Source organism: Candidatus Aegiribacteria sp., from assembly GCA_021108435.1.
Lineage (GTDB): Bacteria > Fermentibacterota > Fermentibacteria > Fermentibacterales > JCC-6 > Aegiribacteria.
The window spans coordinates 1-42,376 of record JAIOQY010000005.1; the positions used below are offsets into that span (position 1 = coordinate 1).

35 protein-coding genes are annotated in these 42,376 nt (G+C 45.7%); 5 read left to right on the forward strand and 30 right to left on the reverse strand.

Going from position 1 to position 42,376, the window contains the following annotated elements; translation table 11 throughout:
- Nucleotides 1-301 precede the first annotated feature (301 nt).
- The 3 genes from K8R76_00145 to K8R76_00155 form a co-directional block, all read right to left on the reverse strand.
- A complete protein-coding gene (locus K8R76_00145) occupies nt 302-1,549 on the reverse strand; it encodes a hypothetical protein (protein ID MCD4846581.1) in 1,248 nt (415 codons plus the stop codon).
- Nucleotides 1,550-2,110: 561 nt separating this feature from the next.
- On the reverse strand, nt 2,111-4,279 hold the full coding sequence (locus tag K8R76_00150; GenBank protein MCD4846582.1) for a right-handed parallel beta-helix repeat-containing protein: 2,169 nt from the start codon (nt 4,277-4,279) through the stop codon (nt 2,111-2,113).
- Between the two features lie 200 nt (nt 4,280-4,479).
- Complete coding sequence (locus K8R76_00155) at nt 4,480-4,812, reverse strand: hypothetical protein (GenBank protein ID MCD4846583.1); 333 nt, start codon at nt 4,810-4,812, stop codon at nt 4,480-4,482.
- Nucleotides 4,813-5,097: 285 nt separating this feature from the next.
- On the opposite strand from K8R76_00155, the gene K8R76_00160 reads away from it, so the two are divergent.
- Genes K8R76_00160 through K8R76_00170 form a run of 3 tightly spaced genes read left to right on the forward strand, consistent with a single transcriptional unit; the run spans nt 5,098 to nt 8,009 of the window.
- A complete protein-coding gene (locus tag K8R76_00160) occupies nt 5,098-5,703 on the forward strand; it encodes a hypothetical protein (GenBank protein MCD4846584.1) in 606 nt (201 codons plus the stop codon).
- A 39-nt stretch (nt 5,704-5,742) separates the two neighbouring features.
- A complete protein-coding gene (locus tag K8R76_00165) occupies nt 5,743-6,903 on the forward strand; it encodes a 6-bladed beta-propeller (GenBank protein MCD4846585.1) in 1,161 nt (386 codons plus the stop codon).
- Nucleotides 6,904-6,908: 5 nt separating this feature from the next.
- The gene (locus K8R76_00170; protein ID MCD4846586.1) at nt 6,909-8,009 is read left to right on the forward strand and encodes a hypothetical protein; all 1,101 of its coding nucleotides are present in this window, start codon (nt 6,909-6,911) and stop codon (nt 8,007-8,009) included.
- A gap of 77 nt (nt 8,010-8,086) precedes the next feature.
- On the opposite strand, the gene K8R76_00175 is transcribed toward K8R76_00170, so the two are convergent.
- From K8R76_00175 to K8R76_00195, 5 genes are all read right to left on the reverse strand, one after another.
- Nucleotides 8,087-8,422 (reverse strand): cupin domain-containing protein, encoded by a 336-nt coding sequence (locus K8R76_00175; protein MCD4846587.1) that lies wholly within the window; start codon nt 8,420-8,422, stop codon nt 8,087-8,089.
- Nucleotides 8,423-8,470: 48 nt separating this feature from the next.
- Nucleotides 8,471-9,679: an aminotransferase class V-fold PLP-dependent enzyme gene (locus K8R76_00180; GenBank protein MCD4846588.1), complete on the reverse strand. Its 1,209-nt coding sequence runs from the start codon at nt 9,677-9,679 to the stop codon at nt 8,471-8,473.
- A gap of 54 nt (nt 9,680-9,733) precedes the next feature.
- Nucleotides 9,734-10,189: a YbhB/YbcL family Raf kinase inhibitor-like protein gene (locus K8R76_00185; GenBank protein ID MCD4846589.1), complete on the reverse strand. Its 456-nt coding sequence runs from the start codon at nt 10,187-10,189 to the stop codon at nt 9,734-9,736.
- Between the two features lie 68 nt (nt 10,190-10,257).
- A complete protein-coding gene (locus K8R76_00190; GenBank protein MCD4846590.1) occupies nt 10,258-11,181 on the reverse strand; it encodes a cation diffusion facilitator family transporter in 924 nt (307 codons plus the stop codon).
- Nucleotides 11,182-12,516: a M20/M25/M40 family metallo-hydrolase gene (locus K8R76_00195; protein MCD4846591.1), complete on the reverse strand. Its 1,335-nt coding sequence runs from the start codon at nt 12,514-12,516 to the stop codon at nt 11,182-11,184.
- Nucleotides 12,517-12,679: 163 nt separating this feature from the next.
- On the opposite strand from K8R76_00195, the gene K8R76_00200 reads away from it, so the two are divergent.
- Complete coding sequence (locus K8R76_00200) at nt 12,680-14,515, forward strand: hypothetical protein (GenBank protein MCD4846592.1); 1,836 nt, start codon at nt 12,680-12,682, stop codon at nt 14,513-14,515.
- 9 nt (nt 14,516-14,524) lie between these two features.
- On the opposite strand, the gene K8R76_00205 is transcribed toward K8R76_00200, so the two are convergent.
- Both K8R76_00205 and K8R76_00210 read right to left on the reverse strand, forming a co-directional pair.
- Nucleotides 14,525-15,475, reverse strand: coding sequence for a hypothetical protein (locus K8R76_00205; protein ID MCD4846593.1), 951 nt, complete (start codon nt 15,473-15,475; stop codon nt 14,525-14,527).
- Nucleotides 15,476-15,525: 50 nt separating this feature from the next.
- On the reverse strand, nt 15,526-17,211 hold the full coding sequence (locus tag K8R76_00210; protein ID MCD4846594.1) for a hypothetical protein: 1,686 nt from the start codon (nt 17,209-17,211) through the stop codon (nt 15,526-15,528).
- A 90-nt stretch (nt 17,212-17,301) separates the two neighbouring features.
- Between K8R76_00210 and dacB the strand changes: the two genes are divergently transcribed.
- Nucleotides 17,302-18,639, forward strand: a complete 1,338-nt coding sequence (gene dacB / locus K8R76_00215; protein MCD4846595.1) for a D-alanyl-D-alanine carboxypeptidase/D-alanyl-D-alanine-endopeptidase — start codon at nt 17,302-17,304, stop codon at nt 18,637-18,639.
- A 401-nt stretch (nt 18,640-19,040) separates the two neighbouring features.
- On the opposite strand, the gene K8R76_00220 is transcribed toward dacB, so the two are convergent.
- The 20 genes from K8R76_00220 to K8R76_00315 all read right to left on the reverse strand — a co-directional run.
- Entirely contained in the window at nt 19,041-19,772 is a 732-nt protein-coding gene (locus K8R76_00220; protein MCD4846596.1) for a polyprenol monophosphomannose synthase, read from the reverse strand.
- Entirely contained in the window at nt 19,769-20,326 is a 558-nt protein-coding gene (gene efp, locus K8R76_00225) for an elongation factor P (GenBank protein ID MCD4846597.1), read from the reverse strand. The genes K8R76_00220 and efp overlap by 4 nt, the downstream gene beginning before the upstream one ends.
- 55 nt (nt 20,327-20,381) lie before the next feature.
- Nucleotides 20,382-20,837, reverse strand: a complete 456-nt coding sequence (locus K8R76_00230) for a 3-dehydroquinate dehydratase (protein MCD4846598.1) — start codon at nt 20,835-20,837, stop codon at nt 20,382-20,384.
- Entirely contained in the window at nt 20,834-21,523 is a 690-nt protein-coding gene (locus tag K8R76_00235) for a tetratricopeptide repeat protein (protein ID MCD4846599.1), read from the reverse strand. The genes K8R76_00230 and K8R76_00235 overlap by 4 nt, the downstream gene beginning before the upstream one ends.
- Nucleotide 21,524: 1 nt before the next feature.
- The gene (locus K8R76_00240; GenBank protein ID MCD4846600.1) at nt 21,525-22,469 is read right to left on the reverse strand and encodes a DUF4837 family protein; all 945 of its coding nucleotides are present in this window, start codon (nt 22,467-22,469) and stop codon (nt 21,525-21,527) included.
- Entirely contained in the window at nt 22,466-22,825 is a 360-nt protein-coding gene (locus K8R76_00245; GenBank protein MCD4846601.1) for a hypothetical protein, read from the reverse strand. Before K8R76_00245 ends, K8R76_00240 begins: the two co-directional genes overlap by 4 nt.
- Before the next feature lie 39 nt (nt 22,826-22,864).
- A complete protein-coding gene (locus tag K8R76_00250; protein MCD4846602.1) occupies nt 22,865-24,844 on the reverse strand; it encodes a PGF-pre-PGF domain-containing protein in 1,980 nt (659 codons plus the stop codon).
- Nucleotides 24,829-28,296 (reverse strand): S8 family serine peptidase, encoded by a 3,468-nt coding sequence (locus K8R76_00255; GenBank protein ID MCD4846603.1) that lies wholly within the window; start codon nt 28,294-28,296, stop codon nt 24,829-24,831. The genes K8R76_00250 and K8R76_00255 overlap by 16 nt, the downstream gene beginning before the upstream one ends.
- 123 nt (nt 28,297-28,419) lie before the next feature.
- Nucleotides 28,420-29,250, reverse strand: a complete 831-nt coding sequence (gene folD / locus K8R76_00260) for a bifunctional methylenetetrahydrofolate dehydrogenase/methenyltetrahydrofolate cyclohydrolase FolD (protein MCD4846604.1) — start codon at nt 29,248-29,250, stop codon at nt 28,420-28,422.
- Nucleotides 29,251-29,260: 10 nt separating this feature from the next.
- On the reverse strand, nt 29,261-29,575 hold the full coding sequence (gene rplU, locus K8R76_00265) for a 50S ribosomal protein L21 (protein MCD4846605.1): 315 nt from the start codon (nt 29,573-29,575) through the stop codon (nt 29,261-29,263).
- 43 nt (nt 29,576-29,618) lie between these two features.
- Nucleotides 29,619-31,163: an Rne/Rng family ribonuclease gene (locus K8R76_00270; protein MCD4846606.1), complete on the reverse strand. Its 1,545-nt coding sequence runs from the start codon at nt 31,161-31,163 to the stop codon at nt 29,619-29,621.
- A complete protein-coding gene (locus K8R76_00275) occupies nt 31,153-33,573 on the reverse strand; it encodes a TIGR03936 family radical SAM-associated protein (GenBank protein ID MCD4846607.1) in 2,421 nt (806 codons plus the stop codon). The genes K8R76_00270 and K8R76_00275 overlap by 11 nt, the downstream gene beginning before the upstream one ends.
- The gene (locus K8R76_00280; GenBank protein ID MCD4846608.1) at nt 33,570-34,085 is read right to left on the reverse strand and encodes a hypothetical protein; all 516 of its coding nucleotides are present in this window, start codon (nt 34,083-34,085) and stop codon (nt 33,570-33,572) included. Before K8R76_00280 ends, K8R76_00275 begins: the two co-directional genes overlap by 4 nt.
- Entirely contained in the window at nt 34,085-34,921 is an 837-nt protein-coding gene (purQ, locus tag K8R76_00285; protein ID MCD4846609.1) for a phosphoribosylformylglycinamidine synthase I, read from the reverse strand. Before purQ ends, K8R76_00280 begins: the two co-directional genes overlap by 1 nt.
- Entirely contained in the window at nt 34,918-37,209 is a 2,292-nt protein-coding gene (gene purL, locus K8R76_00290) for a phosphoribosylformylglycinamidine synthase subunit PurL (protein ID MCD4846610.1), read from the reverse strand. The genes purQ and purL overlap by 4 nt, the downstream gene beginning before the upstream one ends.
- Nucleotides 37,210-37,289: 80 nt before the next feature.
- Complete coding sequence (locus K8R76_00295) at nt 37,290-38,444, reverse strand: diguanylate cyclase (GenBank protein ID MCD4846611.1); 1,155 nt, start codon at nt 38,442-38,444, stop codon at nt 37,290-37,292.
- A 22-nt stretch (nt 38,445-38,466) separates the two neighbouring features.
- Nucleotides 38,467-39,774: an adenylosuccinate lyase gene (gene purB, locus K8R76_00300; GenBank protein MCD4846612.1), complete on the reverse strand. Its 1,308-nt coding sequence runs from the start codon at nt 39,772-39,774 to the stop codon at nt 38,467-38,469.
- 51 nt (nt 39,775-39,825) lie between these two features.
- The gene (locus tag K8R76_00305) at nt 39,826-40,167 is read right to left on the reverse strand and encodes an SH3 domain-containing protein (GenBank protein ID MCD4846613.1); all 342 of its coding nucleotides are present in this window, start codon (nt 40,165-40,167) and stop codon (nt 39,826-39,828) included.
- Nucleotides 40,164-41,891 carry a 4-hydroxy-3-methylbut-2-enyl diphosphate reductase gene (gene ispH, locus K8R76_00310; protein MCD4846614.1) on the reverse strand — a complete coding sequence of 576 codons (1,728 nt, stop codon included), beginning with the start codon at nt 41,889-41,891 and terminating at the stop codon, nt 40,164-40,166. Before ispH ends, K8R76_00305 begins: the two co-directional genes overlap by 4 nt.
- Nucleotides 41,892-42,122: 231 nt before the next feature.
- The coding region (locus K8R76_00315) for a hypothetical protein (protein ID MCD4846615.1) at nt 42,123-42,376 on the reverse strand (254 nt) is incomplete at its 5' end.

Sequence of the window (42,376 nt, forward strand, 5' to 3'; positions counted from 1 at the left end):
GCAGCGGACTTCTAATCCGCAGGCCACAGGTTCGAATCCTGTCGGGCGTACCAAACAGTGCCACCCACCATTAAAACGACAAAATGGGGACACCGATCAGGGTGTCCCCGCTTTCGTTATTGCACTATGGATTCGGACCTCCGATTAAAGATCGGATTGGTGAGTTTACTCTGAGCGAGCGAAAAGAGCCGAAGGGAATCCTGTCGAACATACCATTGATGTAATCTTGCACAATTGCAGTGAAAATATGCAAATACCGCAAGATCTGCAGTGTTTGTATTTGTTCCTGATATCATGAAAACTAGACAAGCTCTTTGGCATATTCATAGATGGCCCTTCTTAAATGACAGATCTTCTCATTCCCTCGAACCTTAACAAGGAGATACCCACGGTCCGTGAGGGCTCGAACCTTCCTGCTGACAGTAGACAGGTCATAATTAGTATCTGAATTCTTCTGAATCTCTGTAATGCTGAGAGATCCATGCATGGCAAGAGTGAGAATAATCTCTCTTTCTCTGTCATTAAGCCTGTCAAACCTGTCCCGACCCATCTCCCTTACAATCAGACTACTAGCTATTTCGATCTCCCTGATTGTTACGGAGTTCTGATCCCGACTCTGTTGCAGTGCTGCGCTCGCGATTCGAATAACGTATCTCGGATTTCCACCGGAAAGATGCAATAGTCTATCTATACATTCAGTTTCAAATGGCTCGATACCACGACCTCGCTTACGTACAAGCTCCAACCTCTTTTCGAGTAACTCCCGAACGTGTTGATACTCCAGAGGAGTTAATCGGAGGCGGTTCTGTTCAGGGAAGAGGTTGTTGAAGGATGGTTCAACCTGAGCGAAACGACTGAACAGATCAGGCGACCCGCCGACTACGAGCATATAGGGTTTCTTCTGAAATAAGAGGCGCATCTGCTGAAGAAGGTCTATGGAGTGCGATCCAGCTACATACTGTCCTTCATCGAGTAGAATTATTATAGCTTTGGGCTTGTGTCCCATAAGTTCCAATACTTCCCTCAGCATCTCCAGGATCTCGTAGAAATCCTCAGGGGAAGCTTTTGTCTCGGTTACAGCCCTTGAATAGCTGAATATATTTAACAGGCTCTCCTTAAGTTGTTTATGCTTGGTAAGTTCTATTCCTTTAAGCCTCTTGCGTATTTCGTCACTGGAAATCTTCTTCCCCAGTTTCAGATAGTGCAGAACTGTGCTGCCCAAACCCAGATCCAATTGATTGAGAAGATCTCCGACCAGTGACTTTACCATTATACCGGGTTCGGTTCCTTCGGCTATATCGATTCGCGAAAAGAATAGACCATCATACAATCTCATCTTTGCCTCGACAAAGTTGATTATCGAGGTTTTGCCGATTCCATCCTCTCCCAGAATGGCGATGTTCTGTGGAAAACCGTGACTTGCTGAGTGAATCAGATCACTAATTCCCTTCCTAACTTCCTCCCTATTTACCAGGAGGTTCATTTCATCCGCTGTCAAAGGGTTATCATTGAAGGGATCGGCCTCAATGTAATCAGAAATAAGGGCCATGCCTGTCACCTCCTTGCAGAATTATAAGTATATTCTACAAGTATTGCAAGTATTGCAGAACTTGCGCAGTATTATCCTGATATCGCAAGAAGTCCAGAGGAAGTTTGAGTGGCATTATCGGGAGCAATCCTAATTCCGGCAATCCCACGAAGGAATGATTATCCTGAGTCTACTCCTGCTAATTCGGAACTATTATCAAAGATCGGAATGGTGAGTTTACCCTGAGCGAGTGCAACGAGTCGAGGAGAAAGCGGAGGTATACCGAGTACCGGTCCGAACCTGACAAGCCAGAGATCAAGAAATCCCGGTGGAGGATTTTGGGTTGCGGCAATAATGTATCCATCATTGGATGTTTGTTGAAAAGATCTTCCTCCCGCAGATGCGGATGCACCAACGGTTGTTTCCCATTCAACGTTTCCAATGCTGTCAATCTTTATAATACAATAAGAGCAAGGTCATTACACAGGATCTCATCATCATTCGTGCTTTTTCAAGCTCGAATGATTGGATTTAGTTTTTAACTTCATATCGGTATAACTGGAGAATGTGAGTCTGATCAGATTATAGTAATATCATTTTCTTTATAATATCTCGCTCTTCTGTTTTCAGTAAGTAGAAATACATTCCCGAAGGAACAGGTTCACTGCTCCCATCTGTACCATTCCAAATCACTCTATGAAGACCGACTCTTAAACTCTGATTAACAAGCGTAATAGTTTTTTGACCTGCTATATTGTAAATTGAAAGCTCTACTGCACCATCTACAGATATGGAAAAAGAGATTGCTGTTGTTGTATTAAAAGGATTTGGATAATTCGATAACAGATTGACTATGCCTGTACTATTACTGATTTCTGGATTTACAGTTGTACCAGCATCATACTCGAAAGCTCCTATATCAGGTGCTGAACCACTATATGGAAAACTGATACCCTGACCTGCATCCCAAACCATTGAGTTAGCTAAAGTGATTCTATTATTATCATAATCTACATCAGTTATCCTTACAGTTTCAACTTCCCCTTCTAATTGAATCAAATCTCCGACTGTTATACCGTAACCATCACAGAAATAACCGGCATCTCCGACTGTTATGACAGAACCAGAACCCGATGAAACAGTATGCGAAAGAAATGTTCCTGCATCTATAAGCTGTGAAGTGCTTTCTAAGTTGAAATCCTCAGTAGTCGGATCTATGAAAAGAGGATCTATTATGATGTTATCGTTAATATTTAGAGGGAAATTTGTCTCCCACCATGAAAGAGGATAGTTTCCTATGAGAATATCATAGATGTATACTTCTCGATCATTAAAGAAATCATTATAACGAAAAGCATTATTTCTAAGTTCAGCTAATTCGGAATAGATCATATATAGTTTTGTACTATCATCTTCCGTGTTATAGATTATGTTATTTGTAAACGTATTATCGTCAACTACGGATCCATAAGATTCGGTAATAGACCATTCTTCAGGATATAGAACCTGCTGGGACTGACCAAGGTAAATGCTGTTGTTATTGTAAAATGTATTACTGAAAAACTTATTGTTCCCGCCAGTTCTACCGTCTGTTAAATACACACCGCCTGACTGACCGTTATGGTAGCATACATTGTTATAAAAACTATTATCATTACCATCTACCTGTAAGCCACACCCCGTACATCGATATGCAAAATTGTTTCTCCATACCTCACGATAGGTATCCCAGTTTGAACACATCGCACTACTGCCGGAATCGTGAAATCTATTATTCTGGATAATGTTATGATGAGGCTGTGTTCCATTTGTATATCCTCTGGTGTTGATAGGGTTATGCCCTGTAAGGGATATATCATTCCCTTCGATCAGATTATGATGACCGGTCAGGAATATTCCATCTCCCTCATCCCAGTACCATGAGCCTGAATGGAATATAGTATTGTCCTGAATCTGGTTGTGGTGTGTTTCTTCTCCAAGGCTTATACCGCCATAAGTATATTGAATGTTTAAATTCTTAAAAATGCAATTACTACTACTGTCACTCAATATTCCGATAACTATCCATTTCATATGAATTCCGTCTATTACTATGTAATCCTTGTCGAAGTGAGCGCCCTTTCCTGTGGATGCTCTCATTGTGTGATTGTTTGGATCGTCTCCTGTGGAAGTCCAGACATAGAATCGCTGGTTTACCTCATCATGATAGAACTTGCCGGGTTCATCAAGGTCAGATAACGAGAAAACAGGCCATAGTCCACAATAGAATTCAGCTTCCTCGAAAGTATCTTCCCATAGCGGAATGGTATAACCAGCATAATGAGCCCAATAGATAGAACCAGTATGATTGACCCAGTCGGTAATCAATAGAGAACGATCAATAACCGGTGTCTCGTTCGGATATGCCTTGTATGTAATGTAATCCCACTGAGTCCCTGAACTTATCGGGTCTATGCTTTCGTTATATGATCCCTCTCTTATAATCGCAGTATCACCAGGTTCCAATTCAGTATTTGCTTTAGAAATGGTCTGCCATGGTTCAGAGAATGTTCCTGGATTGTTATCATCTCCATATGGAGCAACATAATATGTCTCCGCATAAATTGTATTGAAACTGTTCAGTATTCCTAGAATAAATGATGTTATAATGAACTTCCTGATAGAATTGAAGTAATCATACTCATCTTTACCACTCCTGAAGAATCCCAAAATGTCTCCTGCCCAGCCAGTGTTCTTATCTTGAAATGACAATACAGTAACCTGTACAGTTCCGTCAAACCCTAACCAGTAAATCTCAGGAATATCATCTTTCCGCGTAGAACATGCATCTGATAAATGGCGCCACCATGAAAAGTGGCGCCATTCCTCTTACAATGGGTGGGAAGTAAAGCTATCCGATACCTGAATCAACCGTCAACGATCCAGAACAGATCTGATTCGCTTTCTTCCGTTTAGTTGTATTCCTCTACCGGCTCTCCTTCCTCAATGTCGATATCATCGTCATCCTTGAGCTCGATCTCGACTACTATACCTTCCTCGGTAACCAATAATTCATACTCCTCACCGTCGAGAATACCCTCTATCTCGTAGACGATACCCTTGTCTGTAATCTTGGTCATGGCCTTCACCAGTTCAACTCCGGGGAGAACCTCCCTGGCAGCGTCCAGCACCGATAAAGGCACCTCATCGATAGGTACTTCCTCCGCCACAGATTGTGTCAGGGCCGGTGCAGCGGAGAGCAAAAGAACCAGGAACAGTATAGTGGACCTGATATGCTTTTTCATGATGCTTTTTCCTTTCAAATTAAGTTTGACGGTTCACTACAACGTATAGTCATAATATTAACTGGAGTTCCAGGCGCATTTTATTAGATAATGACATCGCCTGTTAAAATGTTACGCTGAAAACCGATACCCGGCTCACAGAGCTTCTCCAATTCCTCTGACTTCAATGGAAGGACGCCGAGTAATACGCGCATTTAATAATGGTTCATAATTTGATTATTATTTGACATAATTTTTCAGAAGCATATTTTGTATCAAAAGGGAAACCTGAAAGGAACGGTTACAATGAGAATTCATTCATCCGGATCTTATGGCCCAGGCCGCAATAAGCGTTATACATCCTTTGGAATATCAGCAATATCTCTACTTCTGCTGCTGGCAGTATCATCACCTGTCACTGGTGATTCTTCAGATGTAGAACAGGCAACTTACTTCTCCTGCATCCATCCTGAAGGTGAAATATTTGATTCCAGTTATCCGCAGGAAGTAGAGTTTTCTGTTATAACCGGTCTGGAAGCAACCGTGTTTGCAGATAGTTTTCTTTCTCTCATGGGTGCAGATGATGTTGTTTTCTGCCGAACAACATGGATCGTGGCTCCTCTCGGTGGTTATCTGGTAGATGGACTATGTGAGATCGATATTGAAGGAATACACTACACATCATTCAGAATCGGAATCGGAGACGGATCAGAAGGTAATCCGGAAGAAGATGCATTCACCTTCATTGCCCGTTCCACAACAGACGGAAACGGAAATATACTCTGGTATCCAGCACCCGGACCAGATTTTCAGCCAGGGGAAGATGAAAGGTTTCCGGAAAACCTTCTCGAATACGAATTCCTTCTGAACAGGGAGGATTTCGAAAATCTTGAAAGTGATTTTCCGAGATAGGGAATAGTTTTTCTCATGTTATTACAGAAAGGATCAGAAATGAACAGAACATGTATTAATATCGCTCTGTTAATCATCCTTGCGGTATTGACCATAGCTACTTCTGCAGGATGCGGAGGTGAAGCAGAATCGATCTCTCCTGTTGAAGAAACATCCGGACCGGTTGATACTCTTGTCCTTGCGGTTACTGATACAATCGGACTTGAAATGGGAGACAGCTCATATGTTTTCGGCATGATCCTGCAGGCCGCTCATGGAGCTGATGGTAACATAATCGCTCTCGATATGCAGAAGGCCTGTCTCAGTGTCTACTCACATGACGGTGAGTTTATCGGAAACATCGGGGCTCCCGGTCCCGGTCCGGGAGAATTTCAGATTCCTGTTGATTTCGCTGTATTCTCTGACGGTAGCATTGCTGTTACAGACGCCATTTCGCGAGTAATCTCCTACTTCGATGCTGATGGCAGTTATACCGGTATGATGGGTGGATTCTTTCCAACACCTCCAATGAGTATCGAAGGATGCCCTGATGGAGCTCTCGTTGGCCAGCATATGCCTATGATCATGACCGGAGAGAATATGGAAATGTCGCTCGAACTCTCGAAGTGGACTGATGATGCTGAACCTTGTCTTACATACCTCTCGAAACCCATGGAGCTGGAGTTCTCCGGAGAGGGTCAGGCTTCTTCGACTGGTGGACCGGATTTCGATTTTGCTGTAGGACCGGATGGCAGCGTACTGGTAGCCGAGATATCAGATACTCTATTCTCCGTGATCGGTTTCTCCCCTGAAGGCGAGGAATTCCTGAATATTCATGAAGTGCGTGACAGAACACCGATGACACAGGAAGAGATAGACGCCGGAGGTCTGGGAATGTCGATAATGGTCATGAATGGTGAGGCATCCGCTGACATGAACAGGATGGAAACCACATACCCATGGCGAAACGTGATAGGCTCTATAGGCGTAGACTCCCAGAGCAGGATATGGGTCGAACTCGCACGGGAAGACCTGCCGGTATTCCAGGTTTACGATTATTCGGGTGAGTTGCTGTTTATAGCAGTTACAGATGTTGAATTCACGCCGGTCACGAGACCAAGTTTCAAAGTCGACGCCGGTGGAATACTCGCATACGATCAAGATCCTATGGATTATCCCAAGATATACCTGTTTGAACTAGTTGAACAGGAATCTGAATAGCAGCAATGATAAACCTGATTATTCTTGTTATCACTGCATCGGCACCGATTCACAATTACGCTCTTCCTGGAGAGATAGATCCAATGGATCCGCATTCCGGGGACTTCCTCGATCTGAACCTGAGCAGTTACGAACAGTCCGGGCTTGAAGCTTACACTAACGAGAATTATAGACTGGCCGCAAGGTATTTCCTTGCTTTCCTCACGAGAAATATCTCAGATACGAATGTCATATATAATCTTGCCTGCTGCTATGCCCTGATGGAAGAACCGGAGCTTGCAGCACTCTACCTCAGAAGAGCAGTGAATACCGGTTACAATGATTTCGGTTACATCCTTGAAGATCATGATTTCGACTCTGTGCGAAATACTCCTGCTTTCGCGGAATTGATGGACCAGATTTCTCAAATACAGCTCGGACCTCCGGAATTCACGGGTGACTACATTCTCTTCGATGCAAAAACATCTTTTCGATGCCTGATCCAATTTCCCGAAGAATTCGATGACTCGGAACAGGCTTATCCCCTGCTTATCGGACTTCACGGGTTCGGTGATTCACCAGAGAGTTTCATCCGACTGTGGGGATATTTCGAATCCCCGGATTTTATATATGCCTGCCCCTGCGCGCCATATCCAGTAACTGTCCATGGCATATTCGGATATTCATGGTTCAGAATGGGAGCGGATTCAATCGAGACATTTGAACTTGACATGATTTCTGCTGAATACGTTGCAACTGCCGTGCAAAACCTGAAAGATAACTACAATATCTCGGATGTTTTCCTCTTCGGTTTTTCTCAGGGTTGCGGTCTTACATGGCTGACAGGGCTGAAATATCCTGACGAATTCTCGGGGCTGATAGGGTTCGGAGGCAGATTCGATAAGGATTTCATACCTGAATCAGTTATTGGGAATGTTTCAGGGATGAACGCTTTCGTGGCGAATGGAACAATGGATGAATCGGTTGATTTTGCAGAGGGAGCACGCACAGTAGATATTCTGCAAAGCTATGGAGTGGAAGTCGAATTCAAATCCTGGAATGGTCCTCACAGAGTTATCAGAAGCATTCTACTCGAGGCTCAGGAGTGGATGGAATCACTGAGATAGCTGCATCAGGCATAATATTATCGCTATTAATATTTAATACTAAGCAAATGTTTAAATGTTAGGCCCGGCCCCTTTTGCTATCTGGGGATGATGCAGAGGAAATCCAACGGTTCGTCTCCGGTGTTTACAAAGTTATGCTCTTCATTCGGAATTACGAGAACTACAGATCCTTCAGACAGTTCCTTCGCTGAATTCCCCTGCCGAACTTCTCCCCTGCCATTAAGAGTATATACCTCATGTTCCCATGAATGTGTGTGATAGGGTGTCTTCCCGCCGGGGGCAATTGTAAAACGACGCATTATGAAATTTGGTGCGCCTTCATCTTCACCTATCAGAACCCTTTTCTTGACACCTGCAGCGCCCTCAATCTCAACGTCAATTGCTTCTATATCCGTATCTTTACGTACGATCATTATCATCTCCTTCTGTGTTTCCGAATAATGCTTATTAATCGCTCTCTGTCACAACAGGCTTATCGGTGCTTCCATAAGTGATTCACAGAGGTACTCAAACTCGGCATCAGAGTTGTAGAGCTGGGCAGATAGTCTGAGGAATCTTCCGCAGGGAATACTTGTGTAGGTAACTGGAATTTCGATCTGCTTTTCACGAAGAAGCCAGTTCTGAAGCAGGTCAATCCCATCCGGAGGAAGTCGTTCCGACGGAGGTTTCCAGGGCAGTGAAACAGCTGCCATAGAACCGATCATGCTCTTAGGACAGTATGGTTCAATCCCCAGTCGCTCGCAGATGAATCTTTCCGCCCTGACGGCTTTCTCATGATTCTCACTAATTATCCCTGTCCATCCACCCGGATGAAGACTCTCCATAAAATCGATGGTGAATGGAATGGACATTCTTGGTGTCGGATCAATTGTGCCGTTCCAGAAAAACTCGATCTGGAAATCGGACATCTCAATGTCGAATTCGGAAGCAACATGGCTCATTACAGCCGGTCGGAAATTCTTCTGCTTATCCGGTCTGACATACAGTAATGCCGATGTTTTCGGAGCGCACATCCATTTATGACAGTTACCTGTGTAGTAAGCAGCGCCAAGTTCTTCAAGATTCAGAGGAACCATACCGGGACCATGGGCACCATCCACAAGAACATCAATTCCGAGCTGATCAAGCCTGAGGACAAGTTCCTTCACGGGGAAAACCATTCCTGTGGGACTGGATATGTGATCTATCAGAACAAGAACGGTTCTTGATGTTATTTCTGACATAATGGAATCGATAACCTGATCAGGGCCCGAAACGGGGCTGTCTATTGGCACCTCAACATATTTCGCATCGTACTTCGCAGCATTCGTTCTAAGAATATTGGCTGACGAGAAGTATTCCTGTCCTGTGGTTACCAGTTCATCTCCGGGATTAATTGAAAGATTGGAGAGAACTGTATTTATTCCAGTAGTCACATTGGTAACAAGCACAATGGAACCGGGAGCAGCACCTGTGAAATTCTCGAGCTTCTCAAGAATTCCAGGGATTCGCGGCATGTATTCCCTCTGGATGAAATCAACCGGCTGGTTCTCCAGCTGATCCAGAAGTCCCGCTCGATAGCTGTTCACTTCTGTTGGGCAGGCTCCAAAAGATCCATGATTCAGAAATACAGTTTCCGGATCGAAATTCCAGAAGGACGCAAATTCACTTCTCTGTTCCTTTAGTTTCAACCGTTCCTCCCGACAGGAAATCGTTAAAGATGGGAAATGCTATTTCAGATAGTGTTAATACAATCCAATAAGCTTGATCTGTTCCAGAATATGCCCGTTCATTTCAACCTCAACATCATCCCTGGAAGCCGCTGGAGGCAGATTCAGCCTGATATCAAGAGCAAAAAGCGTGAAATTCATGACCTGATCCGAATTATTTTTATCCGGACCATCCCATCCAAGGTTTCCAAAGCTGTTTACCCCCTGCAGCGATCCGTCTAACACAATATCGTTATGAGGCTGCTTTCCCTGAACAGCTCCTTCCCGAGGAGGGATATTGTACATTACCCAGTGACAATATTCTTTTCTGTTAATCGGATCCCTACATGATACAATCAGCGAAAGGCTGAGTGTTCCTTCAGGAGGTTCTGTCCAGCCGATTGGCGGAGATGAATTGCCTCCCGGTTTTGAGTACCAGAATGGGATGAAGTCTTTATTCTTGAAAGCACTGCTGCTGATGCGGAAACTCATTCCTGCCCCTCATTCAGAATGACCACTACTTATAAGTATATACTTCTCCGAAGCAGGAGCAAGTACTGCTAATCTAATTCAGATTCGGGTTCTGAAACAGGATGGTTCGTTTCCTGAGGTTCCAGTCTTACCAGAACATCGGTGACACCAGGTCCGAGGTTATAGAGTGCCTTTTCAACTGACTTCAGTATTGAAAACGCCTTTTTCATTGGAAGATCAGCGTTAACTACAATATGCATATCAGCCTGAATCCCGTCTCCATGGAACCGGGTTCTGAGATTATGCACATCAAGAACACCATTCACCGAGAAAGCTATTTTTCTTAATTCATCCCTGATCTCAGGCGGCGCGGCTGAATCGCTGAGCTGCCAAAGAACCGGACGAAGGATATCCAGGCCAAGTTTAAGGATGAACAGGGAAACTATGGCTCCTCCAATTCCATCAAGGAAAATCAGCGCTGGTTCGATTCTTGCCGCAAGAACAACAACTGCAACCGGTATGGAACTGAGGACATCAGAGCGTTGATGCCATGCATTCGCGGCAAGAGCCGGGGACTTGAGTATCTTGCTCATTCTAAGGGTCCACCTGGCGAGCAATTCCTTTGAAGCAATGGAAATTATCGCGATTACAAAAGCAATCCAGCCAGGAGGATTGGCAGCCGGCTTCATGATTGACCCGAAAGATTTCCAGGCAATCAGCAGACCTGTTAATAACATTACGAAACCGACAAACCCCGAAACCATCGTCTCAATCCTGGCGTGCCCGTGGGGATGATTTTCGTCGGAAGGTTTTGTCCAGAAATGTGCTCCAATAAGAATTGCTATATCCGTAAAACAATCAGCCAGACTATGCACTCCATCGGCAACCAATGCGTGACTGTAACCAATTATTCCTCCCGCGATTTTCCCGCCGGACAGAAAAACATTCAGCAGAAGACCTGCAGAAGTTGTACGTACTGTTTTCTGTAATCGGCTCTGATTATCAGAAAGCATTTATCTTCCTCCACACATCTTTCTGATGTACAAGGTATAAAACTCAACCGCGTTCAGGTAGTCTTCTACGGAAACTGATTCCCCTTCTGAGTGGAGAACACTGAGCCCATTCTCTCCAAGGTGAGTTGGGACAAACCTGTAAACATTATCTGCAATCCGCCCATAGTGCCTGGAATCTGTAGCAGCTGGAAAGATGCCTGGTGCGACTGTTAACCCGTGCCAGATTTCCTCAATAGCTTCACAGATTGCCCAATAGTCATCGGTCTCAGTTGAAGCTTCAGAGGAAGGCTCGAATACTTTCCTGATATCCTCGAATTCAACCTCAACACCGAGAGGGAACGCTATTTCCTTCACATGATTCACTATATCATTTGAATTATCCCCGGGAACCGATCTGAAATTAACAAGAGCAGTAACCTCTGCAGGCAGTATGTTCTCTCTGCTGCTTCCATTAAGCATTGTTGGTGCCGTTGTAGTCCTGATAAAAGCATTACCTAAAGGCCACTTCTCTATAATCTCTGTCATTTCCGGAAGGGGAAGCGATTCAAATTCTTCTCGAAGCAAATCGATGAATAGATTTATGGTTGCCCTGAACATTCTATCCACCGGTTCACTTAATCTTGCGGGCATCTGATGTTTCTCAAGGAGAGCAAGGCATTCACCAAGAGCCCCTGCAGCAGTCCGAATGCCCGGTACGGATGCATGTCCCTGTTCACCTCTGGCAATCAATCTCAGGGTAAGATAGCCCTTCTCTGCAAGGCCGATAACTGCCACATCCTCCCGGAGCCAGGGCAGAGTGTATATGTATCCCCCTTCATCAAGAACAGAGCTGAGCTGAATATCCCTTTCAATCAGTAATCTGACTATTTCAGCCGCTCCGTTCAACCCTCCTGTTTCCTCATCATGACCGAATGCCAGAAGAATAGACCGGTCAGGCATGAATCCCTCATTCAGAATATCTTCGCAGGCTTGAAGCATCCCTGCAACACCTATTTTGTAATCCACAGAGCCTCTGCCCCAAATCCGTCCATTCTCGATTGTCCCCTTGAAGGGATGATGAAGCCATTTTTCTCCCTCCTCCGCCGGAACAACGTCAAGATGTGCTGTGAGCATGATCGGTTTCAGAGAGGGATTGGATCCTGGCAGAGTGTAGAGCAGGCTTCCTCTGTTGATTACCTCTCTCCGGAAACTCTTATGAACTGCGGGAAAGACCTTCTGCAGGTAATTCTGGAGCTGCAGGAAAGGTGCCATCTCGAAGAAAGAACCAGGTTGAGCGGATACAGTTCTGAATTCAATCATCTGTGCGAACTTCTCTACTTTTTCTCTGTCTGTCACTTCAAACCTTTCAGATAGCAGGGATTAAAGACTGCAAATTTTTTCAGAGGCGGTCAAGAGCCTGTATATGAGAAATTCTGATATGACAATCCGCAGGTTCATGGTTGACTGCGGATACGTCAGAGGATATTTGTTTAATGGGGAATAATTTTCGGAGGAAATTATGTGGCATATTGCAGCATTATCACTTCTGATATCGGGACCGGGTTCAGATAGGCTTTCCGGAATCGAACTTCCGCATCAACATCAGATGGATCACAACGAACACCGAGGATCAGTTTCACTGAATGTTTCAGGTGAAGACGGAGGAAGAACACTTAATAAAACCGTATATGGTTTCCTTCCATACTGGGGGGATGATACATGGCTCAGATACGACTTGATAAGTGTTCTTGCCTGTTTCTGTGTGGATATGGGAAGCTCCGGAACAATTACAGCCTGGAACGGATTTCCATCAATATTCACCGAAGCAATTGAAGGCACGAACGCCGCCGGGGGAACAGCAATTGTTACTGTGGTGAATTTCTCCTCCTACGGAATCCATTCAATTCTTACAACAAACAGAGATACTGCCATCAATACAATTGTTGACCTTGTCAATGACTGTCCAGTTGAGGGTGTATCAATCGATTTTGAGAATGTCAGCTCCAGTGACCGAGATAACCTTACTGCGTTCATGTTCGATCTCAGAGCTGAACTTGATGCTTACGCCCCCGGGAGCCATCTTTCGATCTGTACACCTCCGGTAGACTGGGGAAGTGCTTTCGATTATTCTGAACTTGCAGAGATCTGCAACGCCCTTTTTATGATGTGTTACCCATTTCATGGCTCATGGTCATCCATTGCCGGTCCCTGCTGCCCTTTAACCGGATGGGGAGCTACATCCGAATCATCCAGCAATATGGTCTGGTGCATGGGGGATTATGCGAAGTATGCTCCTTTCCAACATGATAAAATCGTCGTGGGTCTTCCTTACTACGGGCACCAGTGGGAAACAGAGGGGAGTTCACCTCATTCAACGATAATCGGCAACTGCTCAACTCTCTTCTATACTACACTTGTAAACAGGGCTGAAACTTACGGAAGGCTGTGGGACAATGAGTCACTCACTCCCTGGTACGCTTTCTACAGCGGAATCTGGAACCAGGGATGGTATGATGATGAGGAAAGCCTTTCTCTAAAATACGATATGATCAGGGAAGCCGATTTTCAGGGAACTGGAATATGGGCTCTTGGATACGATGGTTCCCGCACTGAGCTATGGGACTGCCTTGAAGAATCCTTCTGCGGCGAAATATGGACAGACAACATCACGGACAATCTGGAGAGCCGATTCACAGTACACGGCCCGGAACAGTACTGGTGCAATGTTACGGAAGGCGGGCAGTTCTACGGATACTTTTATACGTATTCCATCTCAACAGGTCCGGATATCAACTGGGCTGAGTGGACTTTTGAACTTCCGGACAGCAGTCTTTCATATATGCTTGATATCTGGCTGCCGGAAGGCGGAACAGCTGAAGTAAGTTATAGAATCCTTCATGATGGAGTAGAGGATACATTTACAATCCAGCAGTCTTCATACGCAAACGAATGGGTTCCTCTGGGAGGACCCTGGAACGCGTCAGAGGGTCTATCAGTAATAACAGGTGATTACACCGGCACCGAAGGACATCTAATCGTAATAGACGCAATACGTTTCTCAACAGATATCGGTATTGAAGATAATGCCGGAGATTCTGGATCAAGCCCGATATCCCTTCTGTCCGGGAATCCCTCATCTATGTTCGCTTTGAATTTATCATCATCTGATACAGAAGGTTCGGTTCTAATCTATGATACATCAGGAAGGCTGATCTTCAGCCAGATTTTTGAAGCGGGAATCTCAGACAGGATATGTTACTGGCCAACTGATGAAAGTACTTCATCAGGTGTATACACTGCTGTATATCTGACAGGTCAATCGGTTTCTACCGTCAGACTTGTACTTATCAGGTGAAATAGCAGGCTAATCGGTAAGTGAAAACACGCTCAACGAAAAACCACTGTATCCAAGGCTGTCAATCACAAATGGTTCTAACCGTTTCATTAGTTCTACCGCTTCACCAAGATCGTAGGCGTCGTAATCAAACATGGTGGCAACCTGAATCGTTCTTTCACCGTAGTCTTTCCTCTGCAACCTCCTGGCAACAGTGAAAACCACATCGCTCAACTGACTGTCAACAAATTCATCCGTGGTGATAGCCTTGTCATACTTGATACTGAATTCATCCACACTCCCTCGAATCATCTCCGGTGTAAAGTAGATTTTTATAATTACAGCTCCTGGAATGGAGTCAATAATGGTTTGATCCAGTCTGATGAGGGGTGCTGAAAAGAAATCAGTCTTGGTGCTGTCAGTCCATACGCAGAGCCTGTCTATCGTAAGGGGTTTAATTTCCCTCAGACTGATTTTCTGCAAAACGTAACTTGCTGCCGGACGTAAGGGTACGATTCTGCTTCCAAGAAATGACACAGTTGATCCTTCCGGTATCAATGTCATATCAACATTTGCTCTTGGTAATGCTCTGGATGCACTATCATTCAGAACGTAGACTATATCAGAGCCTATGAGTGAAGCAACGGAATCAATAGGGTTCTCTTCAATTATTTCATCGAATTGAATTCTTTGAGCAAGTACTGGTGTAAATTCAGATCGGTCGAAAACATGAGTAACCACATATGCCGCAGCCAACCCGATAATCGCAATTAAAGCACCAAGAGTTGGAATATGCCCTCTGGGCGGAGGGACTGTGAATTTAGTACGTTCTTTGAAGCTGACAGGCCTATCAAGTTTTTTCTGAAGTGCACTTCTCTTATTCTTTATGGGATCGTTCTGTGATGAAAGTTCAAAACCACAGTTTTCGCACCTGCCGGTATCCCGTCCGTTATTGTCGAATCCACAGCATCGGCAGTTCATTTATACACCTCCCGAAAACAATTTATTCAAATTATATGTATGCATACTATTTAAATGATCTCCTGACTGTCAGAAGATACTGTTCCAGATGGAATTATCTCAGTTAAAGAATCGGCATAGATAAATCCATCAATAAAATCTCTGTCCAATTGAATATGATATACAGATCGCAGACTGTCTACAAGTCCAGACACAACTTTTTCTTCGTTCAGAATCCTGGCAGGTTCATGAAGACTCTCCCTGGATTCATCAAATGACGCCTGATGCTCCGGAACGATATCTTCAATTTTAAAGACAAGAACTCGCTCAGCTGAAAGGGAACAGAAAACGGTTTCGCCTAACTCAGCGTCGAAAAGCATTTCATTCCATGGGGTTGGAATGTCATTAAATGTCATGGGGTTGGTGAGAACGATCTCATTCGGGGCAAGAAGATCAGCAAGCGGTGTCAGATCATCTAAACGGCTAAATGGTTCTTCACCTTCTGACACAATCTGATGTAGTATTTCCAGCTGATCCTCTCCTGTTGCTCCGATTGTCATAAATGTCCTCTGTTCATAGACAATCAGATTTGGAAGGCTATCCTCATACATTTCGAGTAACTGCGTTGAAGTTGGTTCGATTCCAGGTTCAATTACCAGACTATAATACACATCAAGCAACTCATCTGAGACCTGCCGTTCGACTATGTACAGTATTTCCGGTAAAGTATCCATTTGCAGTTTTCTCGCTTCAATAGCCATAATTTCATTTAAGCCCTGTGTTCTGCAGTAATCCTCGACCCATTCAGGATCTGCAGGATCGCGTGATGCGAAAACGGGCAAATTCCGTATATCCTCAACTAAATCCAGAAGTGACCGCTCTCCCCCGGTAAATGTATATGCAGTAATTCTTTCCTGCTCAGTGGAGTAGGGCTCATAGTTCCCTCTGTTGTCGATTGCATGTTCCGCAATGAGTTCCGGTACTCCGGATGTTATCCGGAGATCATGTACAGTTACCAGGCTGTCTTCCAGTTTCCGTCTGTATTCATTTTTCAAATTGCCAAGTATCTGTCTGGATATGGATTCACTGATGTCTTCAAAAGGTGGAACAGAATCGAGTTCGATACTTACCATCTGCAGAAATTTCCAGTTTGAATCAAATGCAAGCATGGGCGATACATCACCTGCTTCAAGCTCCTGTAATAGCCTGAAATCTTCCGAGGAAGACCTCATCAGATCAACAGGTCCGAAATAACCCCTGAAAGCTGCCTCATATGAATCTATCGAAAATAATTCAACCAGATCTCCCATATCATGTCCATTCAGTACAAGCTGTTTGAGACTGTCACAAAGAAGACTGTCGTCAACGGTTATCGATGTGTAACTCACCATTGAACCAAGTTGGGAATAGTATTCCTCCACCGTATCCGAAGAAAGCTCCACTTTCTCATCCAGTATCCATTCAAGCCAGCGTTGACGCAATTGCCTGTTCTCTATTTCGAGTCTTCTACGTTGAAATTCAGGTCGTGAATCAAATTCTCTTGCCTGAGCATCCTGAAGTATGAGCAGTCTGTTTATCAGACTTTCAACCCTGAGGTTAACTAGTTGGGAATCACCATGAAACGGCTCCAGTGCAATTGCAAGCCTGTCTTTTTTGATAGTCTCAGATCCAACCATAATCGCTGTATCTTCAGGGAGTTGCCGACCGCAACCCGTGAAGAGCCAGATTATTCCCAATAACGCGAACAGACGTTTCATTCTTTCCTCCGTATACGCTTCATTACGTGGTCGATTATATTCAGCAATCTAATGTAGCTTCATATTATTCCATGTCAACAGGAGGTTTCATTGAATCCAGTTTTTCATTTTCTTCTGCTTCTCTCAGTATCATTACAAATGCCGGAGATTCCCACGGCCTGGCGCGCGGGGATTTACGCCCAGGATACTGAAACAGGGGAGATTCTGCTGAGCATAAATGAGGACCAGTGTTTCAGACCGGCATCAACAGTGAAACTGGTGACTTCTTACATTGCTCTAATGAAACTTGGACCTTCATACGTTTACGAAACAGAAGTACTCGCTGATACATCGGGCGGTAACCTGTATATCATCGGTTCCGGCGCTCCTCTTTTGAGTGCGGAGCATGTTGAGATAATGGCTCTGGAGACAGCTGCGTCTCTTCCACCCGGCTCATCCTGGAAACTGTTCTGGGATACTTCAAAATTCAATGAGGAATCCCACTGTCCGGGATGGGATGCAAATGACTGGAGTAAAGTGTATTGTCCTCCAATCGAAGGACTCTCCATTGGAGACAATATCCTTCAGATCATTATCTCAACAATCGGCGATTCTATGAGAACTTTCGTCTACCCTCCCCTGCCTGATCTTGAAATTACTAATAATCTTATCATCGGAAGCAGAATTCAGATAAGAACCACGGTTAACGGATGGGAAGATAATGCGCCCAGGCTTACTCTTCAGGGAACTATGCCTCCGGATACTCACACAGTGTTGTACAAACCCTTTGCCGGTCCATCAATGGAATTCTCGGAAATGTTCTCCCTCGCTCTTGAGAATACCGGGCTGGATATCGATACTGTCCTGCAAGGTGAAGCACCGGATGATACTACACTAATCAGAACATCGGTAATCTATTCAGATCCTCTGTTTGTTCTTCTGACATCAATGAACAAATGGAGCAGAAACATGATTGCTGAAATGGTTTTAAGAACCGTAAGCCTGGAAACCGGGTCAATTCCTGCTTCAACAGGCGCTGGTTGTGATGTTGCAGGACAGATTCTCAGAGATCTCGTCCCTGCTGTTCCCGGAGTACAGCTTGCTGATGGATCAGGACTTTCCAGATTGAATCTTCTGGCTCCAAGACACCTCGCTGCAATTCTGTCAAACGGAATCAGTTCACCTGAATGGGGAGTTGAATTCCTGGCGACACTGCCTGTAAACGGTGTGGACGGAACGCTGAAGTCAAGAATGAGCAATCTTCCTCGAGGGGCTTTCAGAGGTAAGACCGGATCATTGAACGATACTTCAACAATTGCCGGAGTACTTACAGCCTTATCCGGCAGGAGAATTATCCTTGTGATCATGCTTGAAACTCCAGGTGGATATACCTTCACCGCGAGAGCATGGCAGGACACCTTCATAACCTGGTGCTGGGAAAACTACTGATAAGGGGAGGTAGGGTCAAATCTTTCCTCTTGATAAATAGTATCAATTTGACGCTGTTTAACAGTGAATGAAAAAATTATTAAGTAAAGTTCTGAAATGGAGCAACCTGCCCTGAGAAAATTAAGAAAAGGACTCAAATCTCAAGAGTTGATCAATCATATAAATCTAATCAGTAAGAACGGCGCGATACGTGTCAGCGTGGTAAAATATCTCTTGAAAGATCAGTGCGATGAAATTGTTGTACCGTTTCTGTCAGATAACTCAACCTGAAATAGCAGACTTCTGGAAGGAATAGATCGTAGTACAGATAGTCAGACAAGAAAGGAATGCAAGTTATGTTGGTAAATGATCCACAATTGAAGGAAATATTTGCTAAACAAATTGATAAGTTGATTCAAATATCAAGAGGAAAGATTTGACCCCAATCCTCGGAAGAGCAGTCGTATCGGGGTGAAAAGAGATTCAATGAAAATACCTGATGAGACTTTTGAATCACCCTTTTTCCTTTCAACAAATACAATCTGTACTTCACCGATCTCAATACCCTCTTTCCAGACACCGTAAAGGGTCTCCACAAGAAAGGCATAACCGGACGCTTTGATCCCTGATGATAAAAGAGCTGGTATCACATCTGAGTGGAAACCACGAAATCCGCTGGTGCAATCCGTATACGGCATCCTTGTAATGAACCTGATATACTTGTTAGCGGCATAACTCATATTCAACCGCATTATTGACCAGTTGAGAACACTGACTCCTTTCAGATATCTTGAACCTATCACAAAATGATATTTATCCAGAGCTTCATCTATTCTTCTGATATGTGAAGGCTGGTGAGAAAGGTCGGCATCCATCATGAATACACGTTTCCACTTCCCAATTTCCTTCACATGCCGGAAGGCGGCTCTATATGCCTGACCAAGCCCCTTCTTCTCACCCCTGCGAAGAAGAGTGACACCTCCGTCAGATTCTACCAGCTGCTGTATCAAATCAGCTGTACCGTCCGGAGAACTGTCGTCAATGAACAATAGATCAAAGTTGCATTCTGTTCGAATCTGTTCATATAACGGAAAAATATTCTGAGCCTCGTTGTATGTCGGAATCAGGATTATACGGTCAGAGTTCAGGATTATATCCTCTCCAGATAACTGTCATTTCGAGTATCGATTTTTATTACATCACCCTCCTGGATAAACAATGGAACCTGAACCTGCAAACCGGTCTGAAGAGTAGCCGGTTTAGATCCTCCACTTGCCGTATCTCCCCTGAGACCGGGGTCTGTCTTCTTTACCCTGAGTTCAACAGTATCAGGAGGTTCAACAATGATCGGGATATTATCCACAAAAGCAATTTTTACTTTACTGTTCTCAATCAGATACTTCGCAGCATCACCCACAAGGTTGTAGTCAAGGTGTTCCTGTTCATAAGTATCAGGATTCATTACAACATAATCCAGGTCAGTGATATAGAGTAATTCCCAGATCCGATGTTCCACGCGGACCTCTGTTACTTTTTCACCGGCTCTCCAAGTTCTGTCAATAACTTTACCTGAAAGTACTCCCTTGAGTTTCGATCTGACAAATGCCGGACCCTTCCCAGGTTTTACATGTTGAAAGTATACAATCTGATACAGAATACCATCGATATCTATTACCATACCCCGCCTGAAATCATTACTTGTTGCCATCGTATGAAAACTCCATTTTCATTTTTCAAGTCATGTTAATTGTTAGTAATCGAGTTCAGGAGCTGTTTTCGCCTGCCATATCACAGACGATATCAATGGCATTAAGATAACCAGTGATACCAGCCCCGGCGATAAATGCATCAGCAGCCCTGGCTGTGATCAGATTGCTTCTGAAAGATTCACGTGACAGAACCTGACTGATGTGAACCTCGACCACAGGACCGTCAAACGCACTCAAAGCATCAAGAATTGCGATCGAATAATGTGAATATGCTGCCGGGTTGATAACGATTCCAATTGAACTCCCGGAAGCCCTGCCTATTGCCTGAACCAATTCACCCTCAATGTCAGATTGAAAGAAATCGATGGAAATACCTGAGGCGGAAGCTTTCCGTTCTATCAGTTCAATTAGTTCGCTCTGAGTCGTATTCCCGTAGTGAGCGGGTTCTCGCTCACCAAGCCGTGAGAGATTGGGTCCATTTATGACAGCTATCATTCGGGGAGAATTCATTCAACCTCTTTGTCATACGATTTCAACTGGAATTCGTCCTTTTCCTCTTCAGAGAAAAAACCAAGAAGACTGCCGGTTGATGATATCTGAATATCAGGTTCATCACCGGAAGGAGCTTCAGGAACCTCCTCTTCGGAAACAACGTCGGAATCAGACACAATTCCCTGTGACTTCAAAACCTTCGTCATTCTTTCAGTCTCTGGAAACACACTTGTATCCGGATCGGATTCATCTGAACTTTCATCATCGTCATAAAAGTTTTTTGATGAATTCTTCTTAATCTTCGCATCCTCCAGCAATTCCCGCGCTTCTTCATCACCTGGATGCTCGAACAGGTACTCCTCGAGATATTCTACAGCTTTATTCCATTGTTTCTTCTGAAAATGAATCTGCGCCAGATTGAGAAGAGCGACAAGATTTTGGGGCTGAGCATCATGTGCATTGCTGAAGATATCAAGCGCCTTCTCAAGAAGACCTGAATCACGAAAACACTTTCCCTGAACGATACTGATGGATATGTTGCCATTCCATCTTCTCAATCCGATCTCGGCCATTTCCAGAGATTCGTCAAGCCTTCCTCTCTGCCTTAGAAGATCAGCCAATCGTGCGCAGACTGTAGGTGTAGGATGCTTAACCCATTCATTATCAAGTTTCTCTATCTCCTTGGAGTAATCATTCCCGGCCATTTCATCCTCCTGCAAAGAAAGTATTCATTATTATCCAGCCTTCACGGACATATGGTTCCTTTTCTCTGTGTTCATGGAAGATTTCCATATCCAGCAGATACCTGCATCCATCGGCATGTAGAATATAGCTGGTAAATGCTCCTGCGTTCAGATGATCAGGATTCCGCCACATTCCTAGAAGCTTCCACCCTCTGAGACCATGCAGCTCATACTGGTCTACCACAACCCTTGATCTGTCAACAGAATCTGCAGCCGCATTGTAGAAGTAGTGTCTGGCAACAGTTTCACGCCATAAGACAGCATCATCCGGATTCAGTACAATGTCATCGTCAATCCATCTTATGCTAAGAAGAAGCAGGCATTCATCGGATACGGTACGTTGATACTGAAGAAATCCGGCATCCGGATCCCAGTCGGAGAGTTGGTAAGATTTGGGGATATCCATACTGAAACCAAGTGTTAGAAGACTGTCTATTCTCTCCGGGCTGCTCATCTGTGTAGAAACAAAGCTTCCGTAAATATAAGCCGATAGATGCTCATTATACGATCGCTCGAGCAGTCTGGATAATTCCGCTAACTGTGTGAATTCAGATTGAATGATACCAAATACATTCTGTCCGGTTGCCCATACATCGTCTGCCTGGTAAATACCATCTATCCGCTGAAGCACATCGGGGAGCCTATCCTCCTGCTCTGCAACAAATAGAATTGTCCTCCTGTTTCTGAGATCTCCTTTGAACATCTCTTCGGTACAGGAGGAGAAATTGAAAACATTTTCAGTGTCTACTGTAATAACATGAATCTGAATGTCTTCCAGCAATTCATCAACCAGGCTGTAATCAACACCTGATCCGTAAACAACAAGGACTCCCTTGACAGGACCGGTTGCAGGACTCCTGCATGAAATCAGAAACATCAGAATAGAAAGTGCTGACAGGTATTTCATTTATTTTTCTTTCTCGAAAGTAGCGGAGTGGCGAATCGAATCAGAGATACAACTGCAGGAAGGAATCGCGCCGCGGAATCAAGCATCGGAGAAGTTCCCGTAGTACCGTTTATCCTGTTCAGGAGTTCCGTAGACGCATTCGCTGTTCTGCCGATATCTTCCCCTGTCTTTTCGATTTCCAGCATCACTGATGAAACACGGGGCATCAACTCCTTTATCTCCTGACCAAGTGATTTCAGAGTACCATCCATTTCGCTTAGAGTCCTGTGCATTTTCAGAACAATTGAAATGAAGAAACCAAGACCAATGAACAGACCGGCTACACCAACCAGCTGTATTATGAAAAGCCCATTCATTCTATACTCCTAACTCTTTCTTTATACTGAAGCCCTCTCTCAGTCGGTGCTTCGGAGAATCACTATTTCAACTCGTCTATTCAGCTCCCGTCCCGCCTCGGTATCATTCGCGGCAGCGGGTCGTCTTTCACCAAACCATGTAGGTTCGATTTCTATATCAACGCCTTCGAGCTTCGAAGAAAGATAATCGGCAACATTGATTGCCCGCTCTTTCGATAAGCCGTCGTTATGCGAGAATGTACCATCGCTGTCGGCATGTCCTTCTACTGACACAAAAACACCCGGATTAGCTCTAAGTGTTTGAATGATCTGATCAAGCGAGGGAATCTGATCGTTTCTAATCTGTTCGATATTATAATCGAAATAGATAGTTGATACAGGTAATCCCTGTCGTTCAGTCGCGACAATTACGAACTGGAACAGGTCAATCGGATCAGTTTCATAATAACAGTACTCGAGGTCTTCATTGATTTGCCTGACCTCAACATCAAGCGGGACTCCTCCCTGAACTCTCGAAAGACCAATGCTCAGAGGATCAATGCGATTCTCATCCAGCCAGAGTTTATTCACGCGAAAACTCAGAGAAGCTTCGAGAATGTCTACACTGTCAACTTCTCCGTATACTATTCTCGGTTCAAGCATTACCAGTTCTGCCGGGCGGCAGGTAATAATACAATCCCTGAAACGATCCAGATTCGTCTCGTAGTAATAGTAGGCTTCATCCTCATCGAATAATGCTGCTGGAACTCTTTCAAGCGATCCGTCCTCAAGAAGCTGATATAAGCGAAGAAGTCTCAGCTCCAGTCCATGCTGTTCGATCCAGAATCTTGGTACCCTGAAAAGGGCTGTCAGATCACGGATATGCGATTGTTCAAGTGAGCTGCTGATGGGGAAATAGCTGTAGAGATACTGTTCCGAATCAAGCTGAACAGGACTGTTAAGAGGAATCTCATCATATTGTGCCACCAATAATGAATCCTTTTGAATATCTCTGATAGCCCACAGATCAAACTCGTACATGTCAGTGTTGGGGAACCATGTTCTCTTATCAACCATAGGCGGCAGAGGTACTCTTGAGCGATTCTCGTCCCAGGTATCACCACCGAGCCTGAACGTCAAACCGATTCTGTGTCTGCCCCATGTGTTGTAAAGCTGGTTCAGCGGTACACTTAAGGCGTAATCCAGTTCTATTGGAATCGATCCTTCCGTTCTCACTGAAAATCCTGCTGAGATTTCGTGCGCAAGACCTGAAGCTTTGAAAGAATATCCGGTTCTGACTCCCCATGAGGAAGCCGAACCTATCCATTTCTCGAAACCGGCTGAGACATTGAGATCGAGTTTTCCTCCGATTCTTTCAAGGCCGTAATCAATCTGCAGAACTGGAGTAACAAAACGGGGATAGAACGCAGCACCAAGAGAAAACTGCATACCTTGTTTGTCAGTGGTTTCAAGACCAAGATCAGGCTGAATGATATTCCTGACAACACCAGCTACAGTAGCTGTTCTCCCCAATTCAGCCTGAAAACCGGCATTAAGACCTATTCCCTGCCCTTTTTGTCCGTATATGGCAAACAGGGGGTCATAAGATGTGAATTCATTATCCGCAAACTGCCTGAAAAGATATCTTCCGGTTAATCCGATTGATACAGGAAATATCCCTGGTCTGAACGCAAAAGACAGATTTGCCTCCCCTTCAGAGTAGAGATCGGCAGATGTGAGATAGTCAGCTCCCGCTGAAAAAGCAACAAATTTCGACAGAGGATGCAGGTAACTCAGAGCTGCGTAATGAAGCGAACCGTTATCCATATTCGGATACAGGTTCGAATACTCGGTACCGATAAGAATTCTTCCCGCTCGAAGGATTGAAGCGGGATTCCACCAGGCTCCCCAGGCATCATCGCCAAGTGAGATGAAAGCTCCCGAAAGTCCCATTGCTCTGGTTCCCGGTGTCTGATCCGAGGAAGCTGTAGACACGAACAGAAGGGGCAGAAGAAGCAGAAGTATTATCTTGCAACGCATACTACACCACTCATCCTTGTGTTTCCAGTCCACGCCATATAAACGTAGATCCCACCGGAAACAATTCCACCTCCATCATCACGTCCGTCCCATGATGGTTCTTCACCTTCAATTGTTACAATTGGGATACCTTCCAGACTGTAGATCGTCACAGATAACTGATCTCCATCGGCCCCTGGCCAGATGAAATTCGCAACGTCGTTGATTCCATCTCCGTTGGGAGTGAAGGGATTTGGAATTACGTTCATTCCCTGTCCGTAGTCCCGCAACATGGGGAAGTCGTGTATGGTCATTTCATCTTCATAGATGGAAACAGTATCCGTTACTGTTATATATCCGGATTTTTCTGCGCGAATGGGAACAGGTCCAACTGGAACATTCTCAAAGCTATACAAGCCTTCCGAATCAGAAAACTGCTCGAGTCCCATCTCAACCACGCTTACAGATACATCCCGAAGTCTCTGACCAGTATGAACATCCCAGACTTCACCGGAAAGAGAGCCGCTTGGACCCTGTGGCGTCGCGCTGGCCATATTACTGTAATCACTTTCTCCGTATGGATTCTCATAGAGCGTTGTCGCCCAGTAGTAATAGGTAACACCATTACTGACGAGGGAATCAACGTATGAAGTATCATTGGCGGACAGGCTTACGATTGGATCAGGATCCGGTCCGAGTGGGCTCAGACTTCGGTATATCTGATAACCAAATAAGCCTTTAGAACCGGTTCCGGAACTTTCCGCGGACGGAGCACTCCAGTTCAGAGGGATGAATCCATTATTGCCGCTTTCAGCAGTAAGATACTCAGGTGGAGCAAGGATACCTTCAATGGAAAAAGGACCGTAAACCGATCTGTTATTTGACTCAGAAGATTCCTCAATCTGGTCTTCCGCGTCAATAACAGCAATCATGTATCGTATACCCATATCAAAATACGAGAATGTAACAGGCGCACTGTAAGATTGAGTCTCACCTCCCTGAAGAGGTGGAACCATAAATGAAATCAATGGATTTGAAGTACTGTCAGGATCCTCTTCAAGATAGAGAACCAGTTCGCATCCTCCTGCAGGTCCCTGTCCCTGATTAGTGACAACAACCGAGAACATAACCGTTTGACCAACGAAGAACGGAGGTGAGAGGTCCGGGCTGGGAGATGATACAGTGAGATCAGGATACGCGAGAACAACCTGGAATATCGATGAGTCGGGCTGCAATCCGAGATTTGCCGCTGCAACCCGTGCAAGCAGATCATATGTTCCGGGTTGATCCGGAGTCTCTATCGTGAATGTATCCACACTCACAGCGTTTCTGTAAACAAGGTTACCCATATATCGCGGAACTGATACTTCTCCGCTGAAGCCAGATGGAGCTTCAATACTGCCCCATGTTCCGACCGCGATGTATCCTCCGTCATTTTTCACACTGAGAGGAAGTCTCAGTTCAGCTCCGGGGGCTGCGTATATGGTTGTATCCACAGGTGACAGAACTCTTACATCCGGGGTTCTGGAATAAGTGTACACCACAAGTGAATAATCTTCCTCTTCAAATGGATTTCCAGGATCCGACCAGCTTTCAGCAACTATTCTTGCTCTCCAGGCACCGGATTGTGGATTTTCAATACATATTTTCTCCAGTGGACTCTCGCCTGTTACACCTGCCGGAAGTGTGTAGTTATAAGTGACTTCGTCAGGTGATATCAGTGAGAAATCAAGGTCATTACCTATGGAAGCTCCTGGAACATCGCTGTATGCCATTGCACTGGATAGCGAAAGGGTAGTTGATGGAATGTAGAATGTCCATTCCCTGTACAATTGACCTTCAATATATGTTTCGTAAACCCAGAGAACCCGATCGACTTCCTCCGAGAAATAAACACCGGGAAGATGGAAAGCATCAAGAAGTCCATATCCGTATCCTGTGGTCGCGTATCCGCTGAGAGGAGAACCGGTGTTACCGGCAAGAGGAATGGAGCTTGCTGCGAGAAGAGCAGCAATATCCTCGGGATGTACAAGATCCCCATATTTCTCAAAACAAAGCGCAATCGCTCCTGATACGTGCGCAGCGGCCATACTTGTACCAGCTCTTCGCGTATAGGATGATACACCGGGCCATCTGTTCTCCGGATCATCCAGCCACTGACCATTATACATCGCGTTTGTAGATACGACTCCGTCCAACATTGTGGAACCGGAAAACTCGCCACCCGGGGCAAGTATATCAGGCTTGAGCCGCTGATCTCCCTGTGTTGGTCCCTGGCTGCTGTAAGCGGCGAGGTAACAGTTGCCGTCCTCGTCAGGTATGTAGGTGACCGCTCCTACTGTAATGCAATTCTTCGCATTGCCGGGTGATGTAATTGTTCCCGATCCGCCCTGATTTCCGGCTGAGAACACAAGCACCATATCCCTGTCATTGACCCATGTATCTACTATTTCACAGAATTCATCATATCCTGAAGAAGTGAATCCCCAGGAATTATTGATTATTTCACATCCTGCCGTCTGGAATTGACTGAAGAAACCGTCAAGCTGTGAGGGAGTCATTCCGGATGGGCGCTCGAGTACAAAAAGAGAACCGTTGTAAGCGGCACCTCTTCCATTGAACTCGCATCCCAGAGATACCTGTCCGCGAGATGAAATAACGCCGCAGACAGCTGTTCCGTGTCCATCCTGATCAGGAGGACCGGAAATAACCGCTGGAGAAAGGTCAGGGTGTTCGCTCCAGACTCCGGTATCAAGTACACCTACTATGGTTCCCTCACCCTGATAGTATTCCCATACGTTAGGACAACCGATAAGACGCCTGCTGTCATCAGCTCTGAATTGCGCGCTTTCCGGATTAGATCGAATTTCCCATGAGACTTCAACTACTCCGGGAAACTCGCAGAGGTTCTTAAAATCGGTTGAAGCACCCGGAACACGAGCCAGATCCTGACGGATCCATTCTCCTCCTGCGGGTAGTCTTTCTCCAAGGATTCTCAGGAGGAAGTACCCCGACCAGTTGGACGGTTCTTGATCATTGCTGTAATGAGCAGTATTCCAGGGTTTTATTGATCGAATAAATTCAGACGACCGCAACAGATCAATATCCGGTTCACCGGTCACAATAGCAGCAAATATATCGTTTTCGGGAGACCAGCCTGCAGGCCAGAAACCGCTTCGATCAAGAATCGACAGATTCGCCGGTGTGAGCGGCTGCCATACCCTGATCTCGACAATTGAAAAAAGATTAAGCTGTGATAAAACTGGTGCACCCTCAAGAACTCCTGAACCTGATAACAGCTGTTCATAACCGGAATCATACAGAAGCAATTCCCGCTGTCTTTTATCAGTATCCAGCTCTGAAAGATATTGGAGTATTCCAGCCGGTGAAGCACCCTGTTGAGGCGCACTGCCAAAAAACGCCAATAACGTCATTAAAACAACAATCGGATGAATGACTTCGTCTCCCTTCACACCCCTCACCGTAGGCATACGACATTACCGTGGTCAATGTCAAGCTTATCATTTTATTTTGGAATTGTAAAAGTCTTCTACCAAATATGATATGGTATCCGGAAGTACTCTCGAATGGACATGCTATCTGTTGCGTTTCCAGGCCTTAACTGTGTTTGAAAGCAAAAATGCGATTGTCAGTGGACCAACACCGCCTGGAACAGGCGTTATGGCTCCGCAGATATCCTTCACCTGTTCAAAATCAACATCTCCCCGGAGTCCTTCAGATGTACGGGTGATCCCCACATCGATAAGTGTGGATCCAGGTTTGACAAATTCAGAGTTTATGAAGTGTGGTTTTCCAACAGCTGCGATCAGAATATCGGCCTGTCTGCACAGACCTGGCAGGTCCGGAGTATGCGAATGCGCGATAGTAACGGTTGCGTGCTCGCGAAGCAGAAGAGCTGCCATAGGCTTTCCTACAATATTGCTTCTGCCCACGATAACGGCATTGACTCCGTCAATCTGAATTTCACTGTGTTTCAGAAGAGCAATTATTCCAACAGGAGTGCAGGGGAAGAGTCCATCTTCTCCGCGCCAGAGTCTTCCAACATTTACCGGATGAAATCCATCCACATCTTTAGATGAGAGAATTGACGAAGCAACCTTTTCATCCGAGATGTGTTCCGGAAGAGGAAGCTGACAGAGAATTCCATCGATGGATGAATCCTGATTAAGGTTTTCAATTTCACGTAAAAGCTCGTTCTGGGTAACTGCTTCATCCAGATGGACAATCCTGCTGATGAGTCCGGCTTTCTCGCATGCTTTTTTCTTCATGGAGACGTATACCTGGCTTGCAGGATTATCTCCAACGATAATGACGGCCAGCCCTGGAGGCCGACCGTCAATCTGTGATATCTCTTCAGCCAGATTTTTCCGTACCGTTTTCGCAAATGCCTTTCCGGAAAGAATCATGGATATCCCTTTATCCTTTACTAATCGTCTTGATCTCTATTCTTGTGTAATCCTGGCGATGTCCCTGGGTTCTCTCGTAACCTTTTCGCCTTTTTCTCTTGTAGACGATTATCTTCCCGCCTCTTCCATGTTCAAGGACATTCGCTTCAACAGACGCATCTTTCACTACCGGAGTTCCAATTTCAATATCGGAATCCTCCGCAAGCAGAAGAACTTTATCCAGTTTGACAGTACTTCCTTCTTCAGAATTAATCTTTGGGACATTCAGCTTCATTCCAGGTTCTACCCTGAACTGCAGCCCTCCTGTCTCTATAATCGCGTACAACTATCCACCTCCATTATTATTTACCATTGTTACCCGCGGGAAATTAGGATTTCTCTGAATGCCCGTAGAGTTCAGTGATTTCTTCATGCATGTCAATTGAGTAGACCCTGAATTCATCCACCCGTATTTGATTATCCTCTCGAAACTCAATACCCAGCTGAGAAATGGACGCTATATGATCCATCCTCTTCCCATCATTCTCGTGAAGATAGGCTGCAATGTCAGGGTGTACTGAGATTACCAGGTTCTTGTGCTTCTTCTTCATCGATGCCCGTTCAATAAAACGTTCAAGCTGGGTTGCAGTTGACACAATCGACAACACTCTTCCGGTACCACCGCAATTCGAACAGGGTTCGGACAGTGACTGGAAGACACTGGGTCTGACTCTTTTTCTCGTCATTTCAACGAGTCCGAGAGAACTGACCTGGCATGTTTTCGTAGGGGAACGATCCCTCCCTAATTCACTTCGGAGGGTGTTCAGTACTTTATCTCTGTGTTCTGCTATATCCATATCAATGAAATCAATTACGATTATTCCACCTAAATCTCGCAGACGAAGCTGCCTCGCGACTTCCCGCGCGGCTTCCATGTTTGTCTTGAGAATGGTGTTTTCCTGTTTTTTTCTACCTACATATCTTTTTGTATTCACATCAATTGCTACGAGTGCTTCAGTGTGTTCAATAACAAGTGATCCCCCGCTTTTCAACGGAACTTCACGAGCCATGATTCCAGTTATTTCCTGCTCAATATTGAAATGATCATAGATGGGATTCTTCCCCCGGTAGTATTTCACTTTCCCCATCATACTGTTAGCGAATGTCTTCAAATATTTTCTGGCATCTCTGGCAACCTGTTTTGAATCAGTTACAATAGAATTCGTATCCGAAGTGACAAGATCCCGCATGGTCATCGTAATAACATCGTGTTCCTGGTGGAGAAGCGCCGGAGCCTTGCTCTTGAGAGCTAACTGACCAACTTCACGCCATCGGTCAATTATCCTGCTCATATCCGACCGGAATGCTTTCTCGTCATGCGAAATCCCGGCCGTTCTTGCGATGATTCCATATCCGGGTATTATAACACTGGACACAATCTTTCTCAGGCGCCCTCTTTCACGTCTGTCAGTGATTTTTCTGGATACTCCTGTGACAGATTCACCAGGCATGCTTACTATGTATCTTCCGGCTATGGAAATCCTGGTGCTGACTCTGGCTCCCTTTGTTCCTATAGGTTCTTTGGTTACCTGAACAAGGATATCCTGCCCTTTCCTGAGAACCTTCTCAATGGAATCATTCACTTCTTTCGTAACCAGAGGAGTACCGCTTGCAAGGGATTTCGCAAATTTCCCGGTGTCGGTTGCGCTTGTTCTAATATCACTGACATGAAGGAAAGCGCTTCGTTCCATTCCTATATCGACGAAAGCCGCCTGCATGCCGGGAAGGACAGCGTTAACCTTCCCAAGGTAGACATTTCCTACCTGCCTTCGTTCGTTACCACCTTCAACTATGAGCTCCATGAGTTTCTCATCCTCAAGAATTGCAATTCTCGTAACTTCGGGATGAGAGTTAATTATGAAATCAATTTTCAAAAAATATCTTCTCCAGATCTTTACTATGACTTCTCAATAATTTTCTGTCATCGAGAGTCACGTATACATTCGTTCGTCGAATTCGAGCAGGAGAATCAAGAATCCGGTTCAATAATAAGTCCGGACGTGATTCCTTACTGCCTGTTACTGTTACCAGTTCAACGAAACAATTATTCTTTACTTCTGCGCTCAGAACAGGATCCATTTCCTGCAGAGAGGCAGCGATTTTACTCGCAATGTCAGGAGTCCATTCCATATCTCCCGACTGTGCGACATATCCAGCCGCAACCGTATTCGCATCCGGATCAGAATCACTGATCCGGATAAACCATATTTCTTCTATCCTGAATCCATCAGGGAGTACTCGTTCAAGAAGCTTGCGAGGTTCCTCAAGGGGTTTCTCTTCAAGCTGTATATCAACATACTCGGCAACGCTCTCCATACCAAGAGGAAGAGCTGATCCAAAATGCATTCTCGGCCTGCTAACATAACCATCTGAATAGGAAACAGGCAAATCAGCCCGTCTTACAACTCTGCCCCACATCCTGACCAGATCAAGATGGGACGAGAACCGGGCAAGACCGGTTTTGGAGTAACGTATCCTTAATACAGCATAAGGTTCCTTCGATTGTTCAGCAATTCCAGGCTCAGCAGCACCAGGCTCATCCAGCTCTGGTAAATTTCCATCGCATGCTCCGCATCCTGTGCAGCCCTGCTCCCTGCAATCAGGTGTGGTTGTCTCCTGAAAGTATTTCTCAAATTCAGAGACAAGATATTCACGCGAAACCCCGGTTGAAATAAAATCCCAGGGTAGTCGATCTCCAGGCTTTGACCCCTTGTGTACTCTTTCGAGAAGTTCGCTGTACTCATCAAGCAGTTCTTTCCAGATATCCCATCTGAAATTGTCTGTCCAGGCATCAAATCTGGCTCCTCTGAGTACGGCTTTCTCGAGCATGTCCGCTGATTCTCCGTCATCTCCGAGTGAAAGCAGCGCTTCCACAGAGGCGACTTTCGGGCTGTTCCAGCTTATAGATACCTTCCTCCCGCAAATTCTTCGAACAAGCCCGATTCTTCTCGATAGTTCCTCATCTGACATTTGAGAGGCCCACTGCAGCGGAGTATGCGCCTTGGGCACAAATGGAGACAGCGCTACTGTTACACTTTTCCGTGGATTGCGTCCGTATTTCCTGGCTATCCTGCCGATTTCTATTGCGATACTGCCAATAGCACTGACATCTTCCAGTGTTTCCTCTGGAAGACCAACCATAAAGTAAAGTTTTATTCCTTTGGCTCCTATTCTGAAGACCGTATCGGCAGCCTTCAGAATAACTTCATCTGCAAGCGGTTTGTTCATTTTCCTTCTGAGCGATTCACTTCCGGCCTCAGGAGCCATTGTTATTCTTCCGGTAATATTAGTACAATCCTCAAGTCTGCTGAGGGTATCCGGTCTTAGAGACGGTCTGCCAGGTGAAGCATGGTGTTTTGCGCAAATTGCATCCATTCCCGCAAGCAGCTCAGGAAGTCTTGAATAGTCAGAGAATGATAATGTAAGCAGTCCTGCCTTTTCCCATCCGGTACACTTTATAATCGAATCCATCAATTCGAGTATCTCCATAACAGGCCTTTCCCTCACCGGACGGTTCAATTGAGAGGCCTGGCAGAATCTGCATCCCCTGGTGCAGCCTCTGGCGATTTCCACAACAGCGCGGTCCTGAGATACTTTCGAAAGCGGGACAAGCTGCTTCACGGGAGCCCATTCCCTGCGAAGATCGCTGATTCTCTGCAGTTCAACAGGCTTTTTACCGATACACGGAATGAATACACCGGGAATGGAGCTTGCTCTTTCAAGACGGAAGGATCGTGATTCGGAGCCTGAAAGAATCTCAAAAAGCTCAACGGCTTTTTCTTCAATCTCTCCAAGAAAAACAACATCGGCAAAAGGCGCCAGCGGCAGAGGGTTGGCTATGCCTCCCCCTCCAAAGAGTATAACCGGTGAATTCTCTTCTCTTCCACTGCTTCTGAGAGAAACTCCCATCCTCCTGATCAGATGAAGAACATTTGTGTAAAGCGCTTCAGAAGGAATACCAAAACCTACTACTCTGCTATTCCGAACCGGGTCCCCGTTTTCAAGATCGGCCCAGTCAAGCCCTTCTCTGTCCAGAAGCTCATCCATATCAGGAGCGGGACTGAATGCGCGCCTTACATCGAACTTCCCGCTTTTGACAAGCATATGACGAAGTATTACAAGACCGAAATTCGACATCCCGAGTTCGTAAATATCAGGATAGACGAGCGTCACCCTTGGCTTATCCTTCAGGGAACACTCAAGGTTCCATTCCCCGCCGGTATATTGCTGAGGTCTTCTGATTTCAGGAAGAAATTTTTCGTATGGATGAACGTATGAACTCAAGCCTGATCCAGCAGATTAATGTTCTGAGAAACAGGATTCGCAAGCAAACCGTGATCCCGATAAGAAGTGACGGTCAGTGCAAGTGTTCTTTCCCTTGCTTCAGCCACGGAGGAACCTGAAGGATATCCGAGCCGCCAGAGAACTGAATACATCACTTTATCAATTTCATATTTATTGCGCCTGAGGATATCAGTCCAGTTCTCGGAGATGCTGTCTACCTTGTCGGTAACAAGCACTTCAGTCCAGACAAGTTCTTCATCCCCGGAATGGAGAGTACCGCTTCCGCCCGAAAAGCTCCAGGACTGCTTGTTGGGATTTACGATATCATGAAAATGTGACACTACTTTTTCAACAGTTCTCTTTCCATCCAGGGGTCTGATGAACCGCCAGTAATCGTATCTTTCCAGCCTGCCCGGACATGTGTCCGGATTGATTCGCTTCAATGTCGACAGGGCGGTCATAGCCGCGGGATCAGGCGCCTTCAGTCTGACTTCTATCGAAACATCTGTCATTAATCCTCCCTGGATATGAGCTCGAAATAATCAGCAAGGCTTCTGAAGAACAGCGCTCCGGGTCCTTTCGATGCGGCAATCGCAGGGTCATGGTTCAGGGAGGTTCGGCGGTCACCCCAGGTTCCGGGGATCCACGGTGGAATCTGCCACATCCAGAACGCTCTTTCAGGGTGGGGCATCATGGCAAGAACATTGCCCTCCTTATTCATAATTCCCGCAAGATTCATGAATGAACCGTTGGGATTTACAGGATAATCAGCGATTTCAACTCCGTTCTCATCACAATATGTAAGCGCCATGCATTCGCTTACTCGATGATTATCCTTTTCCGCAAAAACGAATCTTCCCTCAGCGTGCGCGATCGGAACAGGAATAGGATTGTTTCCAATCATTCGAAGCCATGGCGAGATTTTCAATGCTCTTTTTTTCACGCGGAGGAACACCCATCGGCTCAGATAGCCGCTGCGGCCGCTTATATGATTTGCCGCCAGAGCTGACTCTATTCTTCCATTTTCCCATCCGGGTACAAGACCGCTCTCAACAAGTATCTGCGCGCCGTTGCAGATGCCTAGAACCGGTTTACCGGACAGTGCTTCGTTGAAAACCAGATCCATGATCTCTTCTTTCGCGCCGACAGCTCCGGCTCTTACTCTGTCCTGGAAAGAGAATCCGCCTGGCAGAATGAACGCGTCAGGGCTGGAATCCGAAAGCTCCTTCAACTGATTCCAACGAAATATCGCGGCATCCATTCCCGATTCCCGCACAACCGAAGCGGTTTCATACTCGCAATTCGATCCGGGAAACTGCAGAACAGCTACAAGAGGTTTGTTTGTCATTCAGACAGCTCCTCTCTCCAGATAATCCTGTCCAGCAGTGTACTGTACTCCTCCAGCACTTCTGAAAGGTTCAACTTCCAGATATCGGAGGAAATCGAGAAATCAGCTGTCACCCTTCCAATTACCGAGGTGAAGTCCGGCTTCACAGAAATGCTTTCCCAATCCTCAGATGACATTTCTATGAGATATCCTGGAGTTTCTGAATAGAGGAAAACGGGATCTGTGAAACCTTTACTGAGAATCACACCCTTCCTGGCATCCTTTCTTGTGGCCAGTGCCATCTCGACCGCAGCCATTGCAAGACCGCCTTCAGATATATCGTGAACCGATTGTGAGATTCCAGCTTCTGCGCAATCGAGCACAAATCGCGCCATCTCGTACTCGAGTTCTCCACGGAAAAGGGGAACCTTTCCGCCTGAATGTCCGAGACATGAACGATAGTAAAGACTTCCGCCAAACTCGTCCTCTCTCGGGCCAATCAGAACAATGACATTTCCCTGATTTTTCAGTGACATGTCGGTTGCTCTGGTGAAATCATCTATTCTCCCGAAAACCGCTACGATCGGGGATGGTGGAATCGATCCGCCCGACAATGACTGATTGTAAAAACTCACATTACCCGATACAATGGGAAGCGGATGTTCACGACCGCTTTCAAGCCCCAGATTTCTGCAGGCATGAGCGATTCCTTCAACGCCCCGGCAGAACTGCCAGAACACATCTGGTTTCTCCGGATTGCCGTAATTCAGGCAGTCCGTGGCAGCAATCGGAACAGCTCCTGTCGCTACAACATTTCTGACTGCCTCACCGACAGCATGCGCTCCCGCAAGAAACGGTTCGAGCTGACCGAACCAGGGATTTCCATCACCTGAAACCGCAAGTCCCGCTTTGCATCCTTTAATCGGAACAGTCACACAGGCATCAGCTTCTCCTGGTCTGAAATGAGTTGTTCCCTGAACCTCGCTGTCGTAATAACTCCATATTGGCGATCTGCTTGCTCCATCATGCGAAAGCAGCATCTTCCTCAGATCGGAAGGAGGATCAACAGGGCGAATGTCAGGTTCTATCACCTCGACGGGAGACGGTTTCGATTCCCTTTCGTAAACGATACCCTCGGTGATACAATGTACAGGAGTGAAAGCCACTTCAATGCCCCTGTGAACAACTTTGTAAACGGGGTCTTCTGTGAACCTGCCTATTATGGAAGCGGAAGCGCCTGGAAACAGGCGGGGTAATTCAAAGCTGATGTTATAAATGTTAAGAATTTCCTCAGCAACACTCTCCGGCACGGCGAGTCCGTATCTTTCCTGTGTTTCAGCGCAGGCAATTACTTCAGGCGGAAGCCCTGGAATTGAGATGGGTACTTCATCCAGATCCACATGAATGCCAAGCCCACCGTGAGCTGCAAGCTCACTGGTAACACACGCAATTCCTCCAGCACCGAGATCCTTGAATCCAAACGGGATTTCTTTTTCGAAAAGCATCTCCAGAACCACCCTGTTTGCCTCGGAAAGCACTCTCTTGAGGAAAGGATCAGCGACCTGCACCGCACCTTTCTCCGCTGTATCCGACAGATCGGCGGAAGCGAAAGTGGCTCCTCCGAATCCTGTATCATCCGTAGGCTTTCCAGCCAGAATCAGCACATACTGTTCCGTATGAGCTTCCTCCGGAACAAAGCTGTGCGCAATCCTGTCGTGTCTGACAAACCCGAGAGCAACAACATTAACAAGACAGTTATCATCGTAACCTTCATGGAACCTGGTATCACCGCCAAGGTTTGGTACACCAAGCGCATTCCCGTATTTCCAGATGCCCTCAATCACTCCACGGCAGATTGCCCTTGTTCTCTCACCTGAGAGACCTATGGGATCTCCAAAACGGAGAAGGTCAAGTGATCCGGTTACCTTTGCTCCCATACAGTAAACATCTCGCACAATCCCGCCTATTCCGGTAGCGGCACCCTCTACAGGAAGAACCTGGGAGGGATGATTATGGCTTTCGTGAGCAACAACCAGATCCCAGTCAACTCCGTTGAAGGTGCAGAATCGCACGATACCAGCATCTTCCCCTGGCCCCACAACAACATTGGAAGCTTGCGTCGGCAGCTGTCTCAGAACAGGTTTTGAGCTTTTATAGGAGCAGTGTTCACTCCACATAGTGTCGAACAGGTGGAGTTCGAGGGGAGTCGGCATTCGACCAACATAACCGGCCAGTTTCTCTGCTTCCGGAAGTGTCATCGCAAGACTACGTTCTTTGATTGCTTCCTTAAGCTTATCCCTTAGATCCATCGATACCTTCCAGTTTACTGTTCGGGGATATTGAAATTCGCATGTTTCTTAAAATAGATCAGCTGTAAAATAATTCCCGGTCATTTACCAATTGATGAGATGAACGTTTTCTGCTCAAGACTGCTTAATACAACTTCAACGGTATCACTGTTCCCGGATTCAACTATAAGATATCGCATCCTGACGTTACCTATACAATCTCCGGTATCATTCTCCAGTTTTGGAAGGTCATCAAGCAGACGATGCATAACATTTTCCATGCCCTCAATACCTGTACCAGGCAGTAGAATGACAATTTTATCAACACCGGTTCTCAATCCGGCATCAATGTTCCGCATAGTCGCTTTAAGATGATTGGCGGCAATTGACATGAACTCTCTGGCACGAAACCTGTCATCGATAGCGCCGCGTTCAATTATTAGTTCCACTACAGCAAGAGGGCTGTCAAATCTTCTGACTCTCTCAAGCTCCTGGGTAAGAATCGGTTCTAGCCTTCCTTTACCAGGAAGACCTGTGTCAGGATCCATATCGGCAGCGGATTCAAACCTGCCAAGAAGTCGAATACCCTCTAAGGCAGCAGCTCCAACAGCTGCAATCGCAACCAGTCTTTCTCTTGGAAGAGTTGATTCTATCGGAATATCAACCAGACATATCACACCGTACAGCACGCCCTGGCAAACCATAGGTGCAGCGAGATCGGGAAGGAAATTCGGAATCGCGGTTCTCTCAAGCCGTTTCTTTGTAAGTTCGCTTTCTTTCTCAAGGTTTTTCTTCTCAAAAACCAATCCGGTCTCCGCTGAAAATCCCACATGCCCGTCACCAACATTTACCACGAGAGGTTGTTTGAGAATCTCTCCGAGTCCCTCAGTATGTACAAGCCCCAGTTTACCTCCACGGACATCTGCCAGGAATACCGCAATGCGATCACATCCGGTAAGTCTGTGCATGGCCCTGGCAAGAAGTTTAGCGAGTTCATCCGGAGTTCTCGCCGCAAGCACCTGTTTTACCAGTTCAGGAAACAGTACTGCAATAGCACGGTGTTTCTTAATCTCAAGATCATATCTGGTTTGCCTTGCATCAGCTTCCTGCTTGTCATAACGAAGAGCAGTGATATCATTCTTGAGCGAACTGATTCGTTCCTCATTATTGAATGCTATTTTCCTGGTTTTTGCAAGCATAATCAACCACACCAGCAATGCTCCAACGATAATCCCCCCAAGTATTTCGATCAGCATCTATATCACCCTCCCCCGTAAATCATTCATCTGCTGGTAAAAGACCAAGCCTTCCCAGAGTATTATCCTCATTTCGAAGGTGATACTCAAGGGCACATCGCTCCTCGATCTCATTACCGGACAAAATCTTCTTGAACTCCTTATCCTGTCTTACCATATCGATAAATCCTATACCCTGTTCCATAGCCTCCATGGCAACACGCTGAACCATCTTATAGGCGCTTTCTCTTGAAAAACCTTTATCAATCAGAGCGAGCAGAATTGTCTGAGAGTGGAATCTGTCCCCGGCCTTTTCAATATTGCTCCTGACGGCATCTGGAAACACCCTCAGATTTGATGTAAGCTTCACTGCCCTGGAAAGCGCATATAGAGCTATCCCACAGGAATCCGGAAAGATGAAGCGTTCAGCGGATGAATGGCTTATATCTCTTTCATGCCATAGAACAGTGTTCTCAAGGGATGGAATCAGATAGCCCCTGAGCAGGCGTGCAAGCCCGCAGAGTCTCTCACTGATAATTGGATTCCGTTTATGGGGCATGGCACTGGAACCTTTCTGTCCTTTCCCGAAGGACTCCTCAACTTCACCGACTTCGGTTCGCTGCAGATGCCGTATTTCCGTTCCGAATCTCTCAAGGAGACTTCCTATGGAGGCAAGCGCATATACAAAATCTGCGTGCCTGTCTCTTGCAACAACCTGGGTCGAAACAGTTTCAATCCCGATTCCCAGTCTTCTGCAGACGAATTCCTCCACGGATGGGTCCAGATGTGCGTAAGTTCCTACTGCTCCGGACAATTTTCCCACACATGCTGATTCAAGACCAGTTATTAATCGGTCCTTACACCTCAGATATTCGCTGTAGTACCCGGCAAACTTCAAGCCCATCGTTGTCGGTTCCGCATGCATTCCGTGACTTCTGCCTATACAGAGAATCCCCCTGGTTCTGTTGACCAGACCGGCCATAGCACTGCCAAAACTGTCAAGCTCATCCATAATCATCTTCCCTGCATCCTTCAGCTGGGTTGCAAGGCATGTATCGAGAATGTCGCTGGAAGTCATACCGTAATGAATATGTCTTGCTTCTGAACCAAGACTCTCGGATACACTTGTAAGGAAAGCGATTACATCATGTCTGACAACTTCTTCGATTTCCTCGATTCTTTTTACATTGAAGGAGGCGTTATCTCTGATATTCTTCAGATCTGAAGCTGAAACAAAACCGGCTTCCGCCCTTGCCTCCACAGCAAGTATCTCTATTCTCAACCATCTTGCATATCTGGATTCAGCAGTCCATATCTCCTCCATCTCGGGGATTAAATATCTGTCAATCATTAATATCCTCCAGTAATCATGAAAACGTTCAGTAAATCCGAATCTTATGTATCAATGCGGAAGTTCCGCCCCGAAAGTCAATGGCCCATATATCCATGCAAAAAGAGACAGGTTCGGAACATACACCCGGAACCAGTCATCAAGTCCCCCTGTAATCTGAAGAGTATCACCACTTTCAACCTGTCCAAGAGTAGCATATTCAGTTCCCGGCCCTGCCCTGAGATTCACAATACTGCCGGATACAATAAGCTGCTGCCATTCCGGAATACTGCTGCCGCCCGTTTCCTGATCGTGCTGGGATACATCTGTTTTTGAGCACGATAGAATTGTCAGAATCACCAACATCAATGAAATGAAGAAACATGTTTTACCTGAATCACATATTCTTCTCATAATACCTCCCCGATCCAGTACACAAGTATTGGAGCGAATCCCGCGATAAACAGACTCCCGTCTGCAATAATCCTTTTAGAAAACTCCGATGGAAAAGGGCTTCTTCTGAGATAGAAATACCCGACCGCCAGAGTAATTAGTCCGCCCGCGAAAGCTGAAGCATGAACAGGAAGATACCTGATAACAATACCGGCTGCGGGCAGAACAGTCGCCAGAATGAAACAGCACCAGAATAGAATGACGCTCTTTTCTCTTCCTGCATGAATTGGAATGGTATCTATCCCCATAAGAGCATCACCCTGCATATCCACTAAATCAGCCAGCAGGCACCTGCCCAGAAATAGAAAGAACAGTGTTCCTGCCCAAAGAACAGAACCGGGATTAATTGTGGAACCGGCTGAAATGAATCCTGGAAGTAATGCAAGCAGGAACGACCAGGCTCCGGCAAACATAAGATCCCTGGAACCGGGAACAGCCCTCAACCCTCGGAACGGGTAGGTTTTTCTTATAAGCGGAATAGAATAGAAAAGGAATGCAACAAGCATTAATCCCAGAACACATGGCCAGACAGGATTCAAAACGAGAGAAATCCCCAGTGATCCGGCAAATGCGGTTAAAGCGCAGATAGTAAGAAATATTCGATGCTTTCTGATAAACTCCTGTCTCCGCAGACCGGATGGGCGAGAATATCCGGATTCCAGAACGGAAGTCACCGTATGGACCGCGAAAAGAAAAAGAGAAGAGGCAATCACCGGTTCAAACCATCCGGTCCCACCAAGGATGATCGAACTCGCAATTCCCGTAGCAAATGTAATGGGAAGAATATGGAAATTCCCAAAAACCATTACCTGAAGCAGCTCCCTGAATTTTCCGGATCTCAGTCTGTTCCCCTGAATCTCAAGAAGCTGTTCCCGGACTTTTCGAATGCTCCAGCTGGGAGTAGATGCACCAGCTGTTAGAAGGATGTCATCGTATCGTGCCAGCAGTTCTGCATCCAGCTCTTCATGTGTTTCTACGATGTACGATGGAAGTCCCTCCTCGCGGGCAATTTCAGCAAGTCTGGCAGTATTCGCGCTGTTTCTTCCCCCAACAACAACCACGCAGTCAACTCCGCCGCACAGATCTCTGAGTTCATTCTGTCTCATGCTTGTTGATTCGCAAATCGTAAAAGCATGTTCAAGATTGGAAAATCTGTTCAGAAGAGCTTTCTTTGTTTCTTCGTATGTTTGAGTGTTCTGTGTGGTCTGGGAAAGCAGGAAAGGCTTTGATAGTTCAGGCAGGTTTTCCACATCAATCGGACCGGATATAACCCTGGCTGAAGATCCCCCGTAAGAAAGAATCGATATTACTTCCTGATGAGCAGGGTCTCCGAGGATAAGAACATCATATCCCTCCTCGCTTTTCTTTCTGGCAATCATCAGAGCTCTGCTGACTCGTGGACATGTCAGATCTTTCAAATGCAGGGGGAGGCTGGAAACCTTTTTTTGTTCATCAACTGTGATTCCGTGAGTTCTCAGGAAAAGTGTACCTTTCCGCATTTCCTCAGGATCGCTGCAAATACCTACGCCCTTATCCTCAAGAGCCTCCAGTACCTGCGGATTATGCACAAGTTCACCGTATACCGCATATGGTTTATTGCCCTTCTTGAGTTCAGCAAGGACCAGATCAACTGCTCTGCGGACTCCCCAGCAGAAACCGGCAGTCCGTGCTGTAATTACGCTCAAGAAGATCCTCCCTCAATGAAAAGCATCAGTTAACATAACAGAGAAAGAAAGTACGGGAAAATCAATTCGGCCTCTGCGGTCAAGCGGAGTAAATTACTCGTTGATCCTTATTCAATCCAATTTTCAACTTTCAAATTCTCAACTCTTTTGAATTCCTTTTCATTCCGCAGAAGATGTCAAGGTATATATCAAGGAATATATATTTTTGTTTATCGGAAAGTGCGGGAAGTTCTACTGAATTCGATTTATAGAGGTATTATCATTCTGATTTATCATGCTTTCCAGTTTGTTTCTGATTCGAACATCTACTCTGAAGTGGGTTACAAATTCAGATTCATTGCTTATATCCATGCCCGCAATTTCTGACACAAGTTCATAGTATTCATTTGTCCGGTTATTTACTGTCTTTCCCATAAGCAGGTGCTGCGCAAGTATGACGCTATTCTCAATTTGCTCGTGGATATTGTATTCTTCATCATCGGGGT

Bases quoted from the DNA above. Each gene is read 5' to 3' on its own strand.
- K8R76_00145 (MCD4846581.1), bottom strand. From the start codon at position 1,549: ATGGCCCTTATTTCTGATTACATTGAGGCCGATCCCTTCAATGATAAC.
- K8R76_00155 (MCD4846583.1), bottom strand. From the start codon at position 4,812: ATGAAAAAGCATATCAGGTCCACTATACTGTTCCTGGTTCTTTTGCTC.
- K8R76_00160 (MCD4846584.1), top strand. From the start codon at position 5,098: ATGAGAATTCATTCATCCGGATCTTATGGCCCAGGCCGCAATAAGCGT.
- K8R76_00165 (MCD4846585.1), top strand. From the start codon at position 5,743: ATGAACAGAACATGTATTAATATCGCTCTGTTAATCATCCTTGCGGTA.
- K8R76_00170 (MCD4846586.1), top strand. From the start codon at position 6,909: ATGATAAACCTGATTATTCTTGTTATCACTGCATCGGCACCGATTCAC.
- K8R76_00175 (MCD4846587.1), bottom strand. From the start codon at position 8,422: ATGATCGTACGTAAAGATACGGATATAGAAGCAATTGACGTTGAGATT.
- K8R76_00185 (MCD4846589.1), bottom strand. From the start codon at position 10,189: ATGAGTTTCCGCATCAGCAGCAGTGCTTTCAAGAATAAAGACTTCATC.
- K8R76_00190 (MCD4846590.1), bottom strand. From the start codon at position 11,181: ATGCTTTCTGATAATCAGAGCCGATTACAGAAAACAGTACGTACAACT.
- K8R76_00200 (MCD4846592.1), top strand. From the start codon at position 12,680: ATGTGGCATATTGCAGCATTATCACTTCTGATATCGGGACCGGGTTCA.
- K8R76_00205 (MCD4846593.1), bottom strand. From the start codon at position 15,475: ATGAACTGCCGATGCTGTGGATTCGACAATAACGGACGGGATACCGGC.
- K8R76_00210 (MCD4846594.1), bottom strand. From the start codon at position 17,211: ATGAAACGTCTGTTCGCGTTATTGGGAATAATCTGGCTCTTCACGGGT.
- efp (MCD4846597.1), bottom strand. From the start codon at position 20,326: ATGGCAACAAGTAATGATTTCAGGCGGGGTATGGTAATAGATATCGAT.
- K8R76_00230 (MCD4846598.1), bottom strand. From the start codon at position 20,837: ATGAATTCTCCCCGAATGATAGCTGTCATAAATGGACCCAATCTCTCA.
- K8R76_00235 (MCD4846599.1), bottom strand. From the start codon at position 21,523: ATGGCCGGGAATGATTACTCCAAGGAGATAGAGAAACTTGATAATGAA.
- K8R76_00240 (MCD4846600.1), bottom strand. From the start codon at position 22,469: ATGAAATACCTGTCAGCACTTTCTATTCTGATGTTTCTGATTTCATGC.
- K8R76_00245 (MCD4846601.1), bottom strand. From the start codon at position 22,825: ATGAATGGGCTTTTCATAATACAGCTGGTTGGTGTAGCCGGTCTGTTC.
- K8R76_00250 (MCD4846602.1), bottom strand. From the start codon at position 24,844: ATGCGTTGCAAGATAATACTTCTGCTTCTTCTGCCCCTTCTGTTCGTG.
- folD (MCD4846604.1), bottom strand. From the start codon at position 29,250: ATGATTCTTTCCGGAAAGGCATTTGCGAAAACGGTACGGAAAAATCTG.
- K8R76_00280 (MCD4846608.1), bottom strand. From the start codon at position 34,085: ATGACAGATGTTTCGATAGAAGTCAGACTGAAGGCGCCTGATCCCGCG.
- purQ (MCD4846609.1), bottom strand. From the start codon at position 34,921: ATGACAAACAAACCTCTTGTAGCTGTTCTGCAGTTTCCCGGATCGAAT.
- purL (MCD4846610.1), bottom strand. From the start codon at position 37,209: ATGGATCTAAGGGATAAGCTTAAGGAAGCAATCAAAGAACGTAGTCTT.
- K8R76_00295 (MCD4846611.1), bottom strand. From the start codon at position 38,444: ATGCTGATCGAAATACTTGGGGGGATTATCGTTGGAGCATTGCTGGTG.
- purB (MCD4846612.1), bottom strand. From the start codon at position 39,774: ATGATTGACAGATATTTAATCCCCGAGATGGAGGAGATATGGACTGCT.
- K8R76_00305 (MCD4846613.1), bottom strand. From the start codon at position 40,167: ATGAGAAGAATATGTGATTCAGGTAAAACATGTTTCTTCATTTCATTG.